This is a genomic window from Nitrospirota bacterium, from assembly GCA_040755395.1.
In the GTDB taxonomy this organism is placed as follows: domain Bacteria; phylum Nitrospirota; class Nitrospiria; order Nitrospirales; family Nitrospiraceae; genus DATLZU01.
The window spans coordinates 225,798-283,468 of record JBFMAX010000004.1; the positions used below are offsets into that span (position 1 = coordinate 225,798).

The 57,671-nt window shown below is 62.1% G+C and carries 46 protein-coding genes (2 of these 46 cut by a window edge); 32 read left to right on the forward strand and 14 right to left on the reverse strand.

The window, feature by feature from the left end:
• A protein-coding gene (locus tag AB1555_09145; protein MEW6246861.1) for a PilZ domain-containing protein crosses the window boundary here: on the reverse strand, positions 1–9 show its 5' end (the start). 504 nt of this gene lie to the left of the window's left edge; the window shows 9 of its 513 coding nt (coding positions 1–9); its start codon is at positions 7–9; the stop codon falls past the left edge of the window.
• A 473-nt stretch (positions 10–482) separates the two neighbouring features.
• Here AB1555_09145 and AB1555_09150 point away from each other — a divergent pair, with 473 nt between their 5' ends.
• From AB1555_09150 to AB1555_09185, 8 genes are all read left to right on the forward strand, one after another.
• Positions 483–1,571, forward strand: coding sequence for a saccharopine dehydrogenase C-terminal domain-containing protein (locus tag AB1555_09150; GenBank protein ID MEW6246862.1), 1,089 nt, complete (start codon positions 483–485; stop codon positions 1,569–1,571).
• 104 nt (positions 1,572–1,675) lie between these two features.
• Positions 1,676–3,193, forward strand: coding sequence for an aldehyde dehydrogenase family protein (locus tag AB1555_09155; protein MEW6246863.1), 1,518 nt, complete (start codon positions 1,676–1,678; stop codon positions 3,191–3,193).
• 153 nt (positions 3,194–3,346) lie between these two features.
• Entirely contained in the window at positions 3,347–3,907 is a 561-nt protein-coding gene (locus AB1555_09160) for a VOC family protein (protein MEW6246864.1), read from the forward strand.
• A gap of 187 nt (positions 3,908–4,094) precedes the next feature.
• On the forward strand, positions 4,095–4,283 hold the full coding sequence (locus tag AB1555_09165) for a DUF2892 domain-containing protein (protein ID MEW6246865.1): 189 nt from the start codon (positions 4,095–4,097) through the stop codon (positions 4,281–4,283).
• A gap of 114 nt (positions 4,284–4,397) precedes the next feature.
• A complete protein-coding gene (locus AB1555_09170; GenBank protein ID MEW6246866.1) occupies positions 4,398–5,774 on the forward strand; it encodes a TolC family protein in 1,377 nt (458 codons plus the stop codon).
• Between the two features lie 128 nt (positions 5,775–5,902).
• Positions 5,903–6,925: an efflux RND transporter periplasmic adaptor subunit gene (locus AB1555_09175; protein ID MEW6246867.1), complete on the forward strand. Its 1,023-nt coding sequence runs from the start codon at positions 5,903–5,905 to the stop codon at positions 6,923–6,925.
• A 43-nt stretch (positions 6,926–6,968) separates the two neighbouring features.
• Positions 6,969–10,475, forward strand: coding sequence for an efflux RND transporter permease subunit (locus AB1555_09180; protein ID MEW6246868.1), 3,507 nt, complete (start codon positions 6,969–6,971; stop codon positions 10,473–10,475).
• 291 nt (positions 10,476–10,766) lie between these two features.
• On the forward strand, positions 10,767–11,843 hold the full coding sequence (locus AB1555_09185) for a cytochrome c peroxidase (protein MEW6246869.1): 1,077 nt from the start codon (positions 10,767–10,769) through the stop codon (positions 11,841–11,843).
• 111 nt (positions 11,844–11,954) lie between these two features.
• On the opposite strand, the gene AB1555_09190 is transcribed toward AB1555_09185, so the two are convergent.
• From AB1555_09190 to AB1555_09240, 11 genes are all read right to left on the reverse strand, one after another.
• The gene (locus AB1555_09190; protein ID MEW6246870.1) at positions 11,955–13,277 is read right to left on the reverse strand and encodes a HAMP domain-containing sensor histidine kinase; all 1,323 of its coding nucleotides are present in this window, start codon (positions 13,275–13,277) and stop codon (positions 11,955–11,957) included.
• A 56-nt stretch (positions 13,278–13,333) separates the two neighbouring features.
• Positions 13,334–13,738 (reverse strand): response regulator, encoded by a 405-nt coding sequence (locus AB1555_09195; protein ID MEW6246871.1) that lies wholly within the window; start codon positions 13,736–13,738, stop codon positions 13,334–13,336.
• Between the two features lie 49 nt (positions 13,739–13,787).
• Entirely contained in the window at positions 13,788–14,558 is a 771-nt protein-coding gene (locus tag AB1555_09200; GenBank protein MEW6246872.1) for a DUF928 domain-containing protein, read from the reverse strand.
• Between the two features lie 2 nt (positions 14,559–14,560).
• Positions 14,561–16,531: an adenylate/guanylate cyclase domain-containing protein gene (locus AB1555_09205; protein MEW6246873.1), complete on the reverse strand. Its 1,971-nt coding sequence runs from the start codon at positions 16,529–16,531 to the stop codon at positions 14,561–14,563.
• Between the two features lie 12 nt (positions 16,532–16,543).
• Complete coding sequence (locus tag AB1555_09210) at positions 16,544–18,844, reverse strand: CHAT domain-containing protein (GenBank protein ID MEW6246874.1); 2,301 nt, start codon at positions 18,842–18,844, stop codon at positions 16,544–16,546.
• A 114-nt stretch (positions 18,845–18,958) separates the two neighbouring features.
• Positions 18,959–20,629: a ShlB/FhaC/HecB family hemolysin secretion/activation protein gene (locus AB1555_09215; GenBank protein ID MEW6246875.1), complete on the reverse strand. Its 1,671-nt coding sequence runs from the start codon at positions 20,627–20,629 to the stop codon at positions 18,959–18,961.
• 74 nt (positions 20,630–20,703) lie between these two features.
• Complete coding sequence (locus AB1555_09220; GenBank protein ID MEW6246876.1) at positions 20,704–26,541, reverse strand: filamentous hemagglutinin N-terminal domain-containing protein; 5,838 nt, start codon at positions 26,539–26,541, stop codon at positions 20,704–20,706.
• A 671-nt stretch (positions 26,542–27,212) separates the two neighbouring features.
• Positions 27,213–27,380 (reverse strand): hypothetical protein, encoded by a 168-nt coding sequence (locus AB1555_09225; protein MEW6246877.1) that lies wholly within the window; start codon positions 27,378–27,380, stop codon positions 27,213–27,215.
• A 166-nt stretch (positions 27,381–27,546) separates the two neighbouring features.
• Complete coding sequence (locus AB1555_09230; protein MEW6246878.1) at positions 27,547–27,858, reverse strand: type II toxin-antitoxin system RelE/ParE family toxin; 312 nt, start codon at positions 27,856–27,858, stop codon at positions 27,547–27,549.
• Complete coding sequence (locus AB1555_09235) at positions 27,848–28,075, reverse strand: addiction module protein (protein ID MEW6246879.1); 228 nt, start codon at positions 28,073–28,075, stop codon at positions 27,848–27,850. Before AB1555_09235 ends, AB1555_09230 begins: the two co-directional genes overlap by 11 nt.
• Before the next feature lie 205 nt (positions 28,076–28,280).
• Positions 28,281–28,685, reverse strand: coding sequence for a response regulator (locus tag AB1555_09240; GenBank protein MEW6246880.1), 405 nt, complete (start codon positions 28,683–28,685; stop codon positions 28,281–28,283).
• A 418-nt stretch (positions 28,686–29,103) separates the two neighbouring features.
• Here AB1555_09240 and AB1555_09245 point away from each other — a divergent pair, with 418 nt between their 5' ends.
• From AB1555_09245 to AB1555_09270, 6 genes are all read left to right on the forward strand, one after another.
• A complete protein-coding gene (locus AB1555_09245) occupies positions 29,104–30,453 on the forward strand; it encodes a sigma-54 dependent transcriptional regulator (GenBank protein ID MEW6246881.1) in 1,350 nt (449 codons plus the stop codon).
• 169 nt (positions 30,454–30,622) lie between these two features.
• On the forward strand, positions 30,623–31,996 hold the full coding sequence (locus AB1555_09250) for a sigma-54 dependent transcriptional regulator (protein MEW6246882.1): 1,374 nt from the start codon (positions 30,623–30,625) through the stop codon (positions 31,994–31,996).
• A 4-nt stretch (positions 31,997–32,000) separates the two neighbouring features.
• On the forward strand, positions 32,001–33,065 hold the full coding sequence (locus tag AB1555_09255) for an ATP-binding protein (GenBank protein MEW6246883.1): 1,065 nt from the start codon (positions 32,001–32,003) through the stop codon (positions 33,063–33,065).
• Between the two features lie 262 nt (positions 33,066–33,327).
• Positions 33,328–33,708 carry a response regulator gene (locus AB1555_09260; GenBank protein MEW6246884.1) on the forward strand — a complete coding sequence of 127 codons (381 nt, stop codon included), beginning with the start codon at positions 33,328–33,330 and terminating at the stop codon, positions 33,706–33,708.
• 119 nt (positions 33,709–33,827) lie between these two features.
• Complete coding sequence (locus AB1555_09265; protein MEW6246885.1) at positions 33,828–35,222, forward strand: sigma-54 dependent transcriptional regulator; 1,395 nt, start codon at positions 33,828–33,830, stop codon at positions 35,220–35,222.
• Between the two features lie 595 nt (positions 35,223–35,817).
• Positions 35,818–36,135, forward strand: coding sequence for a hypothetical protein (locus AB1555_09270; protein MEW6246886.1), 318 nt, complete (start codon positions 35,818–35,820; stop codon positions 36,133–36,135).
• Between the two features lie 89 nt (positions 36,136–36,224).
• Here AB1555_09270 and AB1555_09275 read toward each other — a convergent pair whose 3' ends face one another.
• Entirely contained in the window at positions 36,225–36,587 is a 363-nt protein-coding gene (locus AB1555_09275; protein ID MEW6246887.1) for a hypothetical protein, read from the reverse strand.
• Positions 36,588–37,013: 426 nt separating this feature from the next.
• Here AB1555_09275 and AB1555_09280 point away from each other — a divergent pair, with 426 nt between their 5' ends.
• The 6 genes from AB1555_09280 (at position 37,014) to AB1555_09305 (ending at position 42,533) form a co-directional block, all read left to right on the forward strand.
• Positions 37,014–37,535 (forward strand): hypothetical protein, encoded by a 522-nt coding sequence (locus tag AB1555_09280; protein ID MEW6246888.1) that lies wholly within the window; start codon positions 37,014–37,016, stop codon positions 37,533–37,535.
• A gap of 108 nt (positions 37,536–37,643) precedes the next feature.
• Complete coding sequence (locus tag AB1555_09285) at positions 37,644–37,826, forward strand: hypothetical protein (GenBank protein ID MEW6246889.1); 183 nt, start codon at positions 37,644–37,646, stop codon at positions 37,824–37,826.
• A gap of 105 nt (positions 37,827–37,931) precedes the next feature.
• Positions 37,932–39,329: an ATP-binding protein gene (locus AB1555_09290; protein ID MEW6246890.1), complete on the forward strand. Its 1,398-nt coding sequence runs from the start codon at positions 37,932–37,934 to the stop codon at positions 39,327–39,329.
• Complete coding sequence (locus AB1555_09295; GenBank protein ID MEW6246891.1) at positions 39,326–40,684, forward strand: sigma-54 dependent transcriptional regulator; 1,359 nt, start codon at positions 39,326–39,328, stop codon at positions 40,682–40,684. The genes AB1555_09290 and AB1555_09295 overlap by 4 nt, the downstream gene beginning before the upstream one ends.
• 807 nt (positions 40,685–41,491) lie before the next feature.
• A complete protein-coding gene (locus AB1555_09300; GenBank protein MEW6246892.1) occupies positions 41,492–42,169 on the forward strand; it encodes a carbon monoxide dehydrogenase beta subunit family protein in 678 nt (225 codons plus the stop codon).
• 124 nt (positions 42,170–42,293) lie between these two features.
• Positions 42,294–42,533, forward strand: a complete 240-nt coding sequence (locus AB1555_09305) for a hypothetical protein (GenBank protein ID MEW6246893.1) — start codon at positions 42,294–42,296, stop codon at positions 42,531–42,533.
• Here AB1555_09305 and AB1555_09310 read toward each other — a convergent pair.
• On the reverse strand, positions 42,530–42,733 hold the full coding sequence (locus AB1555_09310; protein ID MEW6246894.1) for a hypothetical protein: 204 nt from the start codon (positions 42,731–42,733) through the stop codon (positions 42,530–42,532). The two genes, AB1555_09305 and AB1555_09310, sit on opposite strands and share 4 nt — an antisense overlap.
• Here AB1555_09310 and AB1555_09315 point away from each other — a divergent pair.
• The 12 genes from AB1555_09315 to AB1555_09370 all read left to right on the forward strand — a co-directional run.
• Positions 42,732–43,001 carry a hypothetical protein gene (locus AB1555_09315; GenBank protein MEW6246895.1) on the forward strand — a complete coding sequence of 90 codons (270 nt, stop codon included), beginning with the start codon at positions 42,732–42,734 and terminating at the stop codon, positions 42,999–43,001. The two genes, AB1555_09310 and AB1555_09315, sit on opposite strands and share 2 nt — an antisense overlap.
• A 14-nt stretch (positions 43,002–43,015) precedes the next feature.
• Complete coding sequence (locus AB1555_09320) at positions 43,016–44,449, forward strand: 2-oxoacid:acceptor oxidoreductase family protein (protein ID MEW6246896.1); 1,434 nt, start codon at positions 43,016–43,018, stop codon at positions 44,447–44,449.
• Between the two features lie 24 nt (positions 44,450–44,473).
• The gene (locus tag AB1555_09325; protein MEW6246897.1) at positions 44,474–45,091 is read left to right on the forward strand and encodes a carbon monoxide dehydrogenase beta subunit family protein; all 618 of its coding nucleotides are present in this window, start codon (positions 44,474–44,476) and stop codon (positions 45,089–45,091) included.
• An 83-nt stretch (positions 45,092–45,174) separates the two neighbouring features.
• Entirely contained in the window at positions 45,175–46,107 is a 933-nt protein-coding gene (locus AB1555_09330) for a carboxypeptidase regulatory-like domain-containing protein (protein ID MEW6246898.1), read from the forward strand.
• Positions 46,108–46,282: 175 nt separating this feature from the next.
• Positions 46,283–48,307, forward strand: a complete 2,025-nt coding sequence (gene hyfB, locus AB1555_09335) for a hydrogenase 4 subunit B (GenBank protein ID MEW6246899.1) — start codon at positions 46,283–46,285, stop codon at positions 48,305–48,307.
• Positions 48,308–48,373: 66 nt separating this feature from the next.
• Entirely contained in the window at positions 48,374–49,324 is a 951-nt protein-coding gene (locus tag AB1555_09340; GenBank protein ID MEW6246900.1) for an NADH-quinone oxidoreductase subunit H, read from the forward strand.
• A gap of 1 nt (position 49,325) precedes the next feature.
• Entirely contained in the window at positions 49,326–49,994 is a 669-nt protein-coding gene (locus AB1555_09345) for a hydrogenase (protein MEW6246901.1), read from the forward strand.
• 164 nt (positions 49,995–50,158) lie between these two features.
• The gene (locus tag AB1555_09350) at positions 50,159–51,640 is read left to right on the forward strand and encodes a proton-conducting transporter membrane subunit (GenBank protein MEW6246902.1); all 1,482 of its coding nucleotides are present in this window, start codon (positions 50,159–50,161) and stop codon (positions 51,638–51,640) included.
• A gap of 50 nt (positions 51,641–51,690) precedes the next feature.
• Positions 51,691–53,184, forward strand: coding sequence for a proton-conducting transporter membrane subunit (locus tag AB1555_09355; protein MEW6246903.1), 1,494 nt, complete (start codon positions 51,691–51,693; stop codon positions 53,182–53,184).
• 4 nt (positions 53,185–53,188) lie between these two features.
• On the forward strand, positions 53,189–54,781 hold the full coding sequence (locus AB1555_09360; protein ID MEW6246904.1) for an NADH-quinone oxidoreductase subunit C: 1,593 nt from the start codon (positions 53,189–53,191) through the stop codon (positions 54,779–54,781).
• 94 nt (positions 54,782–54,875) lie between these two features.
• On the forward strand, positions 54,876–55,397 hold the full coding sequence (locus AB1555_09365; GenBank protein MEW6246905.1) for an NADH-quinone oxidoreductase subunit B family protein: 522 nt from the start codon (positions 54,876–54,878) through the stop codon (positions 55,395–55,397).
• Positions 55,398–55,958: 561 nt separating this feature from the next.
• On the forward strand, positions 55,959–57,671 hold the beginning of the coding sequence (locus AB1555_09370; protein ID MEW6246906.1) for a hypothetical protein. 3,222 nt of this gene lie beyond the right edge of the window; the window shows 1,713 of its 4,935 coding nt (coding positions 1–1,713); the start codon lies at positions 55,959–55,961; its stop codon lies off the right edge, out of view.

The following is a 57,671-nucleotide window of genomic DNA, read 5'->3' on the forward strand; positions in this document are numbered from 1 at the left end:
CAGTTTCATCGGTTCATCCGGGCTTCACGTGTCTGGTCGTAGATGTACGATGAACCGTGCAAGAGACGGTCCATGCCTGCAATCTCGAAAGGCAAGCGTGGCACAATCGTCCCGCCGGCACCCGCCTCCGGCGGGGTCGGAATTTGACCATGTTCGCTCCAATTTGTGCCGGACCGCCGGCGGCATGACGGTGTAGTCGAAGGAATAACCGGGTCGGCGCGCGGGTTTCTCAGCGTAAAGAGTTGTCATGAGCCTTCGGCTCACCCTGTTTGACCCGTTGCTTGCACCCGTTGCAACGAGAAGAGCAACGGGTACCCGGGGCAACGGGTACCCCGAAGATGCCCTATCCGGTCCTCCTCACCTTTCTCCTCTCCCCCAGTCTGGGGGAGAGGGGAGGGTGAGGGGGCATTTTCAGAGCAGTTTCTGCGGCGCTGGTTCAATCGGCGTCGGAGGTATACAATGGGCGGCGGAAGGAGAACAGGATGCCTCGCGTGTTGGTGTTGGGCGCCGGAAAGATCGGTTCGCTGGTCGCCTGCCTGCTGGCGGACAGCGGCCGGTACGACGTCCATCTGGGAGATGTCACCCTGGATGCGCCCAAGCGCCTGGCCGAAGACCTGGCCCTGGAGCGCCTCACGCCCTGCGCGTTGGATGTCCGCCGTCCCGAAGTCGTCGGGGAGTATCTGCGCGCCCATTCCTTCGAGGCCGTCGTTTCGAGCCTCCCGTATTTCTGCAATCCCGCGGTCGCCGAATTGGCCCGCGCGCATCACCTGCATTACTTCGACCTGACCGAAGACATCGAAGTGACGGAGCGGATCAAGGCGCTCAGCAAGGGATCGGATCGCGCGTTCGTGCCGCAATGCGGGTTGGCGCCGGGATTCATCAGCATCGTGGCGCAGGAACTCATGACGCACTTCGAGGCGCTGGACACGGTGAAACTGCGGGTGGGGGCTCTCCCGGTCAATCCGAGCAACGCCCTCAAGTATTCGCTCACCTGGTCCACCGACGGGCTGATCAACGAGTACGGGAACCTGTGCGAAGGCATCGAGGGCGGGAAGAAAGTGACGCTCCTGCCGCTGGAGGGGTACGAAACCATCGAGGTCGACGGCTTGCTGTACGAAGCCTTCAACACCTCGGGCGGACTCGGTACGCTGGCGGACACCTACGCCGGCAAGGTCCGCACGATGAACTACAAGACCCTGCGGTATCCCGGGCATTGCGAGAAAATCCATCTGCTGATGAAAGATTTGAAGCTCAACGAGGACCGGGAGACGTTGAAACGGGTCCTGGAGAACGCCATCCCGCAGACGTTGCAGGATGTGGTGCTCATCTACGCGTCGGTCACCGGAAAGCGCCAGGGAGCGTTGTTCGAGGAAACCTATGTGAAGAAGATCTATCCGCAGACCATCCGCGGCCGGCTCTGGTCGGCGATTCAGGTGACGACCGCCTCGGGCCTGTGCAGCGTGATGGACATCGTGCTCAGCGATCCCTCGGCGTACAAGGGATTTGTCACGCAGGAGACGTTTCCGTTGCGCCGCGTGCTGGAGAATCGATTCGGGGCGTGGTTTCGATGACAGAATAAGCGAGTCGCGGATCGCGGATCGCGGATCGCGGGTCGCGGACAGAACCGCTGCTCGCTATGAGCTATTCGCTGTTTGCTACGGGCTGGAGTTCACGTATGGACGTTCTCAGGGAATTGGGCATTGAGCCGGTGAATCCCGGCGGCAGTTCGGGGCCCGGGTGGTGGTCGACCTCCAGCGGGGCCGGCGTGCTGGAGTCGATCAACCCCGCGACGGGCCAGGTGATCGCCAAGGTCGATCTCTGCTCGGCGGACGATTACGGCCGGATCGTGCGGGACGCCGCCGACGCCTTCCGCACGTGGCGGATGGTGCCCGCGCCCAAACGCGGGGAGGTCGTCCGCTTGATCGGACAGGCCCTGCGCGAGAAAAAGGACGCGCTGGGCAGCCTGGTCGCGATGGAGGTCGGCAAGATCAAAGCCGAAGGCGACGGGGAGGTGCAGGAGATGATCGACATGGCCGACTTCGCGGTCGGCCAGTCCCGGATGTTGTACGGGCTGACGATGCACTCGGAGCGGCCGAACCATCGGATGTACGAACAGTGGCATCCGCTCGGGCCGGTCGGGGTGATCACCGCCTTCAATTTTCCGGTCGCCGTCTGGGCCTGGAACGCCTTCATCGCGGCGGCGGCCGGCGATCCCGTGATCTGGAAGCCGTCGCCGAAAGCGCCGCTCTGCGCCGTCGCCGTGCAGCGTCTCTGCAATCAGGTGATGGAGCGGCAGGGCTACCACGGCATTTTCTCGCTGTTCATCACGGATCGGGCAGACCTGGCCGAGATGATGGTGCGGGATGCCCGGCTCCCGCTGATTTCGTTCACCGGGTCGGTGCCGGTCGGCCGCCATGTCGCGGAACTCGTGGCCGGCCGGCTGGGTCGCACGCTGCTGGAGTTGAGCGGCAACAACGCGATCATCGTCGATGAGAGCGCCGATCTGGACCTGGCCGTCCGGGCGATCCTTTTCGGCGCGGTCGGCACGGCGGGCCAGCGCTGCACCACGACGCGGCGGCTCATCGTCCATGAGTCGCGTTACCAGGATGTGGTCGCACGGCTGGCGGCGGCCTACAAGCAGGTCCGCATCGGCAATCCGCTTGAGCCCGGCGTCCTCATGGGACCGCTGATCGATCAGGCCGCGGTGGAAGCCTATCGCGCGGCGCTCGGCGAAGTGAAGCGCGAGGGCGGTGAGATTCTCTGCGGCGGCCGCGTGCTGCCGGGGCCCGGGTACTTCGTCGAGCCGACCATCGTGCGCGCGCAGAATCACTGGAAGATCGTGCAGCGCGAAACCTTCGCGCCCATCCTGTACGTGATGACGTTCAAGACGCTGGACGAGGCGATCGCCATGCAGAACGATGCGCCGCAAGGGCTCTCCTCCGCGATCTTCACGCTGAACCTCCGGCACAGCGAGCGGTTTCTCTCCGCGGCGGGCAGCGACTGCGGGATCGCGAACGTCAACATCGGCACGTCGGGCGCCGAGATCGGCGGGGCGTTCGGCGGAGAGAAGGAGACCGGCGGCGGGCGGGAAGCCGGCTCCGATGCCTGGAAAGCCTACATGCGCCGGCAGACCACGACCATCAACTGGGGGACCGACCTCCCGCTGGCGCAGGGAATCACGTTTGGCGAATGAGAAATGTGGAATGAGAAATGTGGAATGAAGCGCGCGCTCTTGCATTCATCGCCGCCAATTCCTCATTCATAATTCCTCATTACTCATTCCTAATTTCTTATCATGGGGGTTGCCATGCGGAATGGAGCCGAGCTGGATGCTTTGATCGCAAAGATGGTCGGCGACTATCTCTCGAACAATCGCGCGGGGCGCATTCTGCACGACATGCTGGATGAAGCCGGGGTGGGCTTCGAACCCGTCGTTGACCACCTGACCATCCGAACCCTGGACATCGACCGGCGGGCCGAGGAATTCACGAAGCTCGGCTACGCCTACAGCGAGACGCTGAACTACGACGACTGGTTCGCGAAGGTGTACCGGCTGGCCGGCTATCCGGCGTTGTTCGTCGATCAGGCCTATCCGGGCGAGAAGGGCAAGACCAGCATCATTCCCGGCTGGGTGGCGAAGTTCGGGGATCAGGTCTTGCACCATGTGGCGGTGCGCGTGGAGGACATCGAGAAGGCGATTCAGCGGCTCCAAGCCAAGGGCGTCGTCTTCGCCGGCGAGATCGTCGGCCCGCGCGGCGGCGAACTGCGGCAGATCTTCACCGCGCCCGAGATGGTCGACGGCCAGCCTTTCTCCGTGCTGGAGCTGACCGAACGCCACCGCGGCTACCTGGGCTTCATGCCGCCCCAAGCCGACAGCCTGATGAAGTCCACGGTAAAAAGAACGTGACACGTGATGCGTCGAACGAAAAAAGGGGTCGGAACGAAAAAAGGGGTCGGGAGTCTTTGTTTCGGCTTCCTCTTCCCTCCGTTTTCCCTCTTGCCTCTAGCCCCTTGTTCCTAGCCCCTCACCCAATTTCGCTGAATCTTTTCCCCCGGCCCATGCCTCTTACAGTCAGGACGAACGGAGGGGGACTATGCGACTCAATGAATGGATGCGTTTGATTGCCGGGAGTTTTGTGTTGCTGGCGCTGCTTCTGGGCGCCACGGTCCATCCCTACTGGAATTATTTCGCGGCCGTTGTCGCCGTCAATCTGATCCAGTCGGCGTTCACCGGCTGGTGTCCCATGATGGCGCTGCTGCGAAAGCTCGGGGTGCAGGAATAACGAGCCGTGACACGTGACGCGTGACGCGTTAGGCTGAGGTACGCCGGCCGTCATCCATGTTCCCGTCACGCATTACGCGTCACCCATTACGGTCTCGATGAAAGGAGTCCGCCGATGCGAGCCGTCAGACAAACCGCGCCGGGTTTCTCCGCGCTCTCCTGTGTCGCCTCGTTGCTGGTCTCTGCGCTGCTGTGGCCGACGGGTACGGCATCCGCCGCCCGCGAATTGACGCTGGAGCAGGCGCTGGAGTTGGCGCAGCAGCATAGCCCCGTGTTGAAGGCCTCCCGCCAGGACCTGCGGTCCGCGGAAGCCCAGCGGCAAATCGCTCGGTCCGCCTACATGCCCAAGCTGGAAGCGGTCGAGGCCTGGACCAACACGAACAATCCCGCGCAGGCCTTCGGCATCCTGCTGAATCAGGGGCGGTTCACCCAGGCCGGCTTCGACATCGGGACGCTGAACCGGCCCGGCTCGACCGAGAACTATCGCTCGGCGCTTCATCTGACCCAGCCCGTCTACAACGGCGGCCGGGAACGGCTCGGGCTTCGCATCGCCGATGTCGGTCACGCCGCCTCGACGGAGGGCGTCGAGAGCACAAGGCAGAACGTGCTGTTCACCGTCACGCGGGCCTATTACGATCTGGCGCTGGCCAAGGCGGTGCGGGGCATCGCGCGCGAAACCGTCCAGATCGCCGAAGCGAACGCCAAGCAGATCGCCTCGCGCTACAAAGGCGGCACGGTGGTGAAGTCGGATGTGTTGCAGGCGGAGGTGCGGCTGGCGGCGGTCCGGGAAGAGGCCATCCGCGCGGATCAGATGGTGCGCGTCGCCGCCATCGCCTTGCGTCACGCCATCGGCTTGGACGAGCCGGTCGACGTCGTCGAAGGCCTGACCGCGGGCGAGATGCGCCCGCACGACCTGGAGGCCGCGGTCGCGACCGCGCTCGAGGGCAGACCGGATTATCGCATGCTGGCCGCGGAGCTCCGGAAAGCCGAAATGGCGACCCAATTGGCCAAATCGGCCTACCTGCCGAATTTCAATCTGCAGGGAAGTTTCGAGAACAACAGCACCTTTCCGTTGGGCCCGAACGGGCAGACGAACTATGCCGCTCTCGGGATCGTGAGCGTGAATCTGTTCAACGGCATGCAGGACGCCGCCCAGGTGCGCAAGGCGCGGGCGCAGGAGCAGAAGGCCCGCGAACTGCTCGCGGCCAAGCGCCGGGAGATTGAAGTCGAAGTGGTAGAAGCCTATTATGCCGTCGCCGCCGCGCGCGAACGCCTCGCCGTCAGCGAAAGCGCGGTGGCGCAGGCGGAAGAGAACCTTCGGATCATCCGAAACCGCTACGAATCCGGCATCGCGCCGGTGCTCGACCTGTTCACCGCGGAGATGGTCTTGAATCAGGCCAAGCACAACCGGATGCGGGCGCTGTACGACGAGCGGATCGGCCATGCGCGCCAGGAACTGGTGACGGGGCAGTTCCGCAAGGGACAAGGTTGAATGTGAAGAGTATGCGGGAGAACAGTTCGAAGTTCGAGGTTCGCCTGTTGGGAACGCTCAGACTCCGGAATAGCTTCTCTTTCGAACCTCGAACTTCGAACCTCGAACGCATTTCTGTCGGCCTCGTCATGTTCCTGATTACCGCCTGCGGCTCGCGCGACGAGGCCGGCCTGCCTGCGACACAGGGCGCGCCGGCGGCGATCAAGGCAGCGGTCACGGAGGTGCGAGCCGCCCGGTTTCCCGTCGTGGTGGAGGTGACGGGACAGATCGCCGCCGCGTCGCAAGCCACGCTCTCCGCCAAGGTTCAAGGCACCGTGCAGGAACTGCGCGTGCGCGAGGGCGAAACGGTGAGGAAGGGCCAGACGCTGATCGTGCTGGACAGCCGCGACCTGCGCGCCAACTTGGCGCGCGCGGAAGCGGAGTACGACAACGCGCGGGCGCATCTCGCCCGTATGCAGCGGCTGTATCAGCAGGAATCGGTCGCCAAGCAGGAGCTCGAGAACGCGACCCGCGCCTATAAGGTCGCCGAGGCCAGCCGGCGGGCGGCGGAAGCGCACCTCAGCGATACCGTCATCAAAGCTCCCTTCGACGGCGTCGTCACGGAGAAACACATCGAGGTCGGCGAGTTGGCCGCGCCGGGCCGGCCGGTGCTGAAGCTCGAAGACCCCCGGCGCCTGCGCCTGGAAGCGACGGTGTCCGAAAGGGACGTGAAAGCCGTGGCGGTGGGCGACAAGGTGGGAGTCGTCGTCGACGCCCTGGGCGATCGGCCCTTGACCGGCACGGTCGCGCAAGTCCTCCCCGCGGGCGATCCCGCCACTCACACTTTTGTAGTGAAAGTCGATCTGCCCCCGGCGCCGGGCCTCAAGAGCGGCATGTTCGGCCGCATGCGTCTGGACAAGGGCGCAAGTCAGACGCTGGCGGTGCCTGAGCCGGCCCTGATCGAACGAGGCCAGTTGACCGGCGTGTACGTGATCGGGGACGACCAGGTCGCTCATCTCCGCTGGGTGAAAGTCGGGCGCACGTTCGGGGCCAACATCGAAGTGCTGTCCGGACTCGATGCGGGCGAACGGATTCTGGCCGATGCGAGCCTGGGGGTGGACGGCGCGCGCGTCGAGCCCACCGAATCGGTCGCCTCCCCTACGAAGCCGTAATGGGTGAGACGTGATGCGTAATGCGTGACGCGGGATGCGGGACGTGGCCGGAGAAGAAGAGCGGACCGTCATGAACGAGCAAGCACCCATCACGCATCACGCGTCACCGGGATCCATTGCTGTGAAGAACGAAATGGGTGCCCCGCATCACGCGTCACGCATCACCCATTACGGCCTTTCAGGCCGCATCGCGGCGCTCTTCATCAGCAGCAAGCTCACGCCGCTGATCGTCGTCGGTGTCCTGCTGCTCGGTCTCTTTGCGGTGCTCCTCACCCCGCGCGAGGAAGAGCCGCAGATCGTGGTTCCCATGGTCGATGTCTTCCTTCCGTTCCCCGGCGCCTCGGCCAAAGTGGTCGAAGAGCAACTGACCAAACCCATCGAGCGCAAGATTTCGGAGATCAAAGGCGTCGAGTACCTCTATTCGCTTTCCAGACCCGGCGGCGCGCTCCTGATCGTCCGCTTCTATGTCGGCGAGCCGATGGAGCAGAGTCTGGTGGACCTGTACGACAAGCTGATGTCCAACCAGGACCTCCTGCCGTCCGGCGCGGGACCGTTCCAGGTGAAGCCCCGCGACATCAACGACGTGCCGATCGTGACGATCACGCTCTCCAGCTCGCGCTATTCGGAATTCCACCTGCGCCGGCTGGCTCAGTCCGTCCTGGAGGAAGTCAAAAAGGTCCCGAATACCTCGGGCGGCTTCATCGTCGGGGGCGGCCGGCGTGAACTGCGCGTGCAACTCGATCCCAGCCGCCTGAAGGCGTACGGCGTCACCCCGTTGCACATCGCGTCCGTGATTCGAGGCGAAAACCTGTCGTTGCCGGCCGGCCGCTTTCAGAGCGAGAACCGGGACTACGTCGTGGAGACCGGCCGCTTCATCGGCTCGCGGGAGGATTTGGAATCGCTCGTCGTCGGAGTGTTTCGCCCGGACACGCGCTCCGGCCGCGATCTCGCCGAAGGCGCGGCTCGGCTGATTTATCTCCGCCAGGTCGCGGACGTCGCCGACGGCCCCGGCGAGACGACGAGCTATGTGTGGTTTGGCGTTGGCCCCTCACCCTCCCCTCTCCCCGCTGGCGGGGAGAGGGCTGGGGTGAGGGGAGAAACACCCGCCGTCACCGTCGCGATCGCCAAGCAGGCCCGCACCAACGCGGTCACGGTGGCCCGGGAGGTCGTCCGGAAGGTCGAGGAGCTCAAGGGAACGGTGCTGCCCGCGGATGTCCTGGTGACGGTCACGCGCGATTACGGCGAGACGGCGGATGAAAAGGCCAATGAGCTGCTCTGGCATTTGCTGATCGCCGTGGCGGCCGTGGTGGTCTTTTTGGGATTGGCTCTCGGTCCCCGTCCGGCGCTGGTCGTCTCGATCGCGATTCCGTTGACGCTGGCTCTGACCCTCTTCACCTCGATGCTGATCGGATACACGATCAATCGGGTCACGCTGTTCGCACTCATCTTTTCGATCGGCATCCTGGTGGATGACGCGATCGTGGTCGTCGAGAACACGTATCGACACCTCAGCCTCCGCGTGCTTCCGCATCGCGAGGCGTCGATCTACGCCGTGGACGAGGTCGGCAACCCGACCATTCTCGCCACGTTCACCGTCATCGCGGCCCTGCTGCCGATGGCCTTCGTCTCCGGCCTGATGGGACCGTACATGCGGCCCATCCCAGTCAACGCCTCCATCGCGATGTTCTTCTCGCTGCTCATCGCCTTCGTGGTCATCCCCTGGTTCTGCCAGAAATGCTACCGCCCCTCACCCTCCCCTCTCCCCAATGGGGAGAGGGCAAGGGAGAGGGGAATGGGAGAGGGCTCCGCTCAAGAGCAAGAGAGGGAGGCCCGCGGCTGGACGTACCGGCTCTACCAGCGGCTCCTGAACCCATTGCTCTCACACCCGGTCATCGCCTACGCCTTCCTGGCTGGTGTGGCGCTCCTGCTCCTGGCCTCGCTCGCGCTTTTCTCCACGCGGGCCGTGGCAGTGAAGATGCTGCCGTTCGACAACAAGAGCGAGCTGCAGATCGTGATCGACATGCCGGAGGGGACGACGCTGGAAGAAACCGCGCGGGTGACCCAGGCCCTCACCCGCTACGTGGCGACTGTGCCCGAGGTGCGCGATTATCAGGCCTACGTCGGCACCGCGTCCCCCTTCAACTTCAACGGACTCGTGCGGCATTACTTTCTCAGAGATCAGCCGCACCATGCCGACGTCCAGATCAACCTCGTGGCGAAAGGCGAGCGCAAGGCCCAAAGCCACCAGATTGCCCAGCGCCTGAGGCCGGAGGTGCAGCGGATCGCAAGAGAACACGGCGCCAACGTGAAGGTCGTGGAAGTGCCGCCCGGCCCGCCGGTGCAATCGGTGTTGGTGGCGGAGATTTACGGCCCCGACTACGAGCGACAGATCGCGATCGCGCGCGACGTGCGGCGCCTGTTCGAGAGTACGCCGGGCGTCGTGGACGTGGACGATTCCATCGAAGCGGACCAGGTCAAGTATCGCTTCACCGTGGATCGGGCCAAGGCGGCGCTGGCCGGCGTGCCGTCGGACGACATCATCAACACGCTGCGCATGGCGCTGGAAGGCGCCACGGTCGGCCTGGTGCACATCCCCAACGAGAAGGAGCCGGTGCCGATCGTCCTGCGCCTGCCGCAGGCGGAGCGGACCGGGCTGGAACACTTCGGCGAGATCGGGATGAAGACCGCCTCGGGCGGGATCGTCCAACTGTCCGAGTTGCTTAAGCTGGAGCAGACGGTGCAGGAGAAGACGATCTACCACAAGAACCAGAAACCCGTTGTCTATGTGACGGCGGATGTGGGCGGGCCTGGCGCCGAACGGGCGGAAAGCCCGGTCTATGGCGTGCTGGGGGTGGGAAAGCAACTCGACGCCTATCGCCTGCCGGAGGGCTATCACCTCGAGCAACACTACGCGTCGCAGCCCTGGTCGGAGCGCCGGTTCGCGCTGAAGTGGGACGGGGAGTGGCACATCACCTATGAAACGTTCCGCGACATGGGGATCGCCTTCGCCGTCGCGATGTTGCTGATCTATCTGTTGATCGTCGGCGAGTTCCAGTCGTTCCTCACGCCGCTCATCATCATGGCGCCGATCCCGCTGACGCTCATCGGAATTCTCCCCGGCCACTGGCTGACCGGCTCCTACTTTACCGCGACGTCGATGATCGGCTTCATCGCGCTGGCCGGCATCATCGTGCGGAACTCGATCCTGCTCGTTGACTTCATTCGAATCGAGCAGGCGCAGGGCGTCCCGAGCGAGGAAGCGGTGATCCGGGCCGGCGCGATCCGCACCAGGCCGATTCTGCTGACTGCGGCGGCGCTGATGGTCGGGGCCTTCGTCATCATTCTCGATCCGATCTTCCAAGGGTTGGCCGTCTCGCTGCTCTTCGGGGTCGGCGCCTCGACCCTGCTCACCCTGGTGGTCATCCCGGTGCTCTACTACACGTTGATCGGCGAGCGTTCCCGGCCTGTCCCTCCTCCGCCGGAGGCCCGCGACAAGGATCGAGAACCGGAGCATGCCGGCCGGATGCTTGAACCAGCGGCGAGGCCGTGAGGGGAGCAACGGGCATACGGGCTCCGACGTATGGTATTCTGCGGCGAACGCAGCGAATAGCTGGCAGCGAGTAGCTTGTAGGTGTTCGCCGAGGGTTGGTAACTACGCAACCACATGAGCCTGCGACAGACCCGAACACATGAAAAACGCCCCCTCACCCTAACCCTCTCCCACCACGGGAGAGGGAATAAAAAATGTACCTCCTCCCCCTTGATGGGGGAGGGAAGGGAGGGGGTGAAGCTGCTGGCTGAGAGCTGCCGGCTGACGGCTATTTTTGAAGGAGGAACGTGTATGGCGCGAACGGCGATCATAGTCATCACTGCGTGTGTCCTGATCGGGGTTGCAAGCCCGGTCTTTTTCACCGGCGAACGGCCCGCGCAAGCGTCGCCGGCCGTCGAGGGCATGCCGGGGACCGTGACGATCGACGGCATCACCGTCCTGGACATCGGTCCGCTGCCGACCGCCGTGCCGATGCCGCCGACCAATCTCAATTACAAGGCGAAAATCGAGCTGGGCAAGCAGCTCTACTTCGACGGCCGGCTGTCCAAGAACAATTCGGTCTCCTGCGCGTTCTGCCATACGCCCGGCTCCGGCTTCGCCGACCCACGCCAGACCTCCATCGGCGTGGACGGCAAGGTGGGCGGGCGCCAGGCTCCGACCGTGTACAACACGGCGTTCAACCATCTGCAGTTCTGGGACGGCCGCGCCCGGTCGTTGGAGGAGCAGGCGATCGGACCGATCCAGAATCCGGTCGAGATGGCGGAGACCCATGAGAACGTGGTGAAGAAGCTGGGCAAGATCAAGGGCTACCAGCAACAGTTCCGCGCGGTCTTCGGAACCGAGGTGAACCTGCAGGGGATCGCCGAGGCGATCGCGGCCTACGAACGGACGATCCTCTCGACCAACTCCGCGTTCGACAAGTATATGCTGGGCGACAAGGCGGCGATGGACGAGGCGGCGGTGCGGGGGATGGCGCTCTTCAAAGGCAAGGCCCGCTGCATCCTGTGCCACAACGGCCCCAACTTCACCGACAACAAGTTCCACAACCTCGGCGTCCCGCAGGTCGGGCCGATGAAAGAAGACCTGGGCCGCTACTACGTCACGCGGTTGGAGAAAGACAAAGGGGCATTCAAAACCCCGACGCTGCGGAGCATCACGGAGACCGCGCCGTACATGCACGACGGCGCGTTCAAAACGTTGGAAGAAGTGATCGACTTCCTCGACAAGGGCGGGGGGCCGAATCCCAACCTGAGCCCGCTCATCAAGCCGCTCGGACTCACGGCCGAAGAGAAGGCCGACCTCCTGGCGTTTCTCAAGGCCTTGGCCGGCGAGCCGATCAAATTCGAGATGCCCAAGCTGCCCAAGTAGAAGAGAGCAACGAGGGCCGAGAGACGGAGGCGGCGGAGTCTGCTTCCCGCTTGCACGATGCAGCGCCGCAGCGAGAGTTTGCCGTGAATTATGGGAGCGGCTCAGAGGCCTTTACGCGCCGGGCGGCTGGAGAGGAAGACGGAGATGGAACGTGGTCCCAACGCCGACTTGGCTATCCACGGTCACCTCTCCGCCATGCGCGTCGACAACGTCTTTGACGATCTTGGTGCCGAGCCCGGTGCCGCCTGCTTTGCGACTGATGGTTCGGGGCGTAAAAAGAGTGCGCAACACGTCAGGTGGAATGCCGCGGCCCGTATCAGCGACGGAGATCAGGATGTGCTTCCCATCGTCTTCAGTCCGCCCACTGATGGTCACGGACCCGCCGGGTTGGACTTCCGGGATGGCATTGTTGACCAAGTTGTAGAAGGCATTAAACAGACGACGCTCATCAGCCACGATGGGGGGGAGGTGATCGAGCTCCTTCACCTGTAAAGTGACGCCCTGTTCTTGTGCCAACCAGTGCAGGGTTTTAAAGACGGACTCCACGACCGCGGCCACCTGACAAGGAGCGAACTCAGGCGGCGCGCTCAGTCCCTTGATGCAATCGGCGATCTCCCGGACTCGATCATGAATTCGGCGCGTCGAGCTTCGCACCATCCCGATCACTTCTCTGCAGAGTTCGAAGCTGGCTTTGGCCCTTGCGGCTTGAATGTTGCTCGAGCTCTCCAAGAGTTCCTTGATCTCACCTTCCAGCAGCCCGGTCCCGCACACGACCGGCATCAACAGATTCTTGATGTCGTGGCCGATATTCCCCAGGATGCGCGCGACTTCGGCAAGCTTGGCGTCCTGGTAGAGACGCGCCTGCTCGATGGACGTGGCAGCGATGGCGGAGACGATCGTCAGAAGCGCCACATCATCCTCGTCAAGGCGCCCCTCGCGTTTGTTCAGAACCTGAAGAACCCCGATCGGTTCCCCCTCCCATCGCTTCAGCGGGACCGTAATCATGTCGTGGGTCTCATGTCCGGTCAGCTTGTCGATTCCAGGGAAATGCCGGGGGTCGGCCTGGGCGTCGTGGATCACCATCGGTACCCCTGAATGAAACACTTCGCCGGCGATACCCAGGTCCCAAGGAATCGTTGTGCCGACCTGCACCGGACTTTTGCCGATCGAGTGACGAAAGACGAGTTGCCTGGACTCAGCGTCGGCGAGGAGAATGGAACCGCTCTCGGCGCCTACGACATCCAGCGCGGTCTGGAGCGCGTTCGCCACGAGCGTTTCCGTGGTGAGGTGCTCAAAGAGAGCCTCCGTGACGCGGCGTGCAGCTTCCAGTTCGCGGTCGCGCCTGATCAAGCGACGGTCTTCTTCGCGCCGGATCGTTCGCCGCCGACTCGGAAGGGCGCCGGCTTCCGCCGCTTGCTCAGGATCGCGAGACATGGTCACCCCTCGACGTTTGGGAACACGGGAAGCCGAAGGACCGCAAGGTCGGTCGATCAGGTTTTGAACGGGTCTTTGTACACGTGCTGTTTGGCCAGCTTGCCGACCACCGCGACGAGTTTGTCCGGCTCGACGGGCTTGACCAAATAATCGGCAACTCCCTGTTTCAATAACGATGTCGCGCCGCTCAGATCGGGTTTCCCGGTCAGCACCACGATGGGAACCGAAGGGAATTGGGAACGGAAGAAGGCGATAGCCTCCATTCCGTTGATTTTCGGCATATAGATATCGCAGATGATCGCGTCGACCATGAGCGGATTATCGCCGGACCGGATGCGCTTAATGGCTTGTTCACCATCTTCGGCTTCGACGACATCGTAACCGGCTTTTTTGAGCGCCAAGTGAACCGACTTTCGGACATCGGCCTCGTCATCGACGACTAATATTCTTCCTTCTGGCATGATCGCCTCCTCCTGGTTAGTTTGGGTGGGTGACATCTGGAACAACCGGCTACTTCCCCCCGGCGAGGTTCTCGTCTTGTTCGGCAACCTCGTTCAAGCCGATCTGTCTGAGAAGCGCAGCCCGGTATGAACGAAAGGCCCCGTTGTCGGGATTCGCGTCGATTTCCTCGGACACCGCCGAAAGCGCATCGTACCAATACCCTTCTTCCGCGTAGAGCTTTGAAGCTTCTACACGGGTGCTCTGAGCCAGACCGCCGGCAGCCGCTTCGGCTAGCTCGGTGCGTTCAATCGTGGCCCCGGCCAGGATGTCTTTTGAGCGCCGCTTCGGGTCGGGCACCACGGCTACAAACCACCGGTATTGCTTGCCCGCTTCCAGGCGGACACCGAAATCGGCCAGCCGCAGCCGCTGAATGCCAGCTTGGAAGGGCGGGTTTAACACCTGCTCCGCAACCGGGTTGGCGCCGTCGTCGCTCAGATTGAAGACAACCGCTGTCGTGATCGGCTTCGAGAGATACCAATACAAAACCGGCTGTTCCTGGGCAGTGAGTCCCGTGTGATTCGGGGCGAGCACCGACAAGGTAAACGTTTGGTCCATGCCGCTCAGCCGAAGGCTCCTCGTTCCTCCCCCCACCCTGCCGCCCGGCGCGCCGCGCACCGGCGGCTTGTACACCGGCGCAGCGACCGGGGTGGCCGGACTCTTCTGCTGGCCGGTCGAAGAGGACGGTCCAGGTTGTTGGTCCGCCCCTGCTTCTACAGGAAGCAGGAGTATCGCGAGGGCGACGGCGAGCGGCGGTACGTTGCGCGGTATGGAGGTCATCATGGCTACCCTCCCAGCGTGACCCTGTGCGCATGAGATGCGACGTGGTCAGCTCTGCCGATCAGTTGGTACACGGTCACCTTGAACGTTTTCCCCCTGAGGCTCATCTCGCCAAGAGGCCGTATGACAAGCGCCGGATCCAAGTATCGGACGGTTGAATCTCCGATCAAAATCCGGCACGAGCTTTGGTCGGAGCCGGATTCCCACGCGTCTTTCTGAAAACTTTCAAGTCGAGCGGCGATGTTCACGGTGTCGCCGATGGTCGTGTACTTCAGACGCTCGGCGCTGCCGAGGCTGCCGGCCACCGCCTGCCCGGTAAAAATCCCGATTCGCATCCTCGCCGTCGGCAGGTGCTGCGCGTGCCAAAGCTGGTTCAGGCGCCGCAGTTCGGCTTCCATGGCGAGCGCGCAGCGAACGGCGTTTCGTGCGTCATGGGCGATGTCCTCCTCCATCGTCCGCGCGAGCGGCACCCCGAAGTTGGCCTTGATGGCGTCGCCGAAGTAGTCGTCCACTACCCCGCCATGCTGCATCACCAGATGAGCCATGGTTTCGATATAGGTGTTCATCCAACTCATGAGACGCTGGGGGTCCATCTGCTCGGCGGCGGGCGTAAACCCCTCGAGATCGGAGAAGAGAACCGTGACGGTCAGCTTCTGAGGTCGGGGACGCCCTCCGTCCCAGAAGAGTTCGCGCTGCTGCCAGATTTGCTCCGCCACCTCGGGTGAGACGTGGCGGGAGAAGAGCTGCATCAATTGCGCGCGCTCGAGTTTTTCCCGGCCGACGATCGCAGCCGTCAGGACCGCGGTCGAAGCGACGTAGGCCAATGCCGGTGGAAGAGACGGGATCCACCACCCGCCCCAGAAGGCGCTCCAGACGATCACGAGCAGGAGTCCCAGGCCGCCCACCACAAAGACCGCAAATCGCCAGGTCGAGCGGCTGACGGTGCCCGTGACGCCTCCCAGCAAGCCCCACATGAATGTCCACACAACTTCGTGCGTCTCCCCCGGACTCTTGCGCGGCTCAGCGCCCGCGAGGGCCGCGCGCAGCAGTTGGCTCACGAGATGGGCGTGCACGACCACGCCGTACATGCCGCGCTGATCCGCGCCGAGTCCCGATCGATACGGCGTGTGGAACAGATCCGGCACGCTTTCGGCGGTCGCTCCGAGGATGACGATCTTATCTTTCAAGGCTTCTGAAGTGATCCGGCCGGCCAACAGGTCGCTGACGGAGTAGGTCTGCAGGGACGGCGGCTCCCCGTCGAAATCCAGCAAAAACTGATAGCCCCGCGCGTCCACCCCGACATATCCCCCGTCGTTCGGCTCAAGGGGCCTCAGCGACGACTGTCCCAAGCGCAGGTGCTCAGGATGGAGGCGATCGGGCTGGGGGAACACACCTTCAGGCTCGAGATACTTGAGCGCCAAGCGCAAGGCAAACGAATAGACCGTGTGCTGCCCATCATCCAGAAACAGCAGGCCCCGCCGGACCACGCCGTCCTCATCGATCAACAGATCGTTAAATCCCACTTGATCCGTGTCATTAAGAATCGGCGGCGGAGGAACGTTTGCCAAGGTGTCGCCGCCGAATTTCATGACCATGATGACGTTCGGGTGGCTATTCAGCAGTGATTCCAAGGCCTGATGTCCTGGCGGAACGGGAAAATTTCGATAGAAGTCGACGCCGATGGCGCGGGGTTGGTGCGCCAGGAGCGCTTCGAGCACCTGTGCCAACAGACCGTCGGTGAACGGCCATCGACCCAACCTCTGAACGTCGCGTTCCGTGACCCCGATCAAAACAATTCGAGGCTCCGTGGGGCTCGTGGGAGGCTGCGTCCTTAGAAGCCAATCGTAAACCTTTAGCTCCCACAGCTCCAGATATCCCGCGACCCGGATACCCACCACCGCCATGGTGACGACCGTCCCGACCAGAAGACCCACGGCCGCCGGTGAGCCAAGCGTCCGGAGCATCCTGTCCCACATCAGCGTCCTCAGTCACAACCAATTATTGAGCAAGAGAAACGGTGCCCAGTACGCGGGGTGCCGGTACATCGGGTGGCCGAGCATGTTCAGTTGGGCGCGCTGCAAGGCCGCGGCCTTCGACAAGCTGGGATCGCGCAGCTCACGGTAAAACTCCGTGACGAGCATCGTCGACGATTCATCGTTGATCGACCAGAGGGTGGCCAGCGCACTCCGCGCTCCGGCCTTGATCGCCACGCCCGCCAGCCCCAAGGCCGCTCGGTCGTCCCCCGCGGCGGTTTCACACGCGCTGAGCGTCAGCAGCGCCAGCGGTTCCTCGCGGAACCGCATCAGGCCGACGAACCGGTCCAGTCGATCCATCGTCAGCTTGTCGTCGTAAGCCAACACAAAACTCTTGCGCACATCGTTCTCGAACTGCCCGTGAGACGCGATGTGGACGACGGCAAACGGTTTCTCCCTGAGCTCGCGTTCAACGCGTGGCACCAGGAAATCCCGATTCAACAGCATGTTGCCGCCAAAGAGCCGATTGACCGTCTGTACCTCCTCGGCCACATTGGGCAGGGGAGCAAAGCCCTGAACGGCCTCGCTCAGGCCGGCCGACAGCGCCTGGATGGCCTGGCGTTTCAGCGGGCGGGGATCGGTCAGCGTGAGCCCCGGTGTGGTGGCCACGGCATACCGACTGATGAGAAATGTCGTGCCGTCATGCAACGCGGCCATCGGAATCGTTCGCAACGGCCCGTCAGGAACAAACACCAGAGTCGTGATGGACCGGCCTTCCAGGAGGGGCAACAGCGGGCGGATCACCCAATCGTAGACCTGTTGTGCGTGGGGGAGATACTCATTGGTCGTTCGCTTCTCCAGGAAGTGACGGAAGGCGCGGATCTCCCGAGTGAGCGGTTCGGCGCCGACCGGCACGGCCACCCGGTGGAGGCCGTCGGGCAGGCTCACGAGGAGTTCCAGGCGGTCCGGGAGGATGACGGGATAGACGATGGCGGCCGTGGTCGCGACTGCCTCGAGGCTGGTGATGCGGGAGCGCGCCGCATCGACACACTCGTCGCCGAAGTAATTCCGCAGTTCATCGGCCTTTAATAGCTCGACGACATCGCGCGCTTCCTTCAGATAGGGCTCGGTCCGGGCACGGTCTGAAATTCGGGCGGCTTGCTGAAGCAGGAGGTCCGCTAATTCATAGTAGACCGCGCCGGCGGAGTCCCGGAATGAGGCCGACGAGGGGCCGGAGGCGGTGAGTAACTCCGCGCGAACGGATTGCAAGGCAAAGACCGCGCGCCGGTACGCCGCGAGCGCCTCGACCGGCAGGTCGAGCCGAGTGAAGAGACGGCCGGCCTGCCAGTGCCAGCGGTACAACGCCTCTGGTGCGACCGCCTGTTGAGCGGAGAGGATGGCCCGGCGCGTCAACTCCAACGCGTCTTGATCGCGTCGCTCGGATTCATAGAGTCTGGCCAGGTATCCCCAGGCGTAGGACGCGCTTCGGTGGTCACCGATGGATTCGGCCGACTCGGCCGCCGCCTGAAAGGCCTGAAAGGCCGAGGTCATGAGTTCGGCAGCGGCGTCCGGGAGATGAGCCCGCAACCGATCATACGTCAACCCGATCGTGATCAAGGCAAAGGCCTGGTCGTGCGAGGATTGGAGTGTTCGGAGATCGGCGAACGCTCGATCGAGTTCGCCCTTGGCCTCTCCGTGTCGGTCGAGGTGGCTTAAGGACTGGGCAAGATTGATGCGGGACCGAGACGTCAGGGAATGGTTGCCAGCGGTTGTCGCAAAGGCCACCGACTCCTCGTAGGCCTTCACGGCCTCCGCGTACTGGCTGCGGGCGTACGACAAGTTGCCGACATTGTTCTGGATCAGTGCCAGGAGGCCGGGATGATTCAGCTCTTTGGCCAGGCGAAGGGCTTCTGCCAGTGACCGCTCGGCCTCGGCCTCGTCGCCCACTGCAAGCGCAAGCGCGCCGCGGCTGTTCAGAATACGCGCTTGCCGTCGTGCGTCTCCTATCTGGGCGGCGAGGCGCAGGGCCTCGTTTAATTGCTCAGCCGCCTTGGGGTGGCGCCCCAGCGCTTCATACGCCTCGGCGATCAGCACCAGCACATCGCTCCTGGCCGGACCGCTGCTTTCCCGTTCATAGACGGCAGCCGCTTCCTGCCAACTCACGATCGCTTCATTAAACGCCCCGCGCCGGTAGGCTTGCCAGCCAGCCTCTTGCTGTTGCGCAGCCGTCATCGGTTCGGCGGTCAGGCCACCCGCGCTCAAACTGATCAAAAGCCAGCAGCCAAAGATGGTGAGTGGTCTGCGCTTGTGCACCATGGAAGCGCTCCTCATGCTGTTTCAACTCGATGTACCGAATTTGCAGGCTTCCTCCTCACCCTCCCCTCTCCCCCTACGAGGGGGAGAGGACTAGGGTGAGGGGGAAACTCGACACTAGAACGGTTGCACGACGAACTGGATATGCACACCATGATCCTGCAGATTCCCCTCTCCTCCCCGGAGATGGTTCAATTGCTGCCCCCAGTAGACATCAAAGTGCGTGTTGAAGTAACGGGTCGGCAGCGTATTGATGATCAACCCGACCCCTACGCTGGCGAGCGTGTCCCGCTCTCCCGTCCGGGCTGACGTATTCCACGCTCGCCCGACGTCAGCGAACGGCGCGATCTGTACGATGTCCAAACCGTCCGCGGTCGTGTAGATCGACACGCGGAATTCCAGATTCGCGATAAACGCGTTGTCCCGCACGAAGGTGTATTCTCGATAGCCTCGGACGCTATAGCGTCCCCCAACCGCGATCTGTTCCAGTGGAAAGAGATGCTCGTTGGCCAGTTGCAGCGTGGTCCGCGCGAGCAGTTGCGTGCGCAGCGGCTGAAGCTGCCGGACGTACTGGGCCTCGCCCAGCCACGAGAAGAACCGGCCGGTCGCCGATTCCGGGTTGCGGCTTGCCCCTGTCGCGTCGAGCACGCCGATCCCGAGCGAGAACCGCGAGAAGGCGGAGAACACTTGCTCGCCTGTGCGGTAGATATATTCCTGAGCGAAGCGCAGAGCCGATACCTTGAAGACCCCGTTCGTCGCCCCTGCGACAAACTCGAAGGGTTCGCCGAGCAGGAAGCTCTTGTTCTTTTCATGTTCGCCGATGAGCGACAGCGCGAGTTCCTGATCCAGGGTCCGGTACACCGGGTGCCGGACCGTGAGGCCGAAAATCTCGGCCTTATTCACAATGTCCAAGGCTTTAAACGGCTGCTCCTTCACCGCGAAGTCGAACCGGCGGTATTGCGCGATGAATGTGGTGTCGTAGGCATTGAGCGGCAAGGCATAGCGAAAGTTCAGGATCGGATCGACGCCGCGCGATCGCCCGTATTGAAGGCTCAGGTCATCGCCCAATCCGGTCAGGTTGGTGTCTTCGAGCGTCGCCAGCCCTTGCTCGGCGCCGACGGTCGGAGACTGGTAGTTGTTGAACTCCAACCGGCTGTGAAAGAGCGGCGCTTCCTTCACGGCCACGCTCAGCACGCTCTCGCCCAGCTTCACCCCGGGCCGCAACTCGGCGTTCAAGCGCTCGATATGTGGGTCCCGCTGGAGCAGTTGGAGGCGGTCCTGCAACGGCCCGACGCTGACAGGAATCGTCACCCCCAGGAGCACACGGTTGCGCACATAGCCGGACCACAGCCAGTCGTTGCCTTCCACGTCGATCCGGCTCAACGTACCTTCGATGATCTGGATCTTCAGCACGTTGAACGTGATCGCTTGATCCGGAATGATCGCACCGGAGGTCACGTACCCGCGGTTCACGTAGTACATGGTCAATTCGAGGCGTAAGGCTTCCATATCCTCCGCGGTCAGCTCCCGGCCCTTGTACTTCTGCGTGACTTCTTCAAGTTGTTCATCGGAGAAAATCGTATTGCCGACCAGTTGAATCTCGTGAATGAACACGCGCAACGGCGGAGAAGGCTCGCGCTTCGGCGGCACCGGCGGCACCGGCGGTAAGAGCGGCGGAGGTGGCGGCGGGGGCGGAAGTTTCTCCGGCAGCTTGGGCGGAGGCGGAGGAAGGGGAATGCCGATTTGGGCGAGGGCTGACCGCGGACTGCCGACCAATGAAAAAGTCATAACGAGGAAAGCCATTCCTGTTGTGAGAGCCGCACTTGTCGGAAGCACTCAACCTGCTCCCTTCTCAACCTGCCTTATCGTCGGCACGTGCGATCCAATAGGCGTATTGGAACTTGTTCACGAGCCGGCGCAGTCGAGAAAGGGTCGCTGACTGCGGCGACAATGATCGGCTCGATCCGGTGCTGTTCTGTTACAGAGGCGTGGCTCTCTTCCAGTGAGCTGGGCAGCACCCCGCCCGGCTCCCGCGGCAGGCCCTCATGTTCCACCACGATGAACGTGCTGGTTTGCGCATCGGCCATCCGGCCCACACAGCGCTGGGCCAGCAACGTCGCGGCCTGCAGATAGTCCTGGTTCAAGGGCACGAGCGCTCCGCTCAAGTTTTGAATGGGCGACTGAATGTTCACTTCGCCGCTCACGCCCCGTTGCGATGTCGCGCTCACGCGGCTGTTCGGATCGGCCAAGAAGAGCCCCGCCAGGATGTTGATGTTGCCGCCCCGGCCTTCGGTGGCTTGGGCGAGAATCTGACTGTTCTGCAAGATCACGAACTGCGGATCGATGAAGATATCCCCGCCGGTCGTGCCTTCGGGCCCGAAGACGGAGGTGGTGATGCCGCTATTGGTCAAGCGAATCATCCGGTTCGCGGAGATATTGATATTGCCGCCGCTGGTGCTCAGGGCTTCCGTGGTCACCTGGCTATTGGTGACCAAGAAGTTCTGGCCTGCGCGAATCGTGACGGTGCCGGCGTTGCGGGTTCCGGTACTCTCGGCGGAAATCACGGTTCCATCGCTCAGTGTGGTCTCTTGGCTTGCGGTCAGCGTGATGTTGCCCAGACCCGTCGGGGGATCGCCGCCCTCCGGGACGTCCTTCACCGAGGCCGAGACGGTGGCGTTCGTGAGCGCCAGGTTCCTCGTATCGACCGTGATGCTGCCCCCGGCCCCGGTGCCCGCTGCACTCGTAAGGACGGCGCTGTTCGTCAGGCTGACCGAGTCGGCCGGGGAGGCGAGCCCCTGAATGGTCACGCTGCCCGCATCGCCGGTCGCCAGCACATCGAGCGTACCGTCGCCGTTCAGATCCACGCCCGTACTGCTGCTAGAGATATGAGCATTGTTCTGGGCCGTCAGGGTCCTGACGTTAAGCGTGATGCTGCCCGCGTTCCGGGTACCGGAGGTCTCGGCCGTGACGGCCCCACCGGTCATTTGCAGGGTAGGCGCGCGCAGCGTGATGTCGGCCACGCCTGCTGCCGGGTCGTCCCCCTCCGGCACGTCCTTGACGGAGGCGGAAATCGTGGACCGGTCGAGCGTGAGCATGGTTGTATCGATGTCAATACTGCCCCCGGCTCCGGTCCCCGAGGACTGCGTCAAAACGAAGCCATTGGTCAGGGTCACCGACACAGCCGGCGACGCGAGCCCGTGAATCGTGATGCTGCCGGCATCTCCATTGCCTGTGCTTTCCGCTGTGATGCTCGCATTAGTGTTAAGGCTCAAGACATTGGCGGAGATATCTATCGTTCCTGCGTCACCCTCGCCTCTCGACAGAGAGCGAATCGTTCCTTGATCGTGTAGTTCCAGAGCCTCCACCAGAATTTGTACATTGCCGCCATCGCCGGTGCCGAAATTCGGAAATGGTTCAGCGGGTAGCGTGGAAGCAAAAATCCCGGAGCTTGTTCCGTCAAAAGACCCTGTTCCCGGATCTGCTCCCGAGATAAAGATATGGTCGGCGGAGATATCAATGTCGCCTGCCGGTCCAAGGCCGGACGTTCGAGCGCTGATCTGAGCCCCGTCCAGAATGTCTAAGCTTCCAGTAGTGATGGAAATATTGCCCGCTCGTCGAGCGACGAACCCTCCAATCGCGAAGACACCCGTGAAACCTCCGACTGGACCAGGGCCGGCCAACCGGATATTCCCTGCCCGGATGCTGACATCTCCCCCCAATCCAGCGCCGAAGTTCGTCGAGGTGATAAACGCTCCATTCGTCGCGGTCAGATTATTCGTCTGGATATCAATATTGCCGCTGTTGCCAAAGGTGTTGGAGAACGCGTTGATCTGCCCAAAGTTTGTCAACGTGAGATCGTTGCTCACGATGCGAATGTTCCCGGCATTCCCTCTTGCCGGGAAATTCGTGCCGGCAAAGATTCCGGCTGGGAACCCCCCTTGATTAAGGCCTGAAATGAAGATGGTGTCCGCGTTGATCTCAACCGAACCGCCTTGGCCTGATCCGGCGAAGATCCCCGCGCTGATCTGGGCACCATCTAGTACCTCAAGAGTGTTCGCCGACACCTGCAGGCTCCCGGCCTTGGCTGCCGCGGAGGCTTCAGAGGCTACTTGTGTAGTCAACCCCACGAATTCTGGCCCACCCCCACGGAGCGTAACGGTATCCGCGAACACCTCCAGGCTTCCGGCATCGCCGGTCCCAAATGTGCTGGCACTGATGAATGAAACAGCTTCCGGACCGCTGACCTCTAACCGATCGGCCATCGTGCTGGTTCCACCCAGTCCTTGGATTGTAATACTCCCTCCACGCCCCGAACTCCCAATCTCCGCTGCAGCGGAAACCTGAGAATGGTAGATCGACGCTGTCCCCACATTAAGCTCGATACTGCCTGCGTTGCCAGCAGCCAGAGTGGCGGCTTGAATGAAGCTGTTGTCGGTCATCGTCAACAGTGGGGTGGTCACGGTGACCCGACCGCCGTCGCCCGTGCCTCTGGTTACCGCTTCCAGCGAACCCTCCGAGAAGGAGGCAGATTCGCTCGCGGCGACAGTGATATTTCCTCCTCGACCGGCCCCTCCCGAGCTGGCATTGATGTCGGCGTCAGTGAGACTCAGTGTGTCCACATTCACCATGATATTCCCGCCGGGTCCCGCACCCTTCGTGATCGCCTGGACCGACCCTCCGCCCTCCCTGCTTCCACCCGTTATGGTCAGATCTTGAGCCGTCAGCGTAATGGTCCCGCCGGCCTTCTCACCGCCCGTCACTGTCGCTGAGACGGTTGAATCGGTTAACTCCATGGAGGTCGCTGAACTGATGGAGATCGAGCCTCCGGCTCCGGTGTTGGCTTCCGTCGTAATGCTGCTGTTCGTACTGGTGAAGGTGTTCCCGGTGGTGACGAGGGAGATGCTGCCTCCATTGCCCGCATTAGCGGTGGCCGAAACGGTGGCTCCGTTCAGAAGCGTGACGTCTCCAGCACGCACCAGAATACTACCGCCCTGGCCGTCGCCCGCCGCGCTAGTGAGGAGGTCACTATTGTTCAACGTCACGGAACTGGCCGAGGTGCCCGAGCCGCCGACGCCCTGGACTGTCACACTGCCGGCGTCGCCGCGACCGGTCCCTGTTCCCGTGCTGCTGCTGCTGCTGATCTCGGAATTGCCCTGCGCGGTCAGGGTGCCGACGTTCAGTGTGACACTACCTGCGTCACCGGTCCCGGTAGTGCTTGAGGTAATGATGCCCTTATCAGTCATAGCCAGGCTGCCTGTGGTGACATTCAAGGTTCCGCCTGTGCCGGTGATCGTTTTCGTAGACAGCCCGGTGAGGTCGGTTTCGAACGGATCAAGTGAGGTCGCGACACCGGTAATCTTGACGTCGCCGGCATCAATTGTGATACCGCCGGCGTCACCCGTGCCCGTGCTTTCGGCGGAAATCGTGGCGCCGCTGGAAATACTGAGTCTATTTGTGTCGATTTCGATGCTCCCGGCGTCACCCGCCCCGGTAGATCGGGCCTGAATTCGACCCTGATCGTGCAGTTCGATCGTTTCGACGTTCAGGGTAATGCTGCCACCATTTCCGGTAGCGAGGTCAGGGCGGGGTTGAAACGCCAGGCTGGAAGCCACAATGCCGGATTCAATACCATCGAATGCGGCGGAAGCCGAAGTGTGATCGGCGCCGGCAATAAGCAAGCGGTCGGCGGTAATCTCGATATTGCCGGCAGGTCCGATCCCGTTCGTCCGAGCCGAAATGAGTGCTCCGTCAAGGACATCCAGGCTCCCAGTCGTGATCGAGATGTTTCCGGCTCGCTGAGCGACAAATCCCCCAAGTGCAAAGATGCCATGGAACAGATTTGGCGCCCCTGGCCCGCTCAACCTGACACTGTCTGCCTCAATCGTCACATTGCCACCGAGTCCGGCCCCAAAATTTGACGAGGTAATCAGTCCGTTATCAGTCAGGTACAGATTTCGCGCACGCACATCGATATGGCCGCTATTTCCGAAGCTTCCGGAAAAGGAACTGATCTGTCCGCCATTGCTAATCGTGAAATCGCCGGTTGTCGTCACTCGGATATTCCCCGCGGTTCCTCTCGCCGGAAATCCAAGATTGGAGAAGATTCCCGCCGGGAACCCGTTTGAATCGAGACCGGAGATGAGCACCGTATCAGCGGTGATCTCAATATCGCCGCCTCTCCCTGGACCGGTGAAAACACCAGAGTTGATCTGGGCGCCGTTCAGGACCTCTATGGTCTGGGCGGTGATACGCAAGCTCGATCCGTTCCCTGACCCTGGATTTGTGACCTGACTCGCCAGGCCTGTGAATCCAACGCCGCCGACCATGCGGACCGCTTCGGCGTTGATTTCCAGAGAACCGGCGTTGCCGGCTCCCTGAGTGCTTGTCGAAATGAAGGCTGCTGACTGCCCTCCAAGCAATTCCAAGCGGCCCGTGTTCACCCGGATGTTTCCCGCATGGCCAGGCCCGAAGGTGGTCGTGTTGATAAAGGCTTGATCCCGAAGAAGTAGGCTCCCCGTCGTAATTTCAATGTCGTTGCCATTGCCGGCATCAGCCGCAGTGGAGAAGGCCCGCGAGCCGATGTTGGAGTTGAAGTTTCTGGCAGGATCTCCGACCATCTGCAAGCTGCCGGCGGTAATGCGAACCGCGCCGGCATCTCCAGCCCCGAAGGTTGATGACCCGAACTCGGACCGGTTCATGATGATGTCGCCGGTTACCTGGATGTCGAATCCCACGCCCGGGTGATCCAAAGCACCTAGAGTGGTGGCACCAAGCTGGACATCCGTGAGTTCCAGCTCTGCGGATCGGATGAAGATAGTGCCGCCTGGATCACCTGCCACTCTTACCGCGGCATCATCGGTTGCCTGCCGGTTGTCCGTGATAGTGATGGTCCCCAACTGCTCGAAGGAGTGCACCTTCAGGCTCGGGGGAGTTCCGGGCGCAGTCAATACGACCTCGCCCGCAGAAGCAACGCTGACGAGATTGATTCGCCCGCTATCCGCGCGCAGAGCGCTTTCGATTTCTGGGCTTGAAGTGCCTCGCCCGACGATCGTGATATCCCCGCCGATCACGGACAGGCTCTGGCCAGGTAAAACCGCAAGGTTGCTTTGTTGAATGGTAATCGCCACGGGCCTCGGTACCGTGAACCCAAACGCTTCCACCGGTGCGATCGAGAGGGTGCTGGGCCGCGGCAGGTCGGCATGAAACCGCGCGCCGTCGGTCATCCGGAGGTAGTCCGCCGTGCTGGCGTTGAAGGCGCCGCCGACGTTGAGTTCCGCGGTGGGCCCAAACACAATGCCGGCGGGATTGATCAAGTAGAGATTGGCGGTGCCGAAGTCGGTCGTTTGGATCGTGCCCCAAATGTTCGAAGGGTTCCCGCCCGTGACCCGGCTGATGATGTTGTTGGTCGGGAGACTTGTTTCGTTTAGGAAATTCGCAATGTTGTTGGTCGCGAGGCTGAATTCGCCGAAGCTGTGGAACAGATTGGGGCCGTTGCCGGGCCGAGTGCCGCCGGTGATGTCGTAGTTGATTTTGCCGCTGGGCAAGGTGACAGGTTCGCTGATCCGGGTCCCGAGACCGGATTCCGTCAGGGCCGTGGTGATCTGGGCATAGCCGACGGGGAGGGGTGCAGCCAGCGAGGCGCAGAGGTAGAGGACCAGCAACCAGGTCAGGGAGGAGGGATGGCGAGCGTGACGCCGCATCCGGAACCTCTTCTCGCTGCGTCCCCATGGGACGCGACGAGGGGCTAGGGGGCTTTCTCTTATGCAGGTAGCTTGCCGTTGCCGTTCGAACTATAAGTCAATGAAGTTTCAGCAACTTCGCATCACCGGCAATGCCGTAAGGGCGAAGAAGTATCGAATGCGATACATGCAAGTTATCCTGATGGATACACGAGACGGGAACCTACTCCTTCAAGCTGACTTCTTACCTCATGTGCCGTTCTTGAGATCGCGCAGGCGAGCGGTACCAACAAGCAGTTCTCCCGGACAATGTCAACCTAATTCTTACGTAGGGTAACGCAAGTGGATTTATTCGTGTCGCGGGCATTGCGCGCAGGACAGACTCAAGTTCGCCGGACCGGCAGGCAGGCGGAGACAGGATCAGGGCATTCCTCGATGCTGCTCTTGGCTTGCCTCGACAAGTGTAAGTCCGTGAAACTGTTGATATAAATGGTCAAGCTGCTCAGCGGATCGCTTGGTGTTTTGTTCGAGGTGATTGGTCGGATGGTCGGTCAGTCTAGCCGGATGATGAAACAGGCGAGGGCACGGAGAAACTGGTTTTGAAATAGGACATGCCCTCATCGCAATGGTGAAAAGAGCCCGAGCAGCGGATGTCATCTAGAGCCTCCACCGCTCGGGATATTTTCCTCTCGCTATACGGTGAAGGGGTCGGCGTAGACGTGGTTCCTGGCCACTCGATCGACCGCCGCCGCCAGCCTGTGCGACTCGATGGGTTTCGTGAGGTAGTCCGACACCCCGCGCTTGTACAGGTCGGCGGCGCCGCCCGTGTCGGGGTAACCCGTGAGAATCAGGACGGGCACGGAGGGGAACTGCGCGCGGAAGTACGAGATGGCTTCGCTCTCTTAGCAGAACGACGAGTTGTCCAAGAGAAGACGCCTCCGCTGCCCTTGATGGCATTTATGATAGCAGACCATGGTCAATTTATGGTCCGGTTCGGCTGCGACAAGGCCGCGGGGTTCAGCCGGGCTACTCATATGCTCGCCTCTTCCAGTAGCCAGGTTCTCGCTTGAGATGCATCACCGCTAAGACGCGAATGATCTGCGATTGACGCTGGTAGACGATTCCAAACGGAAACCGGTGGAGGATATATCGCTGCGTATCTTTCCCCGGATAGCATGGCCAGGTTGTCGGGTTGTCGCGAATCCGCGAGATAGCACTTTCCACCTCGTGAAGGAAGGCTTCGCCAAGACCGGCCCTCTGCTGTTCATACCAGGCCTTAGCCCGTTCCAGCTCCTCCGAGGCCTCCCGATGGAACTTGATCTGGAAATCACTTGCCATGCCGCAAGCGTTCCCGGACCTCTTCCCAGGGGATCATTTCCGCGACACCGCGCTCCACTTCCGACAATCGTCGTTGAACCTCTTTCTGCCAGGCCGCTTCGACATCCCGGTCGGCGACCGGATCGAGGCTCCTGAGCAACTGCTCGGCTAACTCCGCACGCTCATTCACAGGAAGCTTGAGAGCCTGTTCAAGCAGAGCTTGGGATTGTCCACTCATAGCATCACCCTTTGCCGCTGTACCAGAGCAAATTCTCTGTGTGGGTCACGGCGATGCTATCAGAAGTCGACGGGGACGGCAACGACAGGCGGACGCTTAGATCTTGGCCTTAAGCCCGCGCATGTCCGTAACGCAAGAAGATGTTGAGAGAAAGCCGGGCGGCGGACGCTATGCCTAGCGTCCACCGCCTCTGGCCTTTGCCTCGCTATACGGTGAAGGGGTCGGCGTAGACATGATTCCTGGCCACTCGATCGACGGCCGCCGCCAGCCTGTGCGACTCGATGGGTTTCGTAAGGTAGTCCGACACCCCGCGCTTGTACAGGTCGGCGGCGCCGCCCGTGTCGGGGTAACCCGTGAGAATCAGGACGGGCACGGAGGGGAACTGCGCGCGGAAGTACGAGATGGCTTCCTCCCCCCGGACTTTCGGCATGTTGAGGTCGCACACGATCGCGTCGATCATGAGCGGATTGTCCCCTGATGTCATCTCCGTGACGGCCTCTTCTCCGTTCGCTGCTTCGACCGTGTCGTAGCCCGCCTTGTTCAAGCAGAACCGCACCGACTTCCTGACGTCCGCTTCATCATCCACTACGAGAATTCGACCGAGTGCCATGGCTGCGTCCTCCTGGTTATGGGGTTCGGCCGGTTGGCCTTGACCCTGGTTGACTATCTACTGAGTTCTATCGTTTCTCTGAGTGCTGTGCCGTACACCACGAGCATGGAGCAACCGTTGTGCCAAGATGTCTCGAATGCACCGCGGCCGAACCAAGTGATTGATTTGTCATTGGAACTCACGATTTGAACATCAGGGGGAGTTCGCTCAACCGTGGGCGGGCCTATTCCTGGGATCATCCAAAAAGATAAGTTCCTTATCTGAACGGATCGTTCCTGTCTCCTGATGGTCCGTCCAAATGAGTGGGACCGGGAAGGCACATATGAGGTACAATCCCGCCGCCGAAGCTTCTCGTCACCCTCCGTCGGACGGGTGAGCGGGCCGTGTGCCATGCCGGAAAGGAACCGGAGAAGACAAGATGAAACCCTTGATCCTGATCGCTGACGACGACCCTGACATTCTCAAGATTCTGCGGGTCGGGCTGCACGCCAAAGGTTATGACACCGTGGCCGCGGCGGACGGGCGAGAGGCGCTGGCGGCTCTCAATCAGACGAACCCGGATCTTGCGTTGCTCGACATCGAGATGCCGCACCTCAGCGGCATCGAGGTCCTCAAGCACATTCGCCAGGAACGACCCGGTTTACCGGTGGTCATCTTGACGGCGCATGCCACGATCGGACGGGCGGTGGAGGCCATGAAGGAGGGAGCGACCGATTTCATCCCGAAGCCCTTCGAGCTGGAGCACCTCTTGGTCGTGCTTGGCAAGGCGCTGGAACGGGAAGGGCTGCGTCGTGAAGTCGAAGCGCTGCGCTCGCAGATCGACAGTCGGTACGATCCGCTTGTCAGCTCGACGCCGGCCATGAACCAGATCATCGACACGGCGAAGAAAGCCGCGCAGAGCGATGCGACAGTATTGCTGCTCGGCGAAAGCGGAACGGGCAAGGATCTGTTGGCGCGCTCGATCCACGCGTGGAGTCCGAGACGGGATCGGCTGTTCGCCCCGGTGAACTGCGTGGCGTTGTCGGAAGAATTGCTCGAGTCCGAATTGTTCGGGCACGAGAAGGGAGCGTTCACCGGCGCCCATACACAGAAGCTTGGCAAGCTGGAGGTGGCGACGGGTGGAACCGTGTTCTTGGACGAAATCGGCGACATGAAGCCGGGGCTTCAAGCCAAGCTCTTGCGGTTTCTCCAAAATCGTGAGTTCGACCGTGTCGGCGGAACCCGATCCATCAGGGTGGATGTGCGCATCATTGCCGCCACGAATCGCGATCTGTCCCAGGCCGTCAAAGCGGGCGCCTTTCGCGCGGATCTCTTCTACCGCCTCAATGTGGTGAGTTTGACGTTGCCGCCGTTGCGTGAGCGAAAGGACGACATCCCGCAGATTGCGGAGCTGTTTCTGAGCAAATACTGCCGTGAAGCCAAGAAGCCGCCGATGCGCATTTCAGAGCAGGCGATGCGGAAACTCCTGTCACACTCCTGGCCCGGCAACGTGCGCGAACTGCAGAACGCGATCGAGCGGGCGGTGGTGCTCAAAACCGGAGAGTGTCTTGACCCCGACGATTTCGTCCTGCAACCCCTGGATCTTTCGCCGGGGGACACGGACGGAGCGGATCTTCCGTTTCATGAGTCGATCGAGCAGCACAAACGTCGCATCATTCTCCGCGCGCTTTCGAAGACCGGCGGAAGCCGCATTCGGGCTGCTGAACTGCTTGGTCTCCAGCCGAGCTATCTGTCCAGGCTCATCAAGCAACTGAATGTCAGTCGTTAGGAGAGAGGCAGCCTTGCCTCGACCGGGTGGCGGGTGTTCGAGCTCCTGTACCGTGTCTCATTTCCCGTGCTGCGCTCCCCTTCTTGACCCCTATCGGCTGAAGGACTAGGCTTGGGCGGCCGGAGACGACAGCATGCGTGAGTGAGGGCTCGAAAGGGAGGCCGTGACAATGGCGGAGCGTCAGGGCGCGATTCTGGTCGTTGATGACGATGCGGAGATGCGGGAACTGGTCCGGGATGTGCTCGCGGAGCGGGGCCATCAGGTGACCACGGCCGGCGGAGGCAGGGAGGCGCTGCAACGGCTCGCCGAAGGAGACTATGCGGCTGTCCTGACCGACCTGCGCATGAAGGAGATGCAGGGGATCGAGCTGCTGAACGAGATCAGGCGCCTGTATCCCGACACCGGCGTGATCCTGATGACGGCGTTCGGCTCCGTCGAGACGGCGGTCGAGGCGATGAAACACGGCGCGAGCGACTATCTCGTCAAGCCGGTGAAAACCGACGAGCTGGTCCGCGTGGTCGAACGCGTGTTGCGGGAGGCGGCCCTCCGGCGGGAGATCGCGCGTCTCCGGCGGGAAGTTCACAAGGAATACAGCTTCCACCAGATTCTGGGGAAGAGCAAGCCCATGCAGGAGGTGTTCGACCTGATCCGGCGGGTCGCCGACAGCCCGACGAACGTCCTGATCACCGGCGAGAGCGGGACGGGGAAAGAGTTGGTCGCCAAGGCGATCCATTACAACAGCGATCGCCGCCATGCGCCGTTCGTGCCGGTCAACTGCGCGGCCATTCCCGAGGCGCTGCTCGAAAGCGAGCTGTTCGGCCATATGAAAGGCGCCTTCACCGATGCGAAGGTGGACAAACGCGGGCTCTTTGAGGAGGCCCACACGGGGACGCTGTTCCTGGACGAGATCAGCGAACTGCCGATCATGCTCCAAGCCAAGCTGCTGCGGGCGATTCAAGAAAAAGTCATTCGCCGGGTCGGCGCGACAAAACCCATTCCCGTTGATGTTCGGATCATCGCGGCTACGAACCTAAACCTGGAGGAAGAGGTCAAGGCGAAACGGTTTCGGGAAGATCTTTACTACCGCTTAAACGTGATTGAAATTCCTCTGCCTCCGCTCCGTGAAAGACGCGAGGACATCGTCATGCTGGTGGATGCTTTCTTAAAGAAAGCGGGTGAGACCAGAGGCAAACGGGTCCAAGGCGTGAGCGAGGCGGCGCTTGCCTTGCTGGTCGATTACGTCTGGCCGGGGAATGTCCGCGAACTGGAAAATGTGGTCGAGCGCGCCGTGACCCTCAGCCGCGGGGACAAGATTGTTCCGGAGGATCTGCCGCCGGCGATCCAGGGCGCGCGCGGGGAGCGACGCATTCTCGACGAAGCGGCCGAGCGGACGCTCCCGTTGGAAGAAGTGGAAAAGGAATACATTCTGCGGATTCTGGAGAAGACCGGCGGAAACAAGTACCAGGCCGCGCATATTCTGGGGATCGACCGGAAGACGCTCTATCGCAAGCTGGGCGAGATCGAAGGCAAGGCGCAGGGGTGACCGCGTGGAGCTTCAGGCGGACGACTTGCTGTACAAACTGATCGTCGAAGCGTCGCCGAGCGGGCTCTTATTGGTCGATGAGGCCGGGACCATCGTGATGGCGAATCCCTGTGTGCTCACCCAGTTCGGGTATTCAGAGGCGGAGTTGCTCGGGCAATCGGTGGAAATCCTGGTGCCGGGACCGGCGCAGGCGATTCATCGGACCCACCGGACCGGCTATATGCAGGAGCCTCAAGCGCGAGCGATGGGACGGGGACGAGAACTCTACGGCGTGCGCAAGGACGGCAGCGAATTCCCGGTCGAAATCGGACTGACCCCCCTGCAGGTGAATGGACGCATGTATGTCTTGGCCTCCGTCGTGGACATCACGGAGCGCCGCCGCTTGGAAGAGCAGTTGCGCCGGACCGAGCGGATCGCCGAACTGGGCACGCTGGCCTCGGGCATGGCGCACGAGATCGGGACGCCGATGAACGTCATCCTCGGCCGGGCGGAATACCTCCTGGAGCGGGTCACGGAGGAGCCGATCAAGAAAAGCCTGCAGATCATCGTCACGCAGGTCGAACGGATCACGCGGGTCATGAACCAACTGCTGGCGTTCGCCAGACGGCGCCCGGTCGACCGCCGGCCCGTCGATTTACGCGAGACGATCGAAGGCAGCCTGGAGATGTTCCAGGAGCGCTTGGCGCGGCACGGCATCCGGATCGAAAAGTCGTTCCGCGACGACTGTCCGAAGGTGCGCGCCGACGCGGATCAGATGAGCCAGGTGTTCATCAACCTGGTCATGAACGCCATTCACGCCATGCCGGAAGGCGGCACGTTGCGGGTCGGCCTCACTCGGTCCAACGGAACGGTTCGGCTGACCGTGGCCGATACCGGTCACGGCATCGCGCAGCAGGACCTCGCGAAGATCTTCGATCCGTTCTTCACCACCAAGGAGACCGGCAAGGGCACGGGGTTGGGACTGACGGTGGTGAAAGGCATCATAGAGGAACACGGCGGGTCCATCCAGGTCGAGAGCGAGCCGGGAAAAGGGACCACGTTCACGATCAGCCTGCCGGTGAGTCAGTAACAAAAGCGAATAGCTGATAGCATACCAGCTCTATCCTCTATCCTCCCGCGGACTGTGGCATCCCGCGACATCCCTTCTCCCGGCCGATGGGGTTTTTCTCGCCATCGAGCCGACTCCCCGACGCACCCCCCGCGCTCCATTCAACACTGAATCTTGAGGGATAATCGCGTGTTGCGCGGTCTGGCCCGACTGGACCGATGGGCATACCCCTTGCGTCAGCTGGTGTCAGAAACCTCCCGGTCAAGCCGAAAGGGGAACATCCGTGCACGAAAGGAAAGCGGTCGTGTTGCTTGTGGTGGAAGACGATCAGGAGATGCGCAGCCTGCTCTGCGACGAGTTGATGAGCGACGGGTATCAGCTTCGGGAGGCCGCCACCGGGGAGGAGGCCCTCTCGTCGATCGGCAAGGAGGTGCCGGACTTGATCCTGACGGATCTCAAGATGCCGTCCGGGGGATTGGAGTATGTGAGTCGGCTGCGTCAGGCTGCGCCATGCTGCCCGATCGTGCTCATGACCGCCTTCGGCGAGCAAGGGATCCGGCAGGAGGCGTTCCATCGCGGGGCCACGGCCTATTTCGATAAGCCGGTCCGCATTGCCGAGTTGAAGGCAACCATCAAACGGCTGCTGGATCATCAGAGAGCATAGTTTGAACAGAGCTCACAGCGAACAGCTTCACCCTCACCCCTCCCTCCCCCCTCGAGGGGGAGGGTGAGGGAGGGGGGTGATTTTCACGAGTGTATAAAGAGGAGACAACGCAAGTGGAGATGGCCGGGTTTCCGAACGAATCCATAGCCAGCGGCCCCTTCGCCGATGAGGTGTTGAACGCCCGATTGGAGGCGCTCAGACTCCTGGCGGACCATCTTCCTAATCGTGTCCGGGTCGTGGTGCTTGGTCCGGATCTGCGGATTGTGTATTCCAATGAGCCGGCATGGACCTCGGCTGCCGATCTCGAATCCGCCCGTCCGGCCCCGTGCTATGAGGTCATTGGTAAACAGATCAAGCCCTGCGATCCCTGTCCGGCGATGCACTCGCTTGTCACAGGTGAAACGGCCTCAGTCCCGGCCGCGCCCGGCCACGCCTTTCCATGCGGAATCAGTCAGGCGTTTCCTTTGAAGTCCTCTCGAAACGACACGCAATCGGTCCTCGTGTTGCTGCATCCTCCGAAGGGGACGGGTAGAGGGCCGGCGCCGGAGAATGACGTCCACGAGGAACGGGAAGACGAACGACTCGGCGACCTGATCGGCCGCAGCCCGGTGATGCGGCAGATGTTCGAGATGATTCGTCTGGTCGCCGACAGCCAGGCGACGGTGCTGCTCCAAGGTGAAAGCGGGACGGGGAAAGAATTGGTCGCGAAAACGATCCACCGGCTCAGCGCCCGTTGCGATCGCCCCTTCGTGGTCGTTGACTGCGGGTCCTTGCCCGAGGCCTTGCTGGAGAGCGAGCTGTTCGGCCATGTGAAGGGCGCCTTCACGGGAGCCGTCTCGTCCAAGCGCGGGCTGTTCGAGGAAGCCGATGGAGGGACGATCTTTCTCGACGAAGTCGCGGACACGTCCCTGCAATTTCAGGCCAAGCTGCTGCGGGTGTTGCAAGAGGGCGAGATCAAACCGGTCGGAAGCAACCAGCGGATCAAAGTGGATGTGCGGGTCATTTCCGCCAGCAACAAAGATCTTCTGGATCTCGTGAAGGCGAAAGCGTTTCGCCAGGACCTCTACTATCGACTGGCCGTGTTGCCGTTGTTCCTGCCGCCGCTCCGCGAACGGCGCGAAGACATCCCGCTGCTGGTGCGGCACTTCATGGCGGTGTCCTGCAAGCGACATCGACAACCCGTCCGAGTCGTGACCCCGGAGGCCATGCGGGCGTTGACCAACGCGCCCTGGCCCGGGAATGTGCGCGAGTTACAGCATGTGATCGAGCGCGCCGTTGTGACCACCAGCGGCTCCGAACTGACCTGCAAGGATATCGCCGGGCTGGCGTCGCTCCCTCCTTGCGGCGATTTGCGGACCGTTTCGCGCGGCGCCGCGGAGCAGGCGGAGCGGGCCCGCATCCTCGAAGCGCTCCAGGAAGCCGGGGGCAACCGGGTCAAGGCCGCCCGTCTCCTCAGGATCAGCCGCGCCAGCCTCTACAACAAGCTGCGCGCCTATGGGATCGACCGTGAATAGCGCATCGCTCTGCTTCCCTTCCCGAGATGCAAACTTTGCATGCCCCTCAGGTCGCCGGGATCCTCTTTCTCGCTCACTCCTGAACAGCGGACCTCCAAGTTTTGAATTTCATTGAAAAGATAAGCTCGAAGGTCTTGGCTGCCTTGACGGCACATCTGTTGCTCGCCCGGTGAGAAATGAAAGTAGCTGAGCGCGAACGGAAGATGTCCGGACGTGAGACCCCTTACCTGCGCTTCCTGCGGCCAAACGCTGACCCACGCGATCTGGGACAAGCTGACGGAACAGGTCTACTGCGACCGCTGCATTCCCCCGTTGCCCCCGGCCTCAGACCGGAACATCCGGTCTCGTAGCCCGATGGACACGAGCCGCCGGACGGGCTTGGTACGGAAACGATCCGATGAATGACGAAGCCGAGAAGGTGTTGGAACCCGAGGACAGCCCGTGTGAGTGCTGCGGGCGCACGTCGCCGCGCCTTTTCTTCGACCAGCGAAGCCGGCTGCTGCTGTGCCCGCGGTGCTTCAAGGGCATGCGAGAGCTACGAACGCACCAAACCTTCCGTGAGTCTGCGTAGCGTCACAAGAGATCAGGCGATCTTGTGCGACGGAAGACCCGATACCAGATACAAATTGCCGATGAAGAAACGAAGCTCCGCTGGTTGATCAGCCGCCAACCCGGCAGCCTGGAACTCCGGTATTACCTGCTGTTCCTCTTGGTGGCTAACCGGCGATATATGCAGGCAGCCAAGGAATGTGCGCGGATTCTGGAGCGTCACTCGGACGACGTGATCGCCAGAATATGGATGGCGGCTTTGGGAAGGCGGCTGCTCCTGGCGCAGGTCCGTCGCGCGATTCGGCGGCGGCGCAAGAGGCGTGGAAATCGTTTGTGGAGGCATGTCTGCCGCTACTCGGAGTGACGCGGTCGCGACTAGCACGGCCGGGCTTTGTGTTGTCCACCAAGCCCTCATGCTTTATCATCAGTCCGCCGCACCGTCGACACGTCATCTCACGACGCCTTCGAAAGCGGCTCGTTCCCGGCCGCGGGAGTCATATCGCCCTGCTCAGGCTGGTGCGAAGAGGGCGCGCCCATTCCCCTTGGAATATGCAGCCTCTTCAGCACCTCGTGTTCTCCTTCTTTCACAAACTGGGCGGAGACCCAGTCTCCGACGATCAGATCGGCCAGGGTCTTGCGCTCATCGCCCGCGAGGATTTCGCTGTCTGGCCTGACGTCCAGACGCCGAACTCTCTTGCCGTCGTGCTCGGAAGGCTGAATGACGATGGTGTGGTGGACCAGATCGAGCCCAACGAGGGTCCCCCGCAGCTTATAAGCCTTTTGGGACGTCCGTTTCTGAAGCGTGTTGGCTGCCATGGCTGTGTCTCCTCTTCTTCAAATAAATGGCGCTGTTGATCGACGAGCCTTATTAGAACCGTGAACGCATACAGCATGCCTCGGTAGCTGAGAAGGGTTCGTGTTATGACGGGGAAGCGCCGGAGCCGGCGGAAAACTCGGAGGAACGACGCGGGGCGGAAGCCTAGACGCGAGTGAGAGAGCCGGTATCACACTCCATCGTCGTCGGAACAGTCCTGCGGATAAGTGCAATCTTTGCAGCCTTCATCCTGGCTGTGAAGGGAGGGCTGTCGCCGGCCGGCCTGTGCAGCGTAATTCTTCAAGTTGAACGATGAGTTGCCCATGTGGACATGCGGTGTGGCTGATGGTGCGCGAGTTGCTTATGACAAAAAACAGGCAATGCTGCAGGAGCCCATCAGCCCGCGATAAATGGAAAAGGTTGAGGACTTGAGGAAGGAGCTACAGATCCCCGTCGTTGACCTGGCGACTCGCCTCCGGCGGATCACGGAAATCCTGGATCAGATCGTGCCGGAAGCGGAAGAGCGCCATGTGGAGGTTCAGGCTTCGCTCGCACGGACCTTCGCGCACATCGCTCGCCATGACATCGCTCAGGCTATCTCCCTCCTGGAGAACATGCTCAGGAAAGATCCGCTCTGGCTTCGCGGGTATCTGCTCTTAGGCACCATCTACGAAGAAGCACAGGGCGCCGGGCAAGCCATCGCCGTGCTCGAGAGCGGGATCAACATCTGCCGGGCGTGCCTCCGGTCATCCGCCATGCAAAGTTGCTCCCTGATCAAGAGGGGAACGTTCGGCCATGAAGTACGGTCTCGTCTCCTGCGTCGAGCCGCCTGCCTCTCGCGTTACGAACGGATTCTGCGACACCGGTTTGCACAAGTGCTGGTCCAGGCGGGCCGCTTCGAGGAGGCGCTCCAATATTGGACCGAATTCGAGCCCCTGCATTGCGCCTGATGGCATGCCGCGCAGGCTCTGCGAACGCATGAGGCGGCGAGTTGAGGGTGACGGGAAGAGCGATGAAAGGGATCCACATGGGACCAACCAAAAGGAGGATCTAACTTCATGAACATGGTGAAAACATCGGGGCAGGAACAGGCGCCGGTGCAGTACTGTGACCGGTGCGCCCGGCGGTCGTCAACCCTGGTTCTTGATGACCTCAGCTTGCAGGAACTCTGCGCTGAGTGCCGGCGGGAACTGGCACGATTACGGGCAAGACACATTCAGCCCATCAAGGCGGGGCGCTGACCGGGTCCAAGGTCCGCCGGCGGCCGGCGCGTTCGCGGGGATATACAGGGTGGTCCGGCGGTGTTAGCATACCGGTGAGTCTCACTCCAAGCCCGGTTGATCAGGATGTTCCGGCCCGTTCCAGAGACCACGCTTTTCCGCGGGATTCCGTTTCGCCTGATCGCGTCCGTCCTTTTGATCCTCGCGCTCGCCGTCTCGGTCATCCTCCTCTTCAGCTTAGAGCATGAGAAGCTCCTCTTGCGGGGGCTCACGGAAGGCAAGCCCGTTCCCACGGAGCTCTTTCCTGCGCTCTGGCAGTCACGCCGCGATCTGATCGCGGTGACCGTCCTCCTGTTCCTGGTCAGCGCGATCGGCATCGCCGCCGTGATCACGTTCTTGCATTATCACAGCACCAGGCGGACCCTCGAAGAGGTGAAAGGGCTTGCGCGGAATATCCTGCAGAGCATCCCGACCGGGGTGCTCACGGTGAACCGCGACGGAGTCATCACGGCCGTCAATCCGACGGCCGAAGCGGTGTTGAAACGGTCGTCGTCGGGCTTGCTCGGCCATCCCTACGAGTCGGTGTTCGCCGAAGGCGAAACGATCCGGGCGGTGCTCGACGAGGCGTTGCGCAGTCACCGGCACGTGAGTCAAAAGGATTTGCCTTACGAGAGGGGCGACGACCTGGCGCGGACGATCCGCGTCAGCACCGCCGAGTTGACGGGAGACGACGGTCAACCGGCCGGTGTCATTCTGCAGGCCCAGGACGTCACCGAATGGCTGGCGTTGGAACGACGCGTCCACGTCGCCGAGAAGCTCGCGGCGTTACACACCTTGTCGGCCGGGATGGCGCACGAGCTGCGGAATCCGCTCAGCGCGATGGATTTGAATCTGCATCTGCTGGAAGAGGAACTGAAGGACAAAGAGGCGTTGGGTCCGCAGGCCGCGCATTATTTGCACGTGCTCAATGCGGAATGCCGGCGGCTGTCCGCGATCCTGGACAACTTTATGAAATTCGCCCGGCCCGGAGCCCCCAGCCTCCATGAAGTGGACATGAAGAAACTGATCGCGCACATTTTAGCGCTCATGCAATTCGAGGCGGAGGAGCGTAAGATCCGCATCGAGCGAATCATCGAAGAAGGATTGCCGCCTGTGCTGGGCGATGAAACCCAGATCAGCCAGGTCCTGGTGAACGTGGTGGTCAATGCGTTTCATGCCATGCCGGAAGGCGGTATCTGCCGGGTCGGCGCCTTTCGGCGCGAGGCTGACGGGCAACCGTGGGTCGAGATCTCCGTCAGGGACACGGGGGTGGGGATCAAGCAGGAAGAGTTGGCGCGGCTGTTTGAGCCGTTCTACACCACGAAGCCGAGCGGGAGCGGGCTGGGCCTGGCGATTGCCTATCGAATTATCCAGGACCACGCCGGGACGATCGAAGTCACGAGCGCGCCGGGGAACGGCGCAACGGTCGTGATGAAGTTTCCGGCGGTCGTTGGACCGCCGCAGGCGGCCGCGGTGGGATCATGAAACAGGTTGCCGACATCCTCGTCGTAGACGACGAGGTGAATATTCGTAGCGCGCTGGTGACGATGCTGGAAAAGAAGGGCCACCGCGTGTGCGGGGTCGGGACCGGGGAAGAAGCGCTCGCGCATCTGGAGGAAGCTAGGGCGGACTTGGTGATCACCGATCTCAGGATGCCGGGAATCGGAGGCATGGAGTTCCTGCGCCGCCTGAAAGGCGCGTGGCCGGACACGGAGGTCGTCGTGATGACCGCCTACGGCTCCATTGATACGGCCGTGGAGGCGATGCGGTTGGGCGCGTACGACTATCTGACCAAGCCCATTGATCGGGAACGATTCCCCGTCGTGGTCGAGAAGGCGCTGGAGCGCCACTTTCTGGCGGCGGAAAACAAACAGCTCCGCGATCGTCTGGAGACGAGGACGCGCTTCGAACAGATGGTCGGCGCGAGCGAGCCCATGCAGCGCGTGTACGAGCTGGTCGATCTGGTGGCGGGAAGCGACGTCACGATCCTGCTCACGGGAGAAAGCGGAACCGGCAAGGAGCTCGTCGCCCGGGCCATCCATCACAAGAGCGCGCGAGCGAACGGGCCCTTCGTCACGTTGAACTGCGGGGCTCTGCCGGAGAACCTCTTCGAAAGCGAGTTGTTCGGCTATGAAAAAGGGGCGTTTACCGGAGCCATGGCAACCAAGGTCGGCCGGTTTGAGCTGGCCGACGGGGGCACGCTGTTGCTCGACGAAGTGGGCGAGTTGTCCCTGAAGTCTCAGGTCGACTTTCTGCGGGTGCTGGAGACCAAAGAGTTTCGCCGGCTCGGCGGGACAAAGGTGATCACGGTGGACACGCGGATCATCGCCGCGACCAACCGGAACCTGGAGGAAGCCGTCAAGCGAGGCGAGTTCCGCGAAGATCTCTATTATCGATTGAATGTGGTGCCCATCAAACTTCCGCCGTTGCGTGAACGGGGAGAGGACATTCCGCTGTTGATCGAACACTTTCTCCATGAATTTGCCGCGCGGCACAATCGGGAACCCAAGGAGATGTCGCGCGAGGCGATGCGACTGCTGCGGCTGTATGCCTGGCCGGGGAACATCCGGCAACTGCGCAACCTCCTCGAGCGGTTGGTCGTCACGGTGCGCGAGACCACCATTCAACCGCACCATCTGCCGGAGGAAGTGCAGGCCAGTCGGGAAGATGTCCGCACGATGGTGATCACGCTGGGCAGCTCGCTCGAGCAGATCGAACGGGAAGTGATCCGGCGCACCTTGGCCGAAGTGACGAACCACCGGGAAAAGGCCGCGAAGCTGTTGGGGATCAGCCTGCGCGCGCTGCAATACAAGATCAAAGAATACGGAATACGAGACTGATTCTTTCCACTATCCCGCCTGATTATCCGTTCACTGAATACCCGCCCGTTCCGCCGAGTGCGCGCATCCTGCGCGAGGCGGCGAAGCTTCCGATCCGTATCTGCAATTCTTGCACGGCTCGGGGTGCGATGAGGCGATCCGTTCTGTAGCCCCTCCACGTTCATACCATAAGCCCTCGATGTTCATCGATGTCATGCGTCGGCCCGGCTTCAGCACCTTGCCTGCAAAGGCACGATGAAGAAGCCTCTCGTCGAGAGACGTTGGGGCACCGTCAGTCAATGTGGCAGAGGCACAGGGTGACAAAGAACATTAGCAATCGTGCAAACGGGCGGGTGGGTTGGAGATCGTCTGCGCGTCGACCTGGGTCTCGGCTGTGGCCGCCACTGCGGTCTCGGAGATCCGGCTCAGGCTTTTCATCGAACTGGTCATGCTGGTCGCCGCAAACTCCGTGCTCCGCGACGACTGCCTCCTTTGGCGTTTGAAGCAACAGAGTCGTCAACGCGATGTCGGAGCATCGCGCCCGCATGTCTCGCAGAAACTCGTCAAGGTGCAGTTTCTGCATGGCAGGAGGGATCGGACGCCATCGGCGCACCGTTCCGTCCCTCTGCTATCGTCGAACCCTCGGTAGTTCCTCGCGTGTCCATGTGACCATTCCTGCCGATCCTCGTGGCACCGACCTTGCTGAACGAGCCGACTCTTCAGAGAGACGCGCGCAGGACAAGGTGATAGCCGTGGCGGCCGATCATCGGAAAACTGTTGAGCCGGGAGGAACACGCAGTGGGCGAAATGACGAACAAGAGTGCTGAGATGAAAAAGAATGCCGATCGGATCATCGATGTGGGCCCGGCCGGGTTTCAACCACCGTCGGCGATGGAGATGGGCGTCACGGTCCCCGATCCGGGGTTCGGGCTGCTCTATGGCCGGCATGCACCGGAAGACGAGGTGATCGCGGAGGCCGCCCGGCAGCTCTTCACGCGGAAGAACCCGACGATTTTTCCCGGCCCCCTCTATCTGTGGGCGTGGCATCCCGACTGGATCGCCAAAGGGCAAGCGCTCTTGCGGCTGGCTGCCGAAATTCCCGGTGTCATGATCATCCCGATGCCCGACTACCGCGCGAAGTATCCGAAGATCGATCCCGAGGAAGCCATCAACCCCAATCATCCCAACCTGACGATCTGGGGGAACAAGATCGAAGCGGCGTTGTTCATCGGGATCCACTGCCACTATGCCAATCTGGCGTTGCGGATGGTGCGGGCGGGAACGAACTGCCTCACCATCGCCTTCTGCCACGATATCCACGAGGACGCCATGGTCAGCTTGCAGGATTTGGACGTCAAGAAGATGGACCATGTCATCGCCATCTTCCGCAAGGTCAGAAAAGAACTGGGGATCGCCATGCCGAAAGACGGGAAAACCGTCCGGCTCACCGGTACGCAGGTTCGAGCCAACCACGGTGTGGAATCGGTGAACCCGTTGGTGGCGTAGAAACAGCGGAGATCGGTCGGCCGGATACGGCATGGGATTCGGGATGGGCTCGATGGGAGAGCGAGGAACGGAGGCGTCGCAAGCGCCGCTATCGCTAGGGCCGGATCAGCAGGAGGAGCAATCGATGACGGCCGGAGAACGGAGCAGCCGGCTTCGTCGATTGCAAGATGCGGTCACGATCTGCCCGACCGATCTCACGACCCGCTGTGAGCTGGCAAGTTTGCTGGAGGTGCTGAACCAAAAGGAGGAAGCGCTCTTTCATTGGAAGGCGATTCTGGCCTGCAACCCGAATCATCTCGAAGCCTGGGAAGGCGTTGCGCGGTGCAGGGAAAAGCTGGCGCGAGGGCTTCCGCGCACGTGCTAGGTGTGGAGCGGGCCGTGCTGGCTGCGTGAGGAATTCGTGGTTGCAACGGCCTCGTGATCGTCTGGTCGACAACGGAAGAAAGGAGGTGAGAGCGTGGCGGCGAAAAGAAAGGCGAGTTCAAAGAAAGCCAAGACAAATCTTGCGAGTACAAAAAAGAAAAAGAAAAAGTAGCAGGCAAGGATTTCGAGCGAGAGCGACATGGACATGCTCATCGTACAGCTTCCAAGGGGACGCACGGCCGTGGTGCGATGGAACGCGGAGACCGGCCGGGTGACGACGAATCATCCTGGGCTTCGTGTGACGGCGTTCAGAAACGGAGTCAGGGACTTCAGCGGCAAACTCGTGCTCCCGCATGCGGGACGTGAGTTCTTGTCGGCGCTCTATGACGCGCTGTTCCTGAGCGGCTATCAGGTGCGTTGGTGCCGGCCCGCCAGGGAGCTTGACCGCAGCGTACCTTCACTGGATTGACAGGAGGAGGTCCAGTGCCGCCTTTCACCGCTTGGCTTCCCGCACGACGGGATCATGAATCCGACCTTGTTCTAACTCTCGCGGGAGAGGGCGTCGTCGGACTGAAAGAAGGCCTCTCCGCGCTCGAGCGGGCGCTGATCGCCGAAGGGTTCGACGTGATGGCGCAGAAAGGGCGTGCGGACGGGCAAGGGCGGCGCTCGACCGTCCGCCTGCGGGTGTCGACGGAACCGGTCACGTCGATGGGCACTGGTTGTGACGTGTTGGTCTGCTTGGACGAGGGTGTGTCCCAACTGGCTCCATTCGGCCTGGCGCGGGGGAGCGTGCTGGTCTGTGAGCAAACGAGCCTGGCGAAGTTGTCGCCGGCGGCGAAAGAAGCGGGCGTGGTCACGTACCCCGTGCCGTTTACCGATCTCGGTCGCCAAGTCGGGAAGAACTTCTCGGGAAAAGGGCTGGTCGCCGTCGGCGCGGTGGCGCGGCTCTTGGGCATTCCGCGGGACACCGTGCGCAACTGGGTGACCATGGAATTCCGCCGCCGGTACGTGGACGCCGGGTTCAGGTACGCGGAGGAGCATCTCCCCAAACGTGATGTGTTTGCCCTTGAGCCGCCCCAAGCGGCCCTGCCCCGTGTGATCCTCGATGCCCATCAAGCGGTGCTGTTGGGGCTCGGCGTGTCGGAGTGCGGGTGCGGGCCGGCCTGCCTGTCCGGCCGTGAGCGGTCGCCGGACGAGTGGGTCGCCGCGCACGTGAGCGAGGCCCGGCAGCTCGTCTCGTCCCTCAAGAACCGGAGATTTCCCGGGGTGACCGTGTATCGCGGCCCGGAGGCAAAAATGATGGTGATGGTGGGCGCCGATCCTACCGAGGCGCTGGCGGATGAGGATACGGGTCGCAACCAGGTCGTCCTAGTCGCGGCCGATCTCGCCGACGCGGTCCGGTTGATGGGAATCGCCCAGCGCCTTGTCCGGGACCAGGATATGGAAGTCTGGGTCGCGGTCGACGAAACGCTGGCGGGCCGGACGCAGAGCGTGCCCGTTCACACGCTCGAGCAGATGGCCAGCCACCCGCCGCCGGCACGCCGCGAAGGGATGCCTGCCGGGACCGCAGGCTGGCCGCTCAGCGTGGAGCAGGACGGTGGGCCCGGCGCCGAGGTCGGATATGTGACCTGGGGAGCGGCGCAAGGAGTCGTCCGTGAAGCGGTGGCGTTGTGCCGGAGTTTCGGACTGGCCGTCTCCGCGCTCTATCCGAAGGTGTTGAACCCGGCGCCGGTCGACGATATTCGATCCTTCGCCGCATCGGTCGGGCGCCTGGTCGTGGTGGAGCCGGGGCGGTCCGGGTGCTACACGAATTGGGTGGAGGCGCAGACCGGGCTCACTACCGCCACCATCGAGCCGGAGCCGGGAGCAGCCCTGACGCCGATGGATCTGTTCATGCGAGAAGGCCTCGGAGCGTAGAAGTCGAACAAAGGAGAACTTGAGATGAAGCCTTATGAAATGACGGTCGGTCCGGAGGGGTATCTTCCTCCCGCGGTGTCGTCCAAAGGGGTGGTTCTGCCTTCCAAGGGGGAGGGGCTGGTGATGGGCCGGATCGTGCCGGAGCAGCAGGCGATCGAGGAGGCGGCGCGGCGGCTCCTCTCGGCCACGAACCCCACCATCTTTCCCGGTCCGCTCGTCTTATGGGCCTGGAATGAGCAGGCGTCGCGCGAGGCCAAGGTGGTGAAGGCGCTGGCCGAGGCGGTCCCGGCCAGGGTCATCCCGATGGCGGATTATCGGCCGAAATATCCGAAGATCGTCCCGGAGCGGGAAATCAACCCGAACCACCCCAATCTCACCATCTGGAAGAATAAGATCGATGTCTGCCTTTTTGTCGGCGTCCATTGCCATCAGTCCAACATCGCGCTGAAGATCATCCGAGGCGGAACCAATTGCTTCACGATCGCGCTCTGCACCTTCAACGGAGACGATGAAGCGCACATCACGATCCGCGATTTGACGGCTGAGACGATCCAGCGCATCGTCGATGCGGTGAAGCGATTGAAACAGACCAAGTCGCCCACCGGGTCGGACGGGCGATTCGCGCCGATGGGACGGGCATAAGAAACAGTCAGCCAACAGCGGGCAGCGAATAGCGAAAAGCGAGCGGCAAGGGGACTCATGAGGTGTTGCGAGGAGGGATGCTGATGAGAATGTTCGTGCAAGCGGTCTGTGTGGCGGTCATGAGCGGCTTGGCGGGGGCGGCGTGGGCCTACGAAGAAGTTCCTGTGCCGGAGGGAGGCGCCGTCGCCGGCACCGTGATCTTCGATGGAAAAGTCCCCAAGCCGAAAGGATACAACCTCACGACGTTGCCCGATCCGGTGTATTGCGGGCGTATTTCCGACGGACAGGGCTGGCGTATTCTGCAACCCTTCGACGTGGGGCCAGCGGGTGAGTTTCGCGATGTGGTGGTGTATCTGGAAGGGGTCGAGAAGGGCAAGCCCTTTCCCGACAACGGTGTGCCCCAAATCCAGGCGAAAGATTGTCTGTTTCTCCCGTTCACCACGGTCGTGCGGGACAAACAATCGGTGACGGTGGTCAATATGGACCCGGTCATGCACGACATTCAGGCGTATGAAACTTCACATTTGGGCCCCCGCGTGCTGTTCAACGTGCCGCTGCCGATGAACCCCCGGCATCCGCGGAACTTCAAGGACCGCAGCGAGGCCGCCCTGTACCACAAACACATGGCCGGAGCGCCCATGAAGCAATTCGTCAACTTGAGCAAGGGCCGGCGGATCTTCGTCATGCAATGCGGCTTCCACGCATACATGGAAAGCTGGGGGCTGGCCGTCCAGAACCCGTATTATGCGAAGGCCGACGAGCAGGGCCGGTTCATCATCGCTGATGTGCCGCCGGGCACCTACACGTTGGCCATTTGGCATCCGTACATTCGGACCGCGATCAGACAAACCGTGACCGTCGGTCCCCAACAGACGATCGAAACTCGCCTGGTGGTCCCGGCGCCGACCGGGCGGCTCTATGCCAATGAAGTATTGGACCATCCGTACAACCGGTACAGCGTCACGGAAGAAGTGAAGAAAGAAATCGAGCCGATGGTGGAAACCCAGCGTCATTGATCCAACAAGCCCGGTCATCGCCTGGTGCTGCGCCCAACTGGTTGTTCCTGCCGGAAGATCGGCGCAGTGCCCCGTGGAGGCATCCGGATCCGACCGATGCGCCTCTGTATGAGGATTCATCATCCATTCGCGCCGTTCCCGGTTCGGCCAAACCGATAGGACGCTCTCCGACCCCATGCTGAACCTGTTGTGGTTGTTGCTCGGGTGCTATGCGCTCGGGATGCTGTCACCCCTGTGCCTGCGGCGGCCACAGGCGCAAGCGCTGGCCGCCCACCTGTTTGCCGCCGCCGGGACCGGAATCGGGGTTGGTCTTGGGATTCGGGGACTGCTCTCTGCGGAGCCGCTCGCCGCCGCGGCCGTATCGTCCCTGCCGCTGCTCACCTTTGCCATCAGGCTCGACCCCCTCGCCTCGTTCTTCCTGCTCACCGTCTCGCTCGTCGCCCTCGCCGTCTCAATCTACGCGATCGGCTACGTCCCGCACATCCGGGGCGGTGCCTCCGTGAAAGGACTCGGCGCGCTTTATAACGCCTTCTTGGCCTCGATGACGCTGGTGGTGCTGGCGGACAACGGCTTCTTCTTTCTCATTGTCTGGGAGCTGATGTCGCTGCTTTCCTATTTCCTGGTGGTGACGGAGCATGAGAAAGCGGACGTGCGCTACGCGGGCTTGTTCTACCTGATCATGGCGCACGTCGGCACCGCCTTCATCCTCCTGGCGTTTCTGATCTTCTTCCAGCAGGTTGGGTCGTTTTCATTTGACGCGTTCCGGCATGCTGCCGCGCCTCTGCCGGAAGGGATGCGAACCCTCGCATTTGTCATGGCGCTGATCGGTTTCGGCGCCAAAGCCGGGATCGTGCCGCTCCACGTCTGGCTTCCCTATGCCCACCCGGCCGCGCCCTCGCATGTCTCGGCGCTGATGTCCGGGGTCATGATCAAGACGGCGATCTACGCGCTGGTTCGCGTCTACTTCGATTTCTTGGGCGGCCAGTTCCCGTGGTGGTGGGGGTTCGTGGTGCTCGTCGTCGGCGCGGTGTCGGCGCTGTTGGGCGTCATGTACGCGCTGATGGAGCATGATCTCAAAAGTCTGCTGGCCTATCACAGCGTCGAGAACATCGGGATCATTCTGCTGGGGATCGGGGCGGGTATGATCTTTCAGACGTACGGGCTCAAGGAGTTAGCCGCGCTGGGCGTGCTGGCCGGGCTCTACCATACCGTCAATCACGCGACGTTCAAGGCGCTGCTCTTCTTGGGAGCCGGCTCGCTACTGTACGCGACTCACACGCGCAACTTGGAAGAATACGGAGGCTTGCTCCGCCGCATGCCCTGGACGGGGCTCTTCTTTCTGATCGGAGCGGTCTCCATCTCGGCGTTGCCTCCTACGAACGGGTTCGTCAGCGAGTGGCTCGTCTTCCAAACTCTGTTTCTCAGTTTTCAGATTCCGGCCGTGCTGCTGAAACTGGTGCTGCCGCTCGCCGGGGCGATGTTGGCCCTGACAGGGGTGCTGGCGCTCGCCTGCTTTGCGAAAGCGTTCGGTATCTCGTTTCTCGCGCTGCCCCGGAGCACCCATGCGCGGCGCGCGCAAGAAGTGCCGGTCTCCATGCGCCTCGGCATGGGTGCGCTGGCCGCGCTCTGCGTGCTGCTCGGGATCGGGCCGATGATGGTGGTGCCGCTGTTGGACCGGGTCGTCGCTCCGTTTGCGGGGACGGCGATCGGCGGCAAAGTGGTGGCGCTCGACGGCTGGGCCTTGGCGCCCGTGAACGTGGAATTTTCCAGTGTCTCTTCTCCGGCGATCGCCCTCGGATTGATCGCCTTGTCGCTCCTGGGCCTCGCGTTGGTCGCGGTGTTCGGCGGCCTGGCCAAGAAACGTTATTTCAAGACATGGGGTTGCGGGATCAACCTGACGCCCCGCATGGAATACACCGCGACCGGGTTCGTCCAGCCGATCAAGCGGGTATTCAGCGCGATCTATCGACCCACAGTGAAGTTAGAGGCGGAGATGCTCGAAGAGTCGCGCTATTTCGCCAAGCGGCGCCGGTTCGAAATCCATATTGAGCCGGTCTTCCAGAAATATCTTTACGATCCGGTTGTCCGGTTCTTTTCGACCATGGCCGACCGCCTGCGGGTCATCCAGGCCGGAAGTCTCCATCTCTACCTGACTTACATCTTCGTGACGCTCGTGATGTTGTTGCTCTTGGCTGTGTAGAAGACCGTTTCTCTCATTAATTTCGTTTATTGGGTTCAAGCAGATAAACCAAGCACACCGAGTTCCATGCTGCAAGCCGCCATGTTGGTAGTCGCCCAAACGATCGTCTTGCTGGGGGTTTCCCCGTTCCTCGTAGGGCTCATTCGGAAGGTGAAGGCGCGCCTGCAACTGCGCCGGGGGGCGAGCGTCTTCCAGCCCTATGCCGATCTGGCCAAGCTCTTTCGCAAGCAGCCGGTCGTTTCGACCGCGACGTCATGGATCTTCACGGCGACGCCGTACCTCGTCTTCGCGTCCACGCTGGCGGCCGGTCTCTTGGTCCCGGTCTTCACGTCCAGGATCCCGCTGAGCTTCGCGGGCAACATCATTGCGCTCGTGTACCTGTTGGCGCTCGGCACCTTCTTTCTCATCCTCGCCGGCCTGGACGCCGGCTCGGCCTTCGGCGGGATGGGGAGCAGTCGGGAAGCGATCGTGGCTTCGCTGACCGAGCCGGCCATGATCATGTCCATCTTCGCCATCGCGCTGACTGCCGGATCCACGAATCTCTCCACCATCGTGCACAAGACCGCCTTGCTGGAAGGGATCGTGACCGATCCCTCGCCGCACCTGATGGCGCTGGCAGCGCTGTTCATTGTGGCCATCGCCGAAACCGGCCGGGTCCCGGTGGATAATCCCGCGACGCACCTTGAGCTCACGATGATCCATGAGGCCATGATCCTGGAATATTCGGGGCGGTACCTGGCGCTCGTGGAGTGGGCGGCCGGTCTCAAGTTGCTGGTGTTCCTCACGCTGATCGTGAACGTGTTTGCGCCCTGGGGGATCGCCACCGACATGGAACCGGTCGCGCTCACGGTCGGCCTTCTGGCCTATGTGGCGAAGGTCTCGGGGTTGGCCGTGGGGATCGGCGTTCTCGAATCCATGTTCGCCAAACTCCGGCTGTTTCGTGTGACGGAATTTCTGGGCGTCGCGTTCATCCTGGCGCTCCTGGGAATGATCTTTTTCTACGTTCTGAGAGGATGACGTGCCGTTTATCTCGTCTCAGATCGGTTCGCAATTGGTGGATCTTTGCTCCGCGCTGCTCCTGCTGGTCTGCTTCGGCATCGTGGCGCAGCGGAGGCTTTTGGCCTGTGTGGACTTGTTCGCTCTGCAGTCGGGCTTCCTGGCGCTGACCGCGACTGTGGTGGCGTTTCTCACGGGCATCCACCATATCTATGTCGCGGCCGCGCTCACCGTCGTGATCAAGGTTATCGTGATCCCCCGCATTCTCAAACAGGTCATCGAGCGGTTGAACGTGACGCGCGAGCTGGTCATGAACGTGAACATCCCCACCGGGTTGCTGATCTGCGGAGGGCTGGTGATGTTGGCCTTTTCCATCTCTCAGCCCATTATCCCGTTGGGATTCCTGCTGACCCGGGATTCCCTCGCCATTGCTCTCGCGATCGTGCTGATCGGCTTCTTCACGATGATCGCCCGCAAGAAGGCCGTCACGCAGGTGATCGGCTTCCTGGTCATGGAGAACGGCCTGTTCCTCGGCGCCACCGCGGCCGCCTACGGCATGCCGCTGATCGTGGAGCTGGGCGTGTTCTTTGACGTGCTGGTGGGCGCCTTGATCATCGGGATCTATACCCATCGGCTGCAGGATGCCTTCGACACGGTGGATACGAGCAAGCTCACGATTCTCAAGGAGTAGCCCAGGGGACTGGCGCCCTTCTTCCGGCGCCTGTCCCTTTCCAGCACGGGGACAGGCACCTGCTTCGCAGGAGCCAGTCCCCTCGCGGGCGGATGGGCGCCCCGATTGGCGCCACCCGCATTTTCGTTGTGTAGGGGGTTGTTTTAAGGCTCGGGGAGACTGTGATGGCCTGGTCGCTGCTCTTGCTTGTGACGACACCTGTTGCGGTTGGCGTCGGCAGCCTCCTCTTAAAAGATCGGCGCGCCGTGGACGCGCTGCAGTGCGTGCAGGCAGGCGCCCTCCTGGCGTCGGCCGTTCTGGTGGCCGGGAGCGTGGCCGTCGCTGGCGGCGTGTCGGCGGGTATGCTGCTGCAGGCCGACGCACTGAGCGCGTGGCTCGATGTGATCATCGGCCTGGTGGGGAGCACCGGGACCTTGTATGCGGTCGGTTACATGGGCGAGGAGATTGACCGCGGGCATCTGTCCTTGATGCGCTATCGGCGGTTCTTCTGTCTGTTCGATCTCTATCTTGCCGCCATGCTCACGGCCGTCAATCAGGAAAACATCGCCCTCATGTGGATTGCGGTCGAAGGCTCGACCCTCTCCGCGGCGCTGTTGATCGGGTTCGAGCGCAGCAAGGCCGCCTTGGAAGCCGGCTGGAAGTTCGTGATCTTAAGCTCAGTGGGTATCGCGCTGGCCTTGTTCGGGACCATTCTCGTCTACTATTCCTCCGAACATCTGCTGGGGGTGTCGAGCGAAGCGCTCCGCTGGTCCCAATTATATCGGGTGGCGGAAGGGTTGGATCCGACCGCCATCAAGCTGGCGTTTATCTTTGCCGTGATCGGCTACGGAACGAAGGCGGGGGTGGTGCCGATGCATACCTGGTTGCCGGACGCGCACGCCGAAGCACCGACGCCGGTGAGCGCCATGTTGTCGGCGAACATGCTGACGCTCGCGGTCTATGCCATTCTGCGGTTCAAGGCGGTGACGGATCGCGCCGTGGGCTCGGCTTTCAGCGGCAGCCTTTTGGTCGGACTGGGCTTGCTCTCGCTGGCCATCGCGGCGGCGTTCTTCCTCGTGCAGCGAGAATACAAGCGGCTGTTCGCCTATTCCAGCATCGAGCACATCGGGGTGGCGTTGCTGGGCTTCGGCATCGGCGGAGCAGGAACCTTTGCGGGGACCTGGCATCTGTTGAATCATGCCTTGGCGAAGTCCACGGCCTTTTACGGCGCAGGGCTGGTGTTCCTCCGGCATAATCACAAATTGCTCGACCGCGTGACGGGGCTGCTCGGTCAAATGCCCCTGGCGGGCGGGGCGATCCTGATCGCCGGCGTCGTGCTGGCGGGCCTGCCGCCGTTCGGACTGTTCGCCAGCGAAGTCTTGATCGCGGTCGCGGCGTACACGGCGGGACCGGAACTGGCCGGCGCGTTTCTGGTTCTGCTCGCGCTGGCCTTTGCAACGTTACTGTATCAGGTGCTCCGCATGACGTTGGGCTCGCCGGGGGAGGCGGGGCGCGCGCTGGGACCTCGGTGCCGCCTGTTCGCCGGCGTCGCCGTGGGAATCAACGTGGCGGTGCTGGGAGCGATCGGTCTTTACGTGCCGCCGGGGCTTGAGACCCTGCTCAAGTCGGTGGTGACGATTCTGGCCGTGACGGGTGAGGCGCCGTAATGGGGACGGGTGCGGCTCCGGTTGCGGTTCTTCTCGGGGCGCCACTGCTTGTGGCGGGTCTGAGTTTGCTCACCAGGCGCGCTCAGGTGCTGCACGGGCTGAACCTGGCCACCATGACCGCGCTGGGCATTGCCGAGACGGCCGTGGTTCAACGCGTCTTGACAGAGGGGCCCTTCACCGCGCTCTGGGGGCTTGTCTATCTGGACGCGCTGTCCGCCTTCATCCTGTTGATCATTACGGCGATCGGGCTCACGTGTTCACTATATACATGGTCCTACCTCGACGAGTATGTGGCGCGGGGCGCGATCTCGCCGCGGCGGCTCAGCCGGTTCTTTGTCCTGTTTCATCTGTTTCTCTTCGCGATGATCGCCGCGACGTCGGTGAACAACCTCGGCGTGCTCTGGGTCGCCGTCGAAGGAACCACGTTGGCCACCACCTTTCTCATCGCGTTCTTCAGAAAGCGCGAAGGCCTCGAGGCCGGATGGAAATACCTGATCCTCTGTTCGGTCGGGATCGCCTTGGCGCTGTTCGGGACCGTCTTGACCTATTACTCGTCGGTGCGGGTCTTCGGGGATGTCAGCGCGGCGCTGAACGTGACTACGCTTGAGGAAGCAGCCGGCCGATTGGATCCGCACGTGCTGAAGCTGGCGTTCCTCTTTATCCTGGTCGGGTACGGCACGAAGATCGGCCTCGCGCCCATGCACACCTGGGTTCCGGAGGCGTATGGCGAGGCGCCGGCGCCCGTCACGGCGATGCTGGCCGGCGTCTTGGAAACCGTCGCCGTCTACGCCGTCCTTCGCAGCAAGGCCGTCATGGACCATGCGCTTCCCGCGGAATTCACGGGCAACCTGCTGATGGTCTTCGGCTTGCTCTCGTTCGTCGTGGCCGCGCTCTTCATCCTGCTCCAGCGGGACTACAAACGCCTGTTCGCGTACTCGAGCGTCGAGCACATGGGCGTCGCGATGGTGGGCTTCGGGGTGGGCGGCCCGGTCGGCACGTTCGGCGGGCTCTTTCATCTCCTTAACCACGCGTTGGCCAAGTCGCTCGCGTTTTTCTCGGCCGGCAACGTGCATCGCCGGTTCGGGACCCGCGAGATCGACCAGGTGCGCGGGTTGGCGGCCGTTCAGCCGCTGACGGCGGCGGCCCTGCTGGTCGCGGGCTTGGCGCTGGTCGGCATGCCGCCCTTCTCAATGTTCATGAGCGAGGTCATGATCGTATCGGCGCTGGCCAATCAGGATTTTGCCTCCGATACGCTTCACCTTGGAAGGTTCCTGACCATCACCATGACCGATGATGTGCGCGGTCTTGCGATCGTGACGCTCTTCCTGGTGTTCGCCGTCGCCCTGTTCGGCGGGTTCATGTCTCGCGTGGTCGCGATGGTCTGGGGAGCCCCGCCGGACGGGGTGAAGCGCGGCGAAGGATGGGAGATCGGACACGTGTCGTTGCTTCTGACGATCGCGGCGTTGGTCGGGCTCGGGATGGCGATGCCGGATCCGATGAAAGGGCTCGTGGATCGGGCGGTCTCCGTGTTGCTGAGGGAGTAAGAAGATGGCGGACGCAAAAGCGGCGGTCGCGTTGTTGCAACAGGCGTTTCCGAGCGCGGTGGTGGGCACCGGCGAGGTCCGCGGCACGCCGCTCGTTCGCCTGCAAGCCGACCAGGTGCCGCTGGTCGCGCACTACCTGCACACCAAACCGGATCTGCGCGGCAGCTTGTCGCTCCTTTGGGCGGTGGACCACCGGCCCCGCGAAGCGCGCTACGAGTTGTTCTATCTGTTCACGCTGGCCGAGCGGCGAGATTGGTTGGTGCTTGTGACGGAACTGCTGGGCAACACCCGGCAGTTTCGCTCCATCACGCCGTCGATCCACGCGGCCAAATGGTACGAGCGCGAGATCCGCGACATGTTCGGCATGATCCCCGTCGGGCATCCGGACATGCGCCGTCTGGTGCGCCATGAGCACTGGCCGAAGGGGACGCACCCGCTCAAGAAAGATTTCCGGTGGGACACCGTGCTCGCGCGGGCCCAGGGGGAGTATGCCTTCCGCCACATCGAAGGCGAAGGCGTGTTTGAGATTCCGGTCGGTCCGATCCACGCGGGTATCATCGAACCGGGCCACTTCAGATTCTCCGTGGCCGGGGAGCCCATCATGCAGCTTGAAGTGCGCCACTTCTGGAAGCACCGCGGGGTCGAAAAACTGTTCGAACAGATGACCCTGACCGACGCCGTATCGTTGGCCGAACGGGTGTCCGGTGACACGACCGTCGGCCACAGTCTCGCGTACTCTCAGGCGGCCGAAACGCTGCTGGGGGTCGAGGCGCCGCCGCGGGCGTGCTATCTCCGCAGTCTCTTCCTCGAGTTGGAACGTTTGCACAATCATCTGGGCGACGTCGGCGCGATCTGTAACGATACCGCGTACACGCTGGCCCATGCGCATTGCGGACGGATGAAGGAGCGCATCATGCAGCTCAACGATCGTTTGACCGGGTCGCGATTTCTGCGCGGCGTGATCCGTCCCGGCGGCGTCAACCTCGACTTGAGCGAGCGGCAACTTGAGGACGTGGCGGCGGAGCTCGATGTCATCGAGCCCGATTTCACGGAGCTCGAACGCATTCTGTTCGCCAATGCCTCGCTCACGGACCGGCTGGAGACGACGGGCGTGCTGACCGAGCGAACCGCCTGGGACCACGCCGTGATGGGCGTCGTGGGCCGGGCGTCGGGCATCGATCGGGACATCCGGCGCGATCGGCCCTTTGCGGCCTATGGAGAACTTCAGCCCAAGGTGCCCGTCTATCGATACGGGGATGTCCGCGCTCGGATGCGCGTGCGGATGGACGAGATTCATGAATCGATGAGACTCATCCGGGAGATCCGCCGGCGGATCCCCACCGGGTCGGTGACGGCGACGCCGAGCCGAACACCGGGGGAGGGAGAATGGGCGTTGTCCGCGGTAGAAGGTTGGCGAGGCGAAATTCTCTATATGGTCATGGCCGGTGCGGGCGGGCGGATTCACCGGTGCAAAGTGCGCGATCCCTCGTTCGTGAATTGGCCGGCGATCCAGTGGGCGGTCCTGGGGAACATCGTCCCGGATTTTCCGTTGATCAACAAGAGCTTCAATCTGTCGTATGCGGGAAACGACCTCTGAGCGAATAGCTATGGCTGGTAGCCAACCGCTTCCAGCGATGAGCGTCTAGCTGGTAGCTGTTCGCTATTCGCTCTTAGCTGAGTTAGGAGGAGCCATGTTTCGCATTCTGAAAAAAAGCCTGAAAACCGGCGTCGTGACCGGCCGGTATGCCGAGCCGGCCCCGGCAGAGATGCCACCCGATGCACCGGCGGTGGAGAAAACCAAGCCTTTCCGGCGCTCGCTGGCGATACGGGAGGTAGATACCGGCTCCTGTAACGCCTGTGAGATGGAAATGAATGCGCTGATGAACCCGGTTTACGACGCCGAACGTTTCGGAATTCACATTGCCGCGTCGCCGCGGCATGCCGATGCCCTGGTCGTCACCGGTCCGGTGACCGTGAATATGGAACGGGCGCTGAAGGATGTCTATACACAGACTCCCGATCCGAAGGTTGTCATCGCCTTGGGGGACTGCGCCATCACCTGCGGCCTGTTCAAGGGGAGCTACGCCGTGACCGGTCCGGTCGAGAAACATGTGCCTGTGGATGTGCGTATTCCCGGGTGCCCGCCCAGGCCGGCGGAAATCCTACAGGCGTTGAGCCACATTCGAAAACGGTCCCACGACCGTCGCAGATGATCAGCCTTCGTTGAGTCCGGCTGGGCCCTCATCGTTTCTCTTCCCTCTTGATCGCTGTTTTCTTTCGAGAGCCTCATTGGCGCGTCCTGCCCCATTTTCCCTCGACGGATGTCTAATCGTGTGGACAGTCGCAACGCGTTGACAATCTTCGGAAAGATTCATTCGGGCGCGATCGGCTGTCTCTTGGCTGTCTAAGGCTGTGGAGCGGCGACCCATTCCTTCTCCAGCCTGACGCAATGTTCAACATTTACGAACGCCGCTTCAGGAGAGGAGAAACGAACGTTCATGAGGCTCGAGCAATCCCGGGCACGCTGGTTGCGCATTATGGACGGCGCTGGTGAAGGCGCGGGTGATTTTGGACCGGCCTCCGAATGACCCTTGAACCTCTGCAAAGAGGGCCCCTTCACCAGCTCTTTTCAGGAAGCTAATAGCCAATAGCTAATAGCCGGCAGCCGGAGGTCGGAAAAATATCGGGATCTCTTCTTCACAATGCACCCAGCATTGTCTCATCGTTGCTATCAGCTATTCGCTGTTAGCTTATTAAACTAAGGAGGCCGCACTATGAAGTGGTCGTATTTACATTTCCAACGCAGGTCGCGTCGCCGGCGAGCGACGCGATGTCTGCAAGCCGCGGTGTTGGCGAGTAGTCTGGTCGCCTCTCCGTGGCTGTTTGCCGCGGAGCCGGGGGGAATGTCCCATCAGGGACATGCCTCGCCCGTGGCGATGCCGGGCTGGACCCAGACCTTGAAGGGCCAGACCGTGGTCGAAGACACCATCGAAGGACGGGCCGATCGCTCTGAAAAGATCGAGCTGCAGCATCACCGGCTCATGCGCCGGCTGGAAGAGCAGGCGCAGAAGGATGCGCAGGCCCAGCAGACCTCCGGTGCCTTCAACAACATGTCCATGATGCACCAGTACATGGGGCAGGACGGAAGCAGTTTTCTGCTGGCCACGGACGCGGGAAAGGGGGAGCCGGTCCTGACCACCGGGGGCCGCTGCCCGGCCGGCGTGCCGACCAAGCACTACGATGTCTCGATGATCAGCGTCGAGATCACGCTGAACCGGTGGCTGGATTATTACCCCGGCTACATGTACGTCTTGACCGAGAACATCGACAAGGTCCGGGCGGAGGAAGCCAGGAACAAGGCGGCCCGCGAGAAGGAAGGATTTGATCCGGGCGCCGTGTCCACCGGGTTGCAAGGCGACATCATCCAGCCCTTGGTCCTCCGGGCCAACCAGGGCGATTGCGTGAAGCTGACGCTGCGCAACCAAATGGAGGACGAGGACGGCAGTCTGTTCATCCAGGCGTCCTCCATGGTCGTCAGCGCGACCGGCAAGCCGGCGACCACCACCAATCCGGACGCGATCATTCCTCCGAGCAAGTCGCGGGAGTTCGAGTGGTACATCCATCCGCACATGCAGGAGGGCGTGCGGCAGTTCCATTCGTACAGTCACGACCGCGAATTGACCGTCTTGGGTTTGTTCGGCGCGTTCGTGATCGAGCCGAAGGGGTCCAAGTACCTCGACCCGCTCGGAACCGGCGCCGCTCCTGAGACCAAGAGCGGCTGGCAGGTCATGATCGACAACGGCTCCGGACCGGACTTCCGCGAATTTGTGATCTTCTATCACGAGGTCGGCGACGAAGCGTTCCGTCCGTTGAACAAGAAAGGCGACTTCCTGCCGCAGCGCGATCCGCTGACCGACGCCTATCGGCCAGGCGGCCGCGCCTTGAACTACCGGAGCGAGCCCTTCGGCATCGACGAGATGCACCTCCAGCACGAGTACTTCGGCTTCGAGGACGAGTCGTTGGCCTACAGCGCCTATACCTTCGGCGACGTGCCGACGACGATTCCGCGGGCCTACCTGGGCGATCCGGTCAAGTGGCGGTTGGTGCACGGAGGCTCCGAGGTCTTCCACTCCCATCATCCCCACAGCGGATCGATCCGCTGGCAACGTAGCCCGGTCACGGAGCCCAATATGCTCTGGGCGGCTGGTCAAGATGGGCCGGTGAAGTATCCGGTCGTCAGGACCAAGTCGGACCGGGTCGACGTCGAAGTCATCGGGCCGTCCGAAGCATTGGACCTGGAGCCGGAATGCGGCGCCGGGCAGTGCCAGCACCTGGCGGGCGAGTTCCTGTTCCACTGCCACGTGGCGCACCACTATGTGGCCGGTATGTGGGGATACGGACGGGTATACAACACGCTGCAGGTCGGCCAGGGCCATACCGATACCATGCCGGACATGCGGGAATTGCCGGACCGGCAGGGGCGGATG

What these genes read in the sequence shown, in the direction of transcription:
- AB1555_09150 (MEW6246862.1), top strand. Translation starts at nt 483, where the DNA reads ATGCCTCGCGTGTTGGTGTTGGGCGCCGGAAAGATCGGTTCGCTGGTC.
- AB1555_09155 (MEW6246863.1), top strand. Translation starts at nt 1,676, where the DNA reads ATGGACGTTCTCAGGGAATTGGGCATTGAGCCGGTGAATCCCGGCGGC.
- AB1555_09160 (MEW6246864.1), top strand. Translation starts at nt 3,347, where the DNA reads ATGGTCGGCGACTATCTCTCGAACAATCGCGCGGGGCGCATTCTGCAC.
- AB1555_09165 (MEW6246865.1), top strand. Translation starts at nt 4,095, where the DNA reads ATGCGACTCAATGAATGGATGCGTTTGATTGCCGGGAGTTTTGTGTTG.
- AB1555_09170 (MEW6246866.1), top strand. Translation starts at nt 4,398, where the DNA reads ATGCGAGCCGTCAGACAAACCGCGCCGGGTTTCTCCGCGCTCTCCTGT.
- AB1555_09175 (MEW6246867.1), top strand. Translation starts at nt 5,903, where the DNA reads ATGTTCCTGATTACCGCCTGCGGCTCGCGCGACGAGGCCGGCCTGCCT.
- AB1555_09185 (MEW6246869.1), top strand. Translation starts at nt 10,767, where the DNA reads ATGGCGCGAACGGCGATCATAGTCATCACTGCGTGTGTCCTGATCGGG.
- AB1555_09190 (MEW6246870.1), bottom strand. Translation starts at nt 13,277, where the DNA reads ATGTCTCGCGATCCTGAGCAAGCGGCGGAAGCCGGCGCCCTTCCGAGT.
- AB1555_09195 (MEW6246871.1), bottom strand. Translation starts at nt 13,738, where the DNA reads ATGCCAGAAGGAAGAATATTAGTCGTCGATGACGAGGCCGATGTCCGA.
- AB1555_09200 (MEW6246872.1), bottom strand. Translation starts at nt 14,558, where the DNA reads ATGATGACCTCCATACCGCGCAACGTACCGCCGCTCGCCGTCGCCCTC.
- AB1555_09205 (MEW6246873.1), bottom strand. Translation starts at nt 16,531, where the DNA reads ATGTGGGACAGGATGCTCCGGACGCTTGGCTCACCGGCGGCCGTGGGT.
- AB1555_09210 (MEW6246874.1), bottom strand. Translation starts at nt 18,844, where the DNA reads ATGGTGCACAAGCGCAGACCACTCACCATCTTTGGCTGCTGGCTTTTG.
- AB1555_09215 (MEW6246875.1), bottom strand. Translation starts at nt 20,629, where the DNA reads ATGACTTTTTCATTGGTCGGCAGTCCGCGGTCAGCCCTCGCCCAAATC.
- AB1555_09220 (MEW6246876.1), bottom strand. Translation starts at nt 26,541, where the DNA reads ATGCGGCGTCACGCTCGCCATCCCTCCTCCCTGACCTGGTTGCTGGTC.
- AB1555_09230 (MEW6246878.1), bottom strand. Translation starts at nt 27,858, where the DNA reads ATGGCAAGTGATTTCCAGATCAAGTTCCATCGGGAGGCCTCGGAGGAG.
- AB1555_09235 (MEW6246879.1), bottom strand. Translation starts at nt 28,075, where the DNA reads ATGAGTGGACAATCCCAAGCTCTGCTTGAACAGGCTCTCAAGCTTCCT.
- AB1555_09240 (MEW6246880.1), bottom strand. Translation starts at nt 28,685, where the DNA reads ATGGCACTCGGTCGAATTCTCGTAGTGGATGATGAAGCGGACGTCAGG.
- AB1555_09245 (MEW6246881.1), top strand. Translation starts at nt 29,104, where the DNA reads ATGAAACCCTTGATCCTGATCGCTGACGACGACCCTGACATTCTCAAG.
- AB1555_09250 (MEW6246882.1), top strand. Translation starts at nt 30,623, where the DNA reads ATGGCGGAGCGTCAGGGCGCGATTCTGGTCGTTGATGACGATGCGGAG.
- AB1555_09265 (MEW6246885.1), top strand. Translation starts at nt 33,828, where the DNA reads ATGGCCGGGTTTCCGAACGAATCCATAGCCAGCGGCCCCTTCGCCGAT.
- AB1555_09275 (MEW6246887.1), bottom strand. Translation starts at nt 36,587, where the DNA reads ATGGCAGCCAACACGCTTCAGAAACGGACGTCCCAAAAGGCTTATAAG.
- AB1555_09285 (MEW6246889.1), top strand. Translation starts at nt 37,644, where the DNA reads ATGAACATGGTGAAAACATCGGGGCAGGAACAGGCGCCGGTGCAGTAC.
- AB1555_09290 (MEW6246890.1), top strand. Translation starts at nt 37,932, where the DNA reads ATGTTCCGGCCCGTTCCAGAGACCACGCTTTTCCGCGGGATTCCGTTT.
- AB1555_09295 (MEW6246891.1), top strand. Translation starts at nt 39,326, where the DNA reads ATGAAACAGGTTGCCGACATCCTCGTCGTAGACGACGAGGTGAATATT.
- AB1555_09300 (MEW6246892.1), top strand. Translation starts at nt 41,492, where the DNA reads ATGAAAAAGAATGCCGATCGGATCATCGATGTGGGCCCGGCCGGGTTT.
- AB1555_09305 (MEW6246893.1), top strand. Translation starts at nt 42,294, where the DNA reads ATGACGGCCGGAGAACGGAGCAGCCGGCTTCGTCGATTGCAAGATGCG.
- AB1555_09315 (MEW6246895.1), top strand. Translation starts at nt 42,732, where the DNA reads ATGGACATGCTCATCGTACAGCTTCCAAGGGGACGCACGGCCGTGGTG.
- AB1555_09310 (MEW6246894.1), bottom strand. Translation starts at nt 42,733, where the DNA reads ATGTCGCTCTCGCTCGAAATCCTTGCCTGCTACTTTTTCTTTTTCTTT.
- AB1555_09325 (MEW6246897.1), top strand. Translation starts at nt 44,474, where the DNA reads ATGAAGCCTTATGAAATGACGGTCGGTCCGGAGGGGTATCTTCCTCCC.
- AB1555_09330 (MEW6246898.1), top strand. Translation starts at nt 45,175, where the DNA reads ATGAGAATGTTCGTGCAAGCGGTCTGTGTGGCGGTCATGAGCGGCTTG.
- hyfB (MEW6246899.1), top strand. Translation starts at nt 46,283, where the DNA reads ATGCTGAACCTGTTGTGGTTGTTGCTCGGGTGCTATGCGCTCGGGATG.
- AB1555_09340 (MEW6246900.1), top strand. Translation starts at nt 48,374, where the DNA reads ATGCTGCAAGCCGCCATGTTGGTAGTCGCCCAAACGATCGTCTTGCTG.
- AB1555_09350 (MEW6246902.1), top strand. Translation starts at nt 50,159, where the DNA reads ATGGCCTGGTCGCTGCTCTTGCTTGTGACGACACCTGTTGCGGTTGGC.
- AB1555_09360 (MEW6246904.1), top strand. Translation starts at nt 53,189, where the DNA reads ATGGCGGACGCAAAAGCGGCGGTCGCGTTGTTGCAACAGGCGTTTCCG.
- AB1555_09365 (MEW6246905.1), top strand. Translation starts at nt 54,876, where the DNA reads ATGTTTCGCATTCTGAAAAAAAGCCTGAAAACCGGCGTCGTGACCGGC.